The organism is Pseudomonas sp. Z2-11 (genome assembly GCF_054161305.1).
Map to the genome: position 1 here is coordinate 3129452 of NZ_CP096395.1, position 57671 is coordinate 3187122.

Annotated in this window: 48 protein-coding genes (2 of these 48 running past the window's edge); 25 read left to right on the top strand and 23 right to left on the bottom strand. The window is 58.7% G+C overall.

Going from position 1 to position 57671, the window contains the following annotated elements; all coding sequences use genetic code 11:
• Positions 1-476, bottom strand: the 5' portion of a protein-coding gene (locus M1E16_RS13855; RefSeq protein WP_458127555.1) for a hypothetical protein. It extends 475 nt beyond the left edge of the window; 476 of the gene's 951 nt are visible here — the first part of the coding sequence; its start codon is at positions 474-476; the stop codon falls past the left edge of the window.
• A 446-nt stretch (positions 477-922) separates the two neighbouring features.
• Between M1E16_RS13855 and M1E16_RS13860 the strand changes: the two genes are divergently transcribed.
• A complete protein-coding gene (locus tag M1E16_RS13860; protein WP_458127556.1) occupies positions 923-1621 on the top strand; it encodes a DUF4062 domain-containing protein in 699 nt (232 codons plus the stop codon).
• A 621-nt stretch (positions 1622-2242) separates the two neighbouring features.
• On the opposite strand, the gene M1E16_RS13865 is transcribed toward M1E16_RS13860, so the two are convergent.
• Positions 2243-3226 carry a tyrosine-type recombinase/integrase gene (locus M1E16_RS13865; protein ID WP_458127557.1) on the bottom strand — a complete coding sequence of 328 codons (984 nt, stop codon included), beginning with the start codon at positions 3224-3226 and terminating at the stop codon, positions 2243-2245.
• A gap of 196 nt (positions 3227-3422) precedes the next feature.
• Between M1E16_RS13865 and M1E16_RS13870 the strand changes: the two genes are divergently transcribed.
• On the top strand, positions 3423-4574 hold the full coding sequence (locus M1E16_RS13870) for a DNA-binding protein (RefSeq protein WP_458127558.1): 1152 nt from the start codon (positions 3423-3425) through the stop codon (positions 4572-4574).
• Here M1E16_RS13870 and M1E16_RS13875 read toward each other — a convergent pair.
• The 3 genes from M1E16_RS13875 to M1E16_RS13885 all read right to left on the bottom strand — a co-directional run bounded on the left by M1E16_RS13875 (position 4571) and on the right by M1E16_RS13885 (position 10413).
• Positions 4571-4993: a hypothetical protein gene (locus M1E16_RS13875; protein ID WP_458127559.1), complete on the bottom strand. Its 423-nt coding sequence runs from the start codon at positions 4991-4993 to the stop codon at positions 4571-4573. The genes M1E16_RS13870 and M1E16_RS13875 overlap by 4 nt on opposite strands.
• A gap of 139 nt (positions 4994-5132) precedes the next feature.
• Positions 5133-6101 carry a hypothetical protein gene (locus tag M1E16_RS13880; protein WP_458127560.1) on the bottom strand — a complete coding sequence of 323 codons (969 nt, stop codon included), beginning with the start codon at positions 6099-6101 and terminating at the stop codon, positions 5133-5135.
• Positions 6102-6270: 169 nt separating this feature from the next.
• Entirely contained in the window at positions 6271-10413 is a 4143-nt protein-coding gene (locus M1E16_RS13885) for an NACHT domain-containing protein (RefSeq protein ID WP_458127561.1), read from the bottom strand.
• Positions 10414-10999: 586 nt separating this feature from the next.
• Between M1E16_RS13885 and M1E16_RS13890 the strand changes: the two genes are divergently transcribed.
• Both M1E16_RS13890 and M1E16_RS13895 read left to right on the top strand, forming a co-directional pair.
• A complete protein-coding gene (locus tag M1E16_RS13890; protein WP_458127562.1) occupies positions 11000-11578 on the top strand; it encodes a UvrD-helicase domain-containing protein in 579 nt (192 codons plus the stop codon).
• A 34-nt stretch (positions 11579-11612) separates the two neighbouring features.
• Positions 11613-11936, top strand: a complete 324-nt coding sequence (locus M1E16_RS13895; protein WP_458127563.1) for a hypothetical protein — start codon at positions 11613-11615, stop codon at positions 11934-11936.
• Between the two features lie 172 nt (positions 11937-12108).
• Here M1E16_RS13895 and M1E16_RS13900 read toward each other — a convergent pair whose 3' ends face one another.
• Positions 12109-12234 (bottom strand): transposase, encoded by a 126-nt coding sequence (locus M1E16_RS13900; RefSeq protein ID WP_458127564.1) that lies wholly within the window; start codon positions 12232-12234, stop codon positions 12109-12111.
• A gap of 765 nt (positions 12235-12999) precedes the next feature.
• Between M1E16_RS13900 and M1E16_RS13905 the strand changes: the two genes are divergently transcribed.
• Together M1E16_RS13905 and M1E16_RS13910 are read left to right on the top strand one after the other, a co-directional pair.
• Positions 13000-14184, top strand: coding sequence for a reverse transcriptase domain-containing protein (locus tag M1E16_RS13905; RefSeq protein WP_458127565.1), 1185 nt, complete (start codon positions 13000-13002; stop codon positions 14182-14184).
• A gap of 265 nt (positions 14185-14449) precedes the next feature.
• On the top strand, positions 14450-14968 hold the full coding sequence (locus M1E16_RS13910; RefSeq protein ID WP_458127566.1) for a hypothetical protein: 519 nt from the start codon (positions 14450-14452) through the stop codon (positions 14966-14968).
• A 67-nt stretch (positions 14969-15035) separates the two neighbouring features.
• Here the strand turns inward: M1E16_RS13910 and M1E16_RS13915 are convergent, their stop codons facing one another.
• The 7 genes from M1E16_RS13915 to M1E16_RS13945 form a co-directional block, all read right to left on the bottom strand.
• Entirely contained in the window at positions 15036-15635 is a 600-nt protein-coding gene (locus M1E16_RS13915) for an XRE family transcriptional regulator (protein ID WP_458127567.1), read from the bottom strand.
• 274 nt (positions 15636-15909) lie between these two features.
• Positions 15910-17817, bottom strand: coding sequence for a hypothetical protein (locus tag M1E16_RS13920; RefSeq protein WP_458127568.1), 1908 nt, complete (start codon positions 17815-17817; stop codon positions 15910-15912).
• Positions 17818-17819: 2 nt separating this feature from the next.
• Positions 17820-18461, bottom strand: coding sequence for a hypothetical protein (locus tag M1E16_RS13925; protein ID WP_458127569.1), 642 nt, complete (start codon positions 18459-18461; stop codon positions 17820-17822).
• On the bottom strand, positions 18454-20265 hold the full coding sequence (locus tag M1E16_RS13930) for a VPA1262 family N-terminal domain-containing protein (RefSeq protein WP_458127570.1): 1812 nt from the start codon (positions 20263-20265) through the stop codon (positions 18454-18456). Before M1E16_RS13930 ends, M1E16_RS13925 begins: the two co-directional genes overlap by 8 nt.
• A 740-nt stretch (positions 20266-21005) precedes the next feature.
• Complete coding sequence (locus M1E16_RS13935) at positions 21006-21137, bottom strand: transposase (RefSeq protein ID WP_458127571.1); 132 nt, start codon at positions 21135-21137, stop codon at positions 21006-21008.
• Between the two features lie 553 nt (positions 21138-21690).
• Positions 21691-23085 (bottom strand): hypothetical protein, encoded by a 1395-nt coding sequence (locus M1E16_RS13940; protein ID WP_458127572.1) that lies wholly within the window; start codon positions 23083-23085, stop codon positions 21691-21693.
• A gap of 643 nt (positions 23086-23728) precedes the next feature.
• The gene (locus tag M1E16_RS13945; RefSeq protein WP_434697698.1) at positions 23729-24325 is read right to left on the bottom strand and encodes a TetR/AcrR family transcriptional regulator; all 597 of its coding nucleotides are present in this window, start codon (positions 24323-24325) and stop codon (positions 23729-23731) included.
• A 444-nt stretch (positions 24326-24769) separates the two neighbouring features.
• Between M1E16_RS13945 and M1E16_RS13950 the strand changes: the two genes are divergently transcribed.
• The 8 genes from M1E16_RS13950 to M1E16_RS13985 all read left to right on the top strand — a co-directional run bounded on the left by M1E16_RS13950 (position 24770) and on the right by M1E16_RS13985 (position 35474).
• Positions 24770-25786 (top strand): SDR family oxidoreductase, encoded by a 1017-nt coding sequence (locus M1E16_RS13950; RefSeq protein WP_458127573.1) that lies wholly within the window; start codon positions 24770-24772, stop codon positions 25784-25786.
• A 67-nt stretch (positions 25787-25853) separates the two neighbouring features.
• The gene (locus tag M1E16_RS13955; RefSeq protein WP_458127574.1) at positions 25854-27359 is read left to right on the top strand and encodes a class I adenylate-forming enzyme family protein; all 1506 of its coding nucleotides are present in this window, start codon (positions 25854-25856) and stop codon (positions 27357-27359) included.
• Positions 27349-27960 carry an HAD-IB family hydrolase gene (locus M1E16_RS13960; RefSeq protein ID WP_458127575.1) on the top strand — a complete coding sequence of 204 codons (612 nt, stop codon included), beginning with the start codon at positions 27349-27351 and terminating at the stop codon, positions 27958-27960. The genes M1E16_RS13955 and M1E16_RS13960 overlap by 11 nt, the downstream gene beginning before the upstream one ends.
• Positions 27961-27963: 3 nt before the next feature.
• The gene (locus M1E16_RS13965; protein WP_458127576.1) at positions 27964-29745 is read left to right on the top strand and encodes an FAD-dependent monooxygenase; all 1782 of its coding nucleotides are present in this window, start codon (positions 27964-27966) and stop codon (positions 29743-29745) included.
• 86 nt (positions 29746-29831) lie between these two features.
• Positions 29832-30665, top strand: coding sequence for an acyl carrier protein (locus M1E16_RS13970; RefSeq protein WP_458127577.1), 834 nt, complete (start codon positions 29832-29834; stop codon positions 30663-30665).
• Positions 30666-30752: 87 nt separating this feature from the next.
• Entirely contained in the window at positions 30753-34166 is a 3414-nt protein-coding gene (locus M1E16_RS13975; RefSeq protein ID WP_458127578.1) for a beta-ketoacyl synthase N-terminal-like domain-containing protein, read from the top strand.
• A gap of 59 nt (positions 34167-34225) precedes the next feature.
• Positions 34226-34702 (top strand): SRPBCC family protein, encoded by a 477-nt coding sequence (locus tag M1E16_RS13980; protein ID WP_458127579.1) that lies wholly within the window; start codon positions 34226-34228, stop codon positions 34700-34702.
• A gap of 73 nt (positions 34703-34775) precedes the next feature.
• Positions 34776-35474: an outer membrane protein gene (locus M1E16_RS13985; protein ID WP_434600807.1), complete on the top strand. Its 699-nt coding sequence runs from the start codon at positions 34776-34778 to the stop codon at positions 35472-35474.
• A gap of 52 nt (positions 35475-35526) precedes the next feature.
• On the opposite strand, the gene M1E16_RS13990 is transcribed toward M1E16_RS13985, so the two are convergent.
• From M1E16_RS13990 to M1E16_RS14015, 6 genes are all read right to left on the bottom strand, one after another.
• Entirely contained in the window at positions 35527-36684 is a 1158-nt protein-coding gene (locus M1E16_RS13990) for a TIGR03364 family FAD-dependent oxidoreductase (protein ID WP_458127580.1), read from the bottom strand.
• 64 nt (positions 36685-36748) lie between these two features.
• Positions 36749-37768, bottom strand: coding sequence for a putative 2-aminoethylphosphonate ABC transporter substrate-binding protein (locus M1E16_RS13995; RefSeq protein WP_434568383.1), 1020 nt, complete (start codon positions 37766-37768; stop codon positions 36749-36751).
• A 31-nt stretch (positions 37769-37799) separates the two neighbouring features.
• The gene (phnX, locus tag M1E16_RS14000; protein WP_458127581.1) at positions 37800-38627 is read right to left on the bottom strand and encodes a phosphonoacetaldehyde hydrolase; all 828 of its coding nucleotides are present in this window, start codon (positions 38625-38627) and stop codon (positions 37800-37802) included.
• 21 nt (positions 38628-38648) lie between these two features.
• A complete protein-coding gene (locus M1E16_RS14005) occupies positions 38649-40352 on the bottom strand; it encodes a putative 2-aminoethylphosphonate ABC transporter permease subunit (RefSeq protein ID WP_458130328.1) in 1704 nt (567 codons plus the stop codon).
• A gap of 13 nt (positions 40353-40365) precedes the next feature.
• A complete protein-coding gene (locus tag M1E16_RS14010) occupies positions 40366-41418 on the bottom strand; it encodes a putative 2-aminoethylphosphonate ABC transporter ATP-binding protein (RefSeq protein ID WP_458127582.1) in 1053 nt (350 codons plus the stop codon).
• Positions 41419-41537: 119 nt separating this feature from the next.
• Entirely contained in the window at positions 41538-42401 is an 864-nt protein-coding gene (locus M1E16_RS14015; RefSeq protein ID WP_434568379.1) for a LysR substrate-binding domain-containing protein, read from the bottom strand.
• Positions 42402-42804: 403 nt separating this feature from the next.
• Here M1E16_RS14015 and M1E16_RS14020 point away from each other — a divergent pair, with 403 nt between their 5' ends.
• Genes M1E16_RS14020 through phnE form a run of 4 tightly spaced genes read left to right on the top strand, consistent with a single transcriptional unit; the run spans position 42805 to position 46035 of the window.
• A complete protein-coding gene (locus M1E16_RS14020; protein WP_458127583.1) occupies positions 42805-43656 on the top strand; it encodes a putative selenate ABC transporter substrate-binding protein in 852 nt (283 codons plus the stop codon).
• Positions 43653-44450: a phosphonate ABC transporter ATP-binding protein gene (locus M1E16_RS14025; protein ID WP_458127584.1), complete on the top strand. Its 798-nt coding sequence runs from the start codon at positions 43653-43655 to the stop codon at positions 44448-44450. Before M1E16_RS14020 ends, M1E16_RS14025 begins: the two co-directional genes overlap by 4 nt.
• Positions 44444-45271 (top strand): PhnE/PtxC family ABC transporter permease, encoded by an 828-nt coding sequence (locus tag M1E16_RS14030; RefSeq protein ID WP_434697684.1) that lies wholly within the window; start codon positions 44444-44446, stop codon positions 45269-45271. Before M1E16_RS14025 ends, M1E16_RS14030 begins: the two co-directional genes overlap by 7 nt.
• Positions 45268-46035: a phosphonate ABC transporter, permease protein PhnE gene (gene phnE, locus M1E16_RS14035; protein WP_458127585.1), complete on the top strand. Its 768-nt coding sequence runs from the start codon at positions 45268-45270 to the stop codon at positions 46033-46035. The genes M1E16_RS14030 and phnE overlap by 4 nt, the downstream gene beginning before the upstream one ends.
• 18 nt (positions 46036-46053) lie before the next feature.
• On the opposite strand, the gene M1E16_RS14040 is transcribed toward phnE, so the two are convergent.
• Positions 46054-47295 (bottom strand): OprD family porin, encoded by a 1242-nt coding sequence (locus M1E16_RS14040; protein WP_458127586.1) that lies wholly within the window; start codon positions 47293-47295, stop codon positions 46054-46056.
• A gap of 480 nt (positions 47296-47775) precedes the next feature.
• Here M1E16_RS14040 and M1E16_RS14045 point away from each other — a divergent pair, with 480 nt between their 5' ends.
• From M1E16_RS14045 to M1E16_RS14075, 7 genes are all read left to right on the top strand, one after another.
• Positions 47776-48579: a putative hydro-lyase gene (locus tag M1E16_RS14045; RefSeq protein ID WP_458127587.1), complete on the top strand. Its 804-nt coding sequence runs from the start codon at positions 47776-47778 to the stop codon at positions 48577-48579.
• A gap of 24 nt (positions 48580-48603) precedes the next feature.
• Positions 48604-49152, top strand: a complete 549-nt coding sequence (locus tag M1E16_RS14050) for a hypothetical protein (protein ID WP_458127588.1) — start codon at positions 48604-48606, stop codon at positions 49150-49152.
• Between the two features lie 59 nt (positions 49153-49211).
• On the top strand, positions 49212-50153 hold the full coding sequence (locus M1E16_RS14055; protein ID WP_458127589.1) for a LysR family transcriptional regulator: 942 nt from the start codon (positions 49212-49214) through the stop codon (positions 50151-50153).
• Positions 50154-50240: 87 nt separating this feature from the next.
• Complete coding sequence (locus tag M1E16_RS14060) at positions 50241-51617, top strand: UDP-glucose dehydrogenase family protein (RefSeq protein WP_458127590.1); 1377 nt, start codon at positions 50241-50243, stop codon at positions 51615-51617.
• 173 nt (positions 51618-51790) lie between these two features.
• Positions 51791-52498, top strand: coding sequence for an HPP family protein (locus M1E16_RS14065; RefSeq protein WP_458127591.1), 708 nt, complete (start codon positions 51791-51793; stop codon positions 52496-52498).
• A gap of 134 nt (positions 52499-52632) precedes the next feature.
• The gene (locus M1E16_RS14070; RefSeq protein ID WP_458127592.1) at positions 52633-53739 is read left to right on the top strand and encodes an enoyl-CoA hydratase/isomerase family protein; all 1107 of its coding nucleotides are present in this window, start codon (positions 52633-52635) and stop codon (positions 53737-53739) included.
• 2 nt (positions 53740-53741) lie between these two features.
• Positions 53742-54893, top strand: a complete 1152-nt coding sequence (locus M1E16_RS14075; RefSeq protein ID WP_434698205.1) for an acyl-CoA dehydrogenase family protein — start codon at positions 53742-53744, stop codon at positions 54891-54893.
• A gap of 789 nt (positions 54894-55682) precedes the next feature.
• On the opposite strand, the gene M1E16_RS14080 is transcribed toward M1E16_RS14075, so the two are convergent.
• The 3 genes in view from M1E16_RS14080 to M1E16_RS14090 are tightly spaced (at most 13 nt apart) and all read right to left on the bottom strand, a layout consistent with a single transcriptional unit that may run on beyond the window.
• Positions 55683-56456 (bottom strand): enoyl-CoA hydratase, encoded by a 774-nt coding sequence (locus tag M1E16_RS14080; RefSeq protein WP_458127593.1) that lies wholly within the window; start codon positions 56454-56456, stop codon positions 55683-55685.
• A 13-nt stretch (positions 56457-56469) separates the two neighbouring features.
• Complete coding sequence (locus M1E16_RS14085; protein ID WP_434630989.1) at positions 56470-57597, bottom strand: acyl-CoA dehydrogenase; 1128 nt, start codon at positions 57595-57597, stop codon at positions 56470-56472.
• A 9-nt stretch (positions 57598-57606) separates the two neighbouring features.
• Positions 57607-57671, bottom strand: the end of a protein-coding gene (locus tag M1E16_RS14090) for an acetyl-CoA C-acyltransferase (RefSeq protein ID WP_458127594.1). It continues 1123 nt past the right edge of the window; only the last 65 of its 1188 coding nucleotides appear in the window; the start codon falls outside the window, past its right edge; the stop codon is at positions 57607-57609.

Below are 57671 nucleotides of genomic sequence, written 5' to 3' on the forward strand. Positions count from 1 at the left end.
ACAGATCGAACCGAGTAGATGGGCCCGACTATGCCTGATTCCCCGAGCTTAGGAGTGTAAGGTCGGGTGCTTCTCGCACGCTTCTTCGCTACATGAACGTCCGCGCCGGGCTCGACCGAATGCTCGTCATAGTAGGAGGCAGGTCGCTCGAGCTTGAAGACGTCGACAATGGATTGGTCAACTGTTCTGCGTTCCTGCCCATCCAGTTCAGCGGGCTCGAGCTCCAAATCGACGGGGGCCCCGTTGGCAATGCCGCACGCTTCACTATGAGCTCCGTAGACCTTGAAGTGCGGGACGACCCTCATATTCTGGATGTCTTTGTCCAGATTCGCGCAGGTAACTTGGGCGGAGCAGTCAGCAGCCGGACATACGAATGCGCGTTTGTTTGTAATCACCCCTGACCAGAATAGATCGTAGGCGCGATCAGGGTCGACAAAATCGTCAGCTTCAATGCTGTAGGCCACATCCAATGACATAGTTCACCAAGTCCTTTTGAGCTTTCTGAAAAGTGGTCGCTAGTATCGGCCATTGCCGCGTTAGTGGGCCAGAGTCTTGATGCGTGACCATGGTCTAATGAGCTCGGCGGTAATATGAGCGGGTAGTGGCGACGTGGCGGAGAACTGCTAGTCCGCCGGACAGCAGTACTGTCACCTCATCGCCGCTAGGCGCGTAAGCCCCGGAATGCATGCAAGACACCGACGCGCAGGCTGCCGAAAACTGCAGACGTGCCTAAGGTTGCTGAATCCCTAAGAACTGCGAGGCCAGCCAGCCGAGTACGGGCGAGTCAGTTACACAACAAGAATTTCGACGGGCAAAGTCATCCAACAAGCCTATCCTCGCCTTCCTCGAAGCAGTACCGGCGTCTGGCCCGCAAGAAGCTTTCCGAAAGGAGGTGTCAGATTACGTAGATGGTTTGTTCCGGATGTCCTATGCGAATGCAGGCGAGCTTCAGGACGGCATCGTCCAAGGTCTTAGCCGGTTGAAGCAGTCGATGTCGGCAATCACTGAAGCTGCATTTGAGCAACGGCTAGCTGCACGGCAAGCGAGCAATGCTAGTGGGTGGGGCAGTGCTTATATCCAGAACGCGCGCATTGAACTGGCGTTTCTCCCGCAGCCCAGCCTAACGGGCGCCATGCGAGTGTCTGACACTCAGCGCGATGATATCTTCGTCAGGATGTGCCAGGCAGGACTCTGCCAGATCAAGGACGGCTACAAGCCTTTCGACAAACCGGATGTGTTGGGAGTCGACACCAATGGCATCGGCTGGCGGGTACAGGACGACGGTATGCAGTGGGTCACCGTTGACATCAACGGGCAAAGCAATCGAACCGACCTGCTCACTTCCTACTATGTTTCACCCTCGAGGGCGCGGCTGGCCGCCCTTGCAGCGTTCGAACTGATAGCGCAGGGGCGTCACGGCTGGTTCCAAATCAAGCTGCACGGTATGGAAAATAAAGTATTCCAGGAGCCGCCCGCATCACCTATCTCCTCCATGTCGATCCCGCATCGTTCAGAGCAGGTGCTCCATGAGCGCCACCTGCTAATCCCTGCCAATCGTGGAGCCTTCGAGCATTGGTTGGACGATGCGTTTTATAGGTTGGGTCGTAAGCTCTCTCTGTAAGAGCATCCAGAAGCGCTGCAAGACAGGACAGCTTCAGAACGCCGCTGTCCGTGACGTAATTGACAACCATTCTAATGATTCTGATTTCGACATATTAGAAGTGGAAGGTGAACTTAGTCAGCTTTGGCTATCATCGGTCAGATGATAACTTAGTGATTACCCTTCTCGACTCTGATGCTGAAATGACAGTGAAGAATTGGTATTCCGATGTAAGCTCTCGCTTAGACGATATATCTGTGACCGCTTCGCAGTCCAGTTTTTTTGAAGCCAGCCAGGTCGATAGTTTAGTTGAAGCTATGGCCGTATTTGGTGTGCCGGCTAGTGGCGAAATTAAGCTTAGCATTAGTCAAAGGCTATGTGGATCAGTTGCTAGGGGTGGGCGGTACGACTCCTGGTGGTTCTGGAGGAGGTCAAGTTAGCTAATCAGCAATGCCCTATCGCGGGCGATCGTTCGCGATAGGGCAACTTTCACCTGTTTAGGTGCTAGTGACCTGAACAATCTGACAGCAATGGGGGTCGATCAGATTCGCGAACCTGCGGATATTTGTTCGAGCGCTCTATCCATCTGAATGCCTGCTTTCACGAATATCTAAAACAACGTGCAGAGTCTGCCTGATAGCGTCAATCAATGCCTGAGTGATCGCCGGGAACCTTCTTACCCTCAATGGAGGGCGCTTGCTGGGCCACACGCAAAGCAATTCCGCCGAACGACACGCTAGCATCAATGTAGCGCAACGCCGACTTCATATCCTTCCAGCCCACATAGCTCATAAGCCCTTTAATGTCCCACCCGTTAGCCGACGCCCATGTCGCAAAGCCTCGTCTCATCGAGTGGGTGCTGTATAGCTCTTCAGGCAACCCGGCCTCCTTGAAGATGCGGCGCAGCATCGGAATCAGGCTGTGAGGTTGGATGGCGGTGTCCGACAGATTCCCCCAACGATCCAGGCGGCGAAAGACAGGGCCCTTCACGAGGCCTGCGACGGTGATCCAGTTGATATAGGCCTCGACCGGACAGAGCATCGTCAACGCCGGCGTCTGGAAGGTTGTCCCTTCATACTGGCGATCACCTTTGGTGTGAGGCAGGAAGAACGTGATGCCCTCACCGCTATAGGCCTGCGTGTTCTCCACCGTAAGCCTGGCCAGTTCGTCCCCGCGAAACCCCCGCCAGAATCCGATCAGCACCATTGCAACCGAGCGACGGTGGCGCAGCAGCGTCTTGTAGTCACCGCGATCAAGCGCGGCAGCCGCTTCCGCTTCAAGCCATTTCACGGCTTGCTCGAGATGCCTAAGTAGAAGGGGAGCGGCTTGCTTGACTTGGGCGGGGTGCATGACACGGATGCCCTTGATCATCTGGCGCACGTTAGGCGTCTTGGTCGGGTCTGGGAATCCCTGGGTGATATGCCACTGCGCCAGCGCGGCCAACCGCTGCTTGAGCGTGCTGATTGCATACTTGTCGGCGTACTCGGCCAGGTAGCGAACGATGCCGTCGCCGGTTGTGGGCAGATAGCCGCCCCACGTCACTTCGAAGTGCTCGATCGCCGCCCGGTAGCTTTTGCGGGTGTTCTCTCTGGTGCCTGCCATGAGGTACCGGTCAGCCTTTTCCATCGCCTTTGCCTACAAAATCTGCCTGATTCCAGCATTCCACACTTTCAGCGGCAGCTAAATGCTTTTTGAGAGTGAAGAAGCCATAAGGCCCCATTATAGCTTCCTAGGATTTACCAGCGAAATTCGTTAGAATTCTTACGGCGTGTCACGTAATTACATGACATGTAACACAGTACGAAATCATAGGAGAGGATCCATGGCTCGGGGTGGAATCAACAAAGCGTTGGTGCAAAAGGCGAGACAGGCCTTGCTAGCCAAGGGCATGCACCCGAGCATCGACGGGGTGCGGGTAGAACTTGGAAATACCGGCTCAAAGTCGACAATTTCTCGATATCTGAAGGAGCTGGAGGCGGCTGAGCGTCCGGTCATCGAGCTACGCGACCGCATAGGCAATGCGCTGAAGGCGAGCGTCGAAAGCCTTCTTGATCAGGTGATGGAGGAGGGACGTGAGGCGTTGACTGTCGCCCAAGCTAAGTTTGATGAACAGTTTCGTGATCTTGATGAGCGCAACCAACGCTTGGAGGGCGAGCTCGCGACCTTGAAGCGGCAATTTGAGGCTCAGCAGTCGGCCTTGGAGGCTCAAACTGCCGCGCTTCAGGTGAGTGAAACTTCCCTGCGTGAAGAGCTTGGCCGTAATGCTCAATTGAACCAGGCGCGTAACGACTTGGAGCGTCGTATCCAGGAACGAGATGAGCAGATTCAATCCCTGGAGGAAAAGCATGTTCACGCCCGTAATGCCCTTGAGCATTACCGCGAAGCTACCAAAGAGCAACGGGAGCAAGACCAGCGCCGCCACGAAAGCGAGCTTCAGATAACCCAGGGGGAATTGCGTCAGGTTAGAGAGTCACTCGTGGTCAAACAGGATGAGCTGACACGTTTGAGTCGAGACAACGAACGCTTGATTGGCGAGGCACGCCAACAGGCAAAAGCCCTACACGCGCAAAGCGATAAGGTGGAGCTCCTCACCAACCAGGTTCAGGCCTTGACGCTATCCGATGCAAGGGCCGCTGCGATCATCGAACATCATAAGACCCAGGTACTGGAGCTCAGGGAGGAGGTCAAAACGCTCAATATTTCCGCTGCCCTGGCCACGAATCGTGAAGGTGATCTGACGCGGCGCCTTGTCGACCTAGAGGCTCAGCTCGAATGCCAGGAGGCCGAGCCAGCAGAGACTCCTGCAGGAGAGCTGCAGCAGGATTCACCCGTCCCCACACGGGGCGACTCCAAGCCACCCTCGAAGCCTTCCAGGCGAGGCAGCCAATACGATGAAGGGGGATCAAGTGAGATCTATTTAGCCAGGAAGCAGAGCGAAACACCTTGGTGTGAGTCCAGCCAAGCAGTGCCTTAAGGTGCCGGGGAGATCAGTCCGAGCTCTGCAAGCGATCTTATGCCTACGGCATCTTTAACTCGACCGATATCTGAGGGTGTAAAGGTCGAGATTGTATGTTTGAAGATTTCGCTCGACTTGAAAGGCATGCTTGATACCGCCTCCAACATACCCACACGCCAATTTTCAAAGCGGTCGATTTCGTCAAGCTGCAAAAAGAAGCAGCCGCTATAGCTAGAAAACACAAGCTTTGCGGTTGCGCGCAGGTGCAGGTGCTCACGGAGCAACGCAAGTGCTGCGCCAGGGCCATGCACCGCCTCGACAGCCATGATGAGTCGATTTGGACACACGGGTAGATCATGCTGAGCTACCTGATCGTTGAGTTCCCGCGACAGCGGAGGCTCACCGCGATCAACATCATTCGTACGGGTCGTTTCCATTGTTAGGCAGCCGTCGTTTGGGTGAGATTTAGCTCGTTCAGGGTATACGTGAGCCCGCGCTGTGACAACGAACCGCGCGGCTGGCGGAAGCGGGGGAGTCAGTGCTGGGGGCACGTCGCCCACCTGGTCGCCGCTTTAGTCAGTCAGCCTCAATGGCGTAGCGGCACATGCCACACAGCTGAGTCAGATCGTCATTTCTGTCGATCTCCGATTCCAGCGTCGCGCCACATTCGGCGCAAGCTGGGCCAGGACTGTCATCAAGGCATAGTAAGCATTCAAGCTCTTCTGTCAGGTAGCTGAAGTGGCCGCATGAAGAGCAATGGTCGAGAGGCGATTCACCTCCCTTAGTGAAGGCATAGTAAAGGTCAGAGTAATGGTGCATCGTTGCAATGGCTTCAGCTGCCTCCGCGTAGCTGGCGTTGTGCGCGCAACAGGTGCACACGAACGTGATCTCGCAGGCTGGCTCCAGCAGAGCTAGCGGCTTGATTAGAGGCGAATTGCAAGCCGGACATTGCAGCAAATCGACAGAGCCCTTCAGGAGAGTGTGCCCCCAAGTCACTTGTTTATTTGCCACCTGACAGACCTCAAGCTCACGCTTGTAGAAAGATTCCTGTGCCGTTAGGAATTTCCACAATTCCTCGCCCAGAAGCTCGATTGGGGTACGCCCGAGGTAGCCAGGTACGAATTGTTGGATTAGGTGGAACGAGGCGGCCATGGCTTCCGCTAACCCTGATGCGGGGAGCTTGGAATAGTAGTGCTCGACATCGTTACGCATCGTGGTTAGCTTTTTCAAAAGGCTCCAGTCGATGCCAGTCACCCCTAAGCTTTCAAGGCGCTCCTGGATGGTTCTCACATCAACCGTCTGTCCTCCCTTGCCCACCCAAACTGGATTACCACCCGCATCCAGCGCCGGAATTACATGCTGTTTCAGCAATGCCTCTTTGGAGTCAGGAGGGCTCAGCTCTTGGAGCTTCACCTTGAACATCAACAGCAGGCCGGCCGAGAGATTGCGAATCGCCGACAGTGCACGAGCTTCGTCAGTTGCAATGGCTTTGAAATCCTCAACGCCTAAGCGGATTGAGGACACAGCGTTGTCGAGCATTGTCATGGTTCACTACCTTGTGGGTGATCAGCAGCAAATGTGAGAGCGACTGAGCATGGGCTCATGCTCGGTTGACCCTAATGGTCGATATAACCTACTCCACGATATCAAGTGTGATGGGGCATGAGTCGAGCGCAATGCCCTCCAGCGGGGGAGCCAGGCGACACTTGTCATGTTAGGTCGGAGGCGTGAGGTTTGTTCTTCCCGCTTCCAGATCTATGACCACCACATCAATCTGAGATCGCAAAGCTTCCGGCAGGCACTCTATCAAGGCTTGCCGCATGGCCTCAGGGGTACCGGGGGGAGGGACGCCCGAGGGCGGAGCCTGCAGTCTTTTTCCGGTGTTGGACGGCAGTTTCCCAAACCAGAACACAAGGTAAATCCCGCAGCCATGCGAGCGCCAATCAATCAGATAGCGATCATGCAATTGGTGGATTGCACCCTGCCAAACCTCGTCATGCCATTGGCACTTGATCTCAATTGGAAGCTGAAAGTCACCGCAGGCGAACGCGAGATCCACTCGTTTGGATTTGGGCATGTCGGCCTCTGTGAGCTCCCGGATACCGAACTGCTGCAGCTCTCGGCTGATGAGCATGGCAAAACGGTCTCGGCAGGTGTTCTCCGTGTAGGGCACACCGTTGTCGCCCCAGAACATGCTTACCCGATCAAGGTCATCACCCAACAATTTTTGCTGAATAACGGAAAGCTCATCGAGCACCAGAGCTCTGAGATCGACCATGTTTGTCGGCGGCCCCTCACGGAGAAGCGCACTCAAAGCACATGGCTGAAGCGGGGCGAAGTCTTCCTCTGCACGCTTCTGTCGCTGCTCGGCCGCCATATGTAGAAGATCCAGGGTATAGCTATCTTCCGGCTCTGTAATCAGCTCTTGTAGGGCTTCAATTGCCTCGATCGAGGTGTCGTCTGCGAGCCGCTGGATCATTGATCGAACGAAACTGGAAGCCTCAAAAGGAGATTGACTTCCGTCACTCACCCACGGCCTGTTCTGGCACGGCCAGGAACCTCGAAAATTGGATACGATCCATTTGACTTGAGCGGTATCGAGTACACGCTTTTGCCCTCGGCGCTCTCCGGGTACAAGCCTAATGATGGGCCAAATGAAATCCGGGTGGTCTTTGCCAATTGCCGCAAGAGCCTCCCTGGATTCATTAAAGCTGACCAGAAAATCTACGGCCCGCCACATGAGCATCCGACTGACGGAGCTGAATTCAACGTCCGAGTAAAGCTTCGTGATCGCGCCCATTTCGTGCAGATGTTCTGGTGCGACCAAGAGATGGATCATCCTGTTCTCAATCGATTCTCCCATGACGAGTTGGTCGCTGAGCCAAGTCGCAGAAAGGTGAGCAGCGGTTGCATGCCACTGGGGTTGAGAGAAGATTACATTCATCGCTGAGATTTGTGGTTTGCCAGCCTTGATGCAAGGCTCAAGGCACAGCCAAGCGAAGTCATAACGACTCAGGGTGTCTCGCCTTGGCAAATCATGGTTGCCAAATAACTCGTTTTCGAGAGCTTCGCACAGGGACGAAAGGTTGTCGGGAACAAACGCTATCTGATTGTGCAAGCAAACAATCAAAGCGGATAGGAGAACGGGCGTTGGGATGTCTGAGAAGCCTCCACCCGCGCGCAGCCTAGTCAGTAATCCGGCAACCATAGGGAAACAGTAGTTCCAGACCTTCTCCTCAGCAGGGCTGTGAGCCACATCATGGGGAGACGGAAGGTCATCGCGGTGTAGCACGGCTTCAAAGCCTACAAGGGCATCCTCGGCGAACTCGGCACCAAGCCACGCCGTGAGGGCCTCGACTGAGTTAAGGTGCACGTCGTAAACGTCGTGGTGGCCCAGGTAGTATCTGGCCGCAGGGAGTATCTCCCGCAGATCGCCATTTCGCAGAGATGAACGGTGATGAAGATAGTGATCACTATCAGCTTCATACTGAACGCGGAGCGCTTCTATTCGCTCCGCCTGTCTCAATTCTCTTCGAATCGCAAGTTCGGATTTGACTGGATTTTCCAGCTTGTAGACGTAGGCCTCCAGCTCAGGGTCATCCCGCTGAAATTTTCGACTGACAGCTCGAACATCAGGGTCAAACGTGCGATTTCTACACGCTATCAGCATCAAATCACACCACTGCGCCCGGGCTTTCTCATCCTGAGTGCTAAAGGGAGCCAGTTGCTCCAGAAAAAAAATCAAGTCGGACTTGCGGCTTGCAAGCCCCAAAAGGCGATCCTCCAGATCACAATTCTGTGACCAGACAGAGCTGGCAGGCTCCAGATCATGCAGCGCATATTGCTGGACGGCATGCCTGAGATCGTCGGCATTGTCGAGGTGGGCGTTGAGTGTTTTCCTCTCTGGTACATCGTAAAGATCAAGCCGATGCATAGCGCCTAGCCAGTTCCAGAGAAGCGATGCATCCTCTGGGCAGGCGGTGAGTACGTTTTCAGCGATGACGCGACTTATAAGCAGCGCGATGAGACCGACCAGATAGCCTGGTGGCTCAGTCTCACTGATGTCGACTGGAATGCATTGCTCAGTGAGCAGGCTCAGCAGCTTTGGAATTCTAGTGAGAACCAGTTTTTGGCTGAACGGTAGCCAGTACAATCCGCCAGATGTCCGTGAGGATGCTCTAGGCAGCGAACAAACATATAGCCCTGAGCACGCCAGGATATTCATGGCAAGAAGCTCATCGCTTACGTCAAAGTCAATCGCCTCGATGACGAACAGCGCAAGCTCGAACGATACGTCAGTGTAGGACTCATGTAAGCGGTTAATAATGCTCTGCCGGCGTACCCGGTCACAGATTGGCAGTAGCGCCTGCACGGCATGCTTCCGCTCTGAAAAAGCATAACGATCGGAGAATACCACGCCGTTAAGCGCGTCTTCGAGCGACCTGGCTAGGGGAGTACCAGTGAGACCCTCGATCAGAAGGGCCCTTAAGTGAACATTGCTGTCCGGCGACGTAATGATTGTCTCGATTTTGCTTACCAAGCGATCATGCATCAGGCCACTGGCCTTATGACTGCCCCAATCATGGGATCTAAAAAAAGGATCTGTTTGCGACAGTGATGTAAGCGCGTCGAGCATGCTTTGAGCTTGCTCTGCCGTGAGGTTCGCCGTCTCGCCATACCGCAACACGCCATATGGATCGGCTGCAATCACCGCAGATGACATAGCTGGGCTGTGGTAAGACAACCACGCGTGCAGACCTCGCAAACTCGCAGGCACACTGCCGCCGGTGCGAAACTGAGCGAGTACTCTCTTCTGTGCTTGAGTGGTTCTTGCGACCTTCGACAGCCATCGTGCACCGAGAAACTCTGCAACCACGCGGTGTATGGGCTTTGCCCGTTCCGGGCCAACAGTCTGGAACAGTTTTGAGGAAAAAACCGCTTGTGCGGCTTCCGCCTCGGGCAGCTCGCTGAGCTCTGCAAGCCTGACATCCCCTACTACGAGATGATTAGGGCCGGAGCGACTGATCGCGTCCCCGCTCGCGAGCAGCAATCCCGCGCAGAGAGCTCCAGCGGCCGAAAGCGCTTGTTCTTCAGAAAGAAGGCCAAGCGCGCCGTCAATACGGTGAGGGTCATGCTCGGGCCAGAGTAGAGTGCACACCCGTTCGAAGAGGCCCGCACGTGTAGCAGGGAGAGTCCTGTCAGCAACAGCGACTTTGCCAATGAGGCTAAGAGTCAGAGGATTCTGGTAGAGCTCGGCGATCCCTTGATCCTCCAGGTGATCAAGGACGTGATCCACATCGAGTTCTGGATAGAGCTGGCGCATGAAAGCAAAGGCATCCAACCTCGTAAACGCTTCGATGGTTAGGATGCTGGGCTCTGAGCCATAAATTTGCGTTAGGTTCACAACATTGCGTGACTGCCATTCTCTCGACCTGCAGCAAAGGATGAAGTTGGGATGCCCGGCATCCTCAAGCTTCCCTAACACCATATCCACAGCATCGCTATCCCGCCGCGCCATGGCTTCGTCGAGCCCATCTATCAACAGAGGTTTACCAGGAAAATGAAAACGTCCCGGGTTGCCGCTGGCGATGAACCGTTGCGCGGTGATTGGCCGGACGTCTAAGCGCCGTCCTAATTCCTCAATCAGCTGGCTTTTACCCATGCCCGGCTCCCCCAATATGACCTTAGGGCCTGCAATGGCAAGAAGACCATCCTCATCAACGATGGCTGGATTGCCTGATGGGTCGTTGTTTTCACGACGCAGATGGCGAGAAAAATACCGCGCGATTGTCACGTCTGAACAGCTCCATGCTTGCCCGGCGGCGATCGACGTCGGCGGATGCGTGGAGAGCATCATAACTTCCGTTTTCCGGGAAATCAGCTTTGAACTTGAAGGGTAGGGTGGACTGCATTTAGACGCTATGCCGTTGCCACAACGCTGTCCGGGATAACCAAGGCGCGCAGCCCGGAAAGCCTGGAGGGCATTAAACGTTTCCGAACGAAGAGGGCATCCAGGAGTGCATAACCACAGGCGCATGACCACAAACCTAAAGATCAGTCCTTGGTCGCAGTATTCGACAGCGCGATACCAGTTGGGATGGCAATAGACCCGAGAGCTGACCCTATCAATGCGCGCGTCCGAAACCCCTGAAGGTTGGGATAGAATTGCGCCTATTTGGATGTAGGAATCGTGTATGTTTTTGGAATGGACGCCATCCAGGCTAGGGCGCTTACTGACTAGATCAGCCAGATGGCGTCTCCTTGTCGAGAGCGATCGTGTTATTGTGGCCGTCGGTGGGCAGTAATACCACATAGCGCCTGAAACGCTCCCAAGCTTTGAAATCAAACGCTGCATGCTCTGGTCGGAACTCGTGTGGCCTGCAAGCACGGGCGTCCGCGTTGGTGGGCTCTCGAACCTACGCGCTCCGACTCTGCACCGTGCGGTGAACGATCTCTTCAAACGATCCCGCTGCCAACGCTTCGATTTCTACTACGCCAAGCTGTCCCAGTGGCTCGCAGAAGTTGACTATGCCTTAGCAACCGCTGATCAAAAGCACCGCTGGCTTACCCATGAAAATCAGCAAGCGTTACTGGGTTGCAAACCAACCCTGGAGTTGAGCGTAGCGGCCCTAAAAGAGCTGCTTGAAACCCCAGAGGTGAGGGCCCATCTAAATGATGGGTATGCCCAGGCGGGGCTAGATATCCAGAGATGGACGTCGGATTGGACGGGCATATGGGAGCAGCGCAACAAGCTACACACCCAACGAGAGCTCCGTGACTGCCGAGAGCTTTTTAACAAGGTAGAAAGTAAGCCTCTAACTGACGAGCAGGCAGAGGCGGTGGTGTGCTTTGACAACCGGGTGCAGGTTGTCGTATCGGCGGGCTCTGGCAAGACCTCCACAATCGTCGCCAAGGCCATCTACGCCATGCATCGGGGGATTGTCAGCCCCATCTATTGTCATGCTAGCTTACAACAAGGACGCGGCTGCAGAGCTTCAGGCACGAGCCAATGCCTCTCTTGAGCGCCTTGGCAAGCCTAGCGTCGAGATCGCAGCCATGACATTTCATTCGTTAGGGCTGAAGATCATAGGTTCGGCTACCGGCAGCACACCACATGTACCCACTTGGGCGCGCAAAGAGCATCTCGCCTTGGCCAAGCTGGCCGAGATCGTTGATGACCTCAAAGACAAGTCTCCGGCGTTCCGTACTCGCTGGGACATTTTCCGTTTAGTGTTTGGCCGGCACCTGCCTCTATCGCGCAAAGACAAGCTGTTTGATACGACAAGCTCGGACGGTGAGGGGAAACTGGTCATGTTGAAAGGGGAGGAGGTGGCCAGCCAGATCGCATCGATGCGGATCATTGAACGACTGCACGAATAAATTGCGCGCAGCCCTCAGGATCTGAGGTTGGCCATTTCACCGTGATTGCTTGCCCGGCCAAGGTCAGTTCAATGACCACTGAGGCTTCGGCTGGCCGTTTAGGTGCAGCCTTCCGCGGGACAAAGGCTGGTAGCGATGTTGGTGCGGGCTGGTCTCGATAGAGCGGCATCCATTATCGGATAACATTGGCGTTGATGCCGTGGCTGATGGCGACACTGGACACGGTTGCGCCAGGTTGCAGGCATTCCTGAACGACCTGGGCCTTGAACGGTTTCGGGTAAGAGCTTCGTTGGCGCATGGAAATCCTGGCGATAAGGGTGATCGCGTCCGCTTAAAAATACGCGGACACCATCGTCCTTAATACTGGAGTTCGGAAGGTGAGTTCGCCGGACGCTTAGTGCGCCAGTTAAAGCTGGCTGAGGATAGTCGATGAAAGTTCGATACTGGTAAGAAATGGCGAATCAACCAGACCCCGAGTCATGCATGTTGCACCGTGAGGTGCAGGGTGAAGCGTTGACAGGGGAAACCGATGGGCCAGCCATTGAGCCGCGTAATCAGGAATTCGGGATGCCGATGCTGTTAAGCGAAGCAGAAGGCAATACGGAGCATGGCGTTATACGCCAGTCATGCTCTGATCCCGCGCGGTCGGAGACCCTGTGCACGTCGGAAGTCCTTCGCACGGAAACTGGGAGATCTCAGCGGCGCCCGATGCCCAAGCACCGGGCGGAGCAGGAAAGGCTAAAAGCCGTAACCCTGCCGCCTACGTCGCTGAGAAGTCGGATACGTCCGTAGTACCTGAGAAGCCATCGAACAAGGGGCTAAGCCCTGCGGAGATGGTGGAGGAAAGGGACGTAGCCAAGGGAAACACCGACACGCCCCCCGCGTCCCGGACACAGAGCCGGATCAGTTGCGCGTCGATGGGACTTGAAGGTGTACGTGAAGCAGCCCGAAGGAACAAGGGCATGCAGTTCACGGCATTGTTGCACCACATCACACCGCAGTTATTGGCGCAGAGTTTCTATGCCCTGCGCCGCGATGCAGCGGTAGGCGTGGACGGCATGTCGTGGCGGGAATACGAGGAAGGTCTTCTCCAGCGGGTAACCGACTTGCACGCAAGGCTCCACGGTGGAGCCTATCGAGCAACGCCATCGCGGCGGGTCTATACCTCAAAGCCGACGGCAGGCAGCGCCCGCTGGGCATTGCCTCTCTTGAGGACAAGATCGTACAGCAGGCGGTCGTTACCGTTTTGAATGCGATCTATGAGGAGGACTTTCTGGGATTCTCGTACGGGTTTCGGCCGGGACGCAGCCAGCACGATGCGCTGGATGCATTAACGGTCGCGCTCAAGGGCCAGAAGGTGAACCGGATATTGGATGTGGATATCACGTCGTTCTTTGATGAGATCGACCATGAATGGATGCTGATGTTTCTGGGACACCGGATCGCAGACCGGCGCTTGCTCGGGCTTATCTGCAAATGGCTTCAGGCGGGTATTATGCAGGATGGCCGTAGGGTGGCTGCGACCAAGGGGACTCCCCAAGGTGCAGTGATATCGCCGTTGCTGGCGAATATCTATCTTCACTACGTGCTGGATCTGTGGGCAAGGCGGTGGCGTGAGCGCCACGCCCGTGGTGATGTGATTGTTGTGCGTTACGCGGACGACAGTGTGGTGGGTTTCAGGTTGAAGTCGCAGGCCCAGAAATTCTTGGAGCAATTACGAGAACGACTGGCCCGGTTCGGTCTATCGCTCAATGCTTCTAAGACCCGGCTGATTGAGTTTGGTCGTTTTGCTGCGAGAAATCGTAGAGATCGAGGCTTGGGTAGGCCGGAGACGTTTGATTTCCTGGGCTTCACACACTGTTGTAGTTCCAACAGAAACGGTGGGTTTCAAATACTGCGTCTGACGGTCAAGAAGCGAATGCGTGCAACGCTGCTGGCTATTCGGGATGAGCTGAAGCGCCGACGTCATGAACCCATCCGGGCTCAAGGGCAATGGCTCACTCGGGTGGTGAGTGGTTACTTCAATTACCACGCGGTGCCAGGAAACCTGATACGTCTGGGTGGTTTTCGTTCGGCGGTATGTCGTCTATGGCGGCAAGCCCTCAAACGTCGCAGTCAGCGTAACCGGCTTCAGTGGTCACGCTACGGACGTCTTGCCGACCTCTACATACCTAGACCCAGAAATGCACATCCGTACCCTGAGGATCGCTTCGCGTCACATACCCGAGGCAGGAGCCGTATGCGGTAGTTCCGCACGTACGGATCTGTGCGGGGGGTGGCAGGTAACTGCCATCCCTACCGCGACCGATTGTTTGGGGTCGCTGAAGCGTATTGGGCGGCGAGTCGCGTCTCGTGTGGCGACGGCGACGGCGACGGAAAGGAGCGGGAGTGAGCGCCTTGATACGTAGGGGACAAAAGTCACCGACAATTCGAGGGCTTGTTTTGAGTTGCGAGATATAAGGAGGGAGTTAGCCTAGATGGTGAATCGCTTTCATCCCTATCCAGGAGTTTTTATGCACTTGAAAAAAGGTCACATCCTCATTCCCGCCCTTATCGGCTTCGTCATCAGTATGACGTTCATAGTCGTGCAAAGCCGGATGTTTAATCTGATTGGGTGGAATTACAACTTCTGCCATGCGCTGTACGGCTTCACCTTTCCTTTCGTGATGAGCTATCTCTCATTCGAATTCCGCGAAGTACAGAGGACGCCGCTGCGCCCAGCGATGAAGCAGATCCTGAGCATACCTTTGTACACCTGGCCGTTAGCATTCTTGCGCGTGATGTGGCGATCGATTGTGCGCGACTTTAACCGAGGGGTCTGCTGGATTCCCCTCGCCGGTGTTGCCTATGTGCTCGCAGGCTCGATTGGCAACGAAGTTTTTATCGATCCAGCCACTAATGGAATCCCATTTACCCTGGCTTACGAGAACTTCGTGTTTGACGTCTTCGGCACGACGCTATTTCTATTGGTCACTTTTCCATTTGTGAGGCGCCAGAAACGAGCACGAGCATTGCTATCCAGCAACGCGTGATTCGTTTCTCAGTGAAAGCCGTGCCGGAAGATAGTAGTCATACCTCGTGTCATTCTGACGCTGCCACTCACGGTGGATAGCGAAAAAAGGAAAAATGTGGTCGGCCCAACAGGCTTTTTGCTTGTGATCGTACCGGCCGCGGCTTCTCTCGGTGCGATCTCCTACTCCTCTGCGTGCTCCAGATCCGGCCAACCGTGGATATCGCCATGCCCAGAATTTCCGAAGCCTGTTTTTGAGTCAGTCCGAGCGCTCGACAGCGGAGCACCGCGTCGACCTTCTCAGGCGGAGTGCGCTGCCCCGGTAGTCGTGGTTTCAGGGCGCCGTCTGCGAATTGCGTCGGCAATCCTTCCAAAACCCCCAGATACTTGAGTTTCTTGATCTCCTTGTTGAGGTACTTAACAAAGTCTTCGGGAGAGTGCTGCTTGTCATAACTGGCCGCAACGGCGAGGAGAGCCAGCGGCTCTACATCTAGGCGCTCAGCGAGAATTTCCAGTGTGTCGAGGGGCACGCTGACCTTGGCATGCTCCAAGTTATAAACATGCTTGGGATCCAATTGACCATGGAAATCCTCTTTCGCCAGGCCACGGGCCGACCGAACGAGGCGGATGACTGCTGCAACGGATCTCTCAACGGCATTACAAATCCCCAAAGCTGAGGATAAAGCCATATTGATCAATTTTTTTGTGTGCGACAGGCAGCTGGCGAGGAGGGGATAGTCTCCGTCGCGAACCGGAGGTAATTATAAGAGACGGTGAGCCGCTAAATGCTTCATGTCACGAATCCAGTTCCTCAGAAATCGACGCCAGTCATGGGCATAGCTTCCTTCTGAGAAACGTTCGGAGAGCGAAATTTTATGCACCCTTATCTCTGACGGATTGCATGGTAGAGAGCTAAGGCCCGCGAAGACTCAAACGGGCCCCAGCCCCGAATCGATTGCTGACCTAAGCCAGTTCTTCAATCAGGCTGACGTGATGGGGGCGGATTTTGAATTTCCTCTCAGGCCCGCTCCGGTATCTAGCTGCGCTCGAAGCGAGAGAGGTTAAGTCAATTTCGGCTTGATTAATCAGTTCCTTCAAGGCTTGTTGGGGAATTTCGTTTTGCACGAGCAAGGGCAACAAACTTATGAAGGAGCATGGGTTGCTGTAAACCAGGGCCAATGTTTCCGGCGACGTTGGGTATGCGGCCTGATCCAGCCATGTGCTGTAATGTTCGTCATTGGCATTCTTTGCTTCGACTGTCCATCTTAGCCGTCGAATAACTAGGTTTTTCTGCATGGTCGGCCAGAAGTCGTCGCCGTAGGGGTCAATGCTCAACATCTCAGTGGTAGCTGCCCATAGTGCCTGAAATAGCGCGGCTGATTGCTTAAGTATTTCGGGATTGAGCGTTTCCTGAGGGGTCGCAGTACAGTCCAGAATACCCAAGCCTACGTCAACCAATGTGCGCATCAGCCCTGAAACATCCGATGGTTCCCATTCTTTGGAAATTTTATAAATGGGACGGAATTCGAGAATTTCCCTCAGCGCAACGCTAAAGTTCCACATGCTGAGCCAGTGACTGGTGAAGTTATTGCTCAATGCGACGGAATACCCTAGCACCCGACAAGCATAATTATTGGGTTGCGTAGCGTGATATTCACGCACATGGCACCGAAGCGACTTACCTTTCGAAGAGTTCCATTCGATAGGTGTCAAGTTCCATCCTTCGATGAAGGCACTGACGTTCGGTGCCGGAAACTTGCCGGGGTCGTTCGAGTGTAGAAGGGCTAGCATAGATTGGTAAACCCATGGCTCCCACGAAAAATCTAATTGGTCAGAACTGGCTGCGGAACAGGGGAGTGGGAGTTTATCGGCTAATGCCCATAAAATATCTTGGCTACTCAGAGGTCGTTTTCGAACCGAGTTGGTATCAGGGAAGTGAAGGTGCTGGCGAGTGAGCCATGTACCCCAACGCTTGAACAGCCCCTCAAAATCGGGTCTTTTAGCGACAGTATTTACGAAACGGGCGAGCAGTGATCTGACGTGCGGCTCTAGCTCAGAGGGAGGATAATCATGGCCATCTGCAATGTGAATAATTTTTGCACTTCCGTGCCTAAGCAAGCTGGGAAGCAGTAGGGCACCATTCCACGAACCATCGCTTTCGAAACTGGAGGGAGATGCGAGTGTGAACTGCTCCCACAAATCGTAGTTACGGTAAAACTCCGGGCTTTCGAGTACTCGATTGATCAAGAGTAGACTTTGTGTGGAGCTCATCCACTTAAACAGTTTGTCGGGATCGAGCTTTGCTAGTAATTCAACCCATGGCCAACTGGATTCATCGGCTCGACTTTCTCTACTGTGTCCATACCAAATTTCGTCGAGAGAAATTGGCTGGGATGGATCAATCCCGTGTTCCTCAAGCAGCTTTGTTTCAGCATCGACGAAATGTTGTTCAGCTAAATTTAAGAGTGCTTCTTTGAAATCATTATTTTTCTGGGCTACAACCCGCGCCACTTCAGTCCACAAACTCTCAACCCACCATGAATCTCGAACAAGAGCCCTGAGAGCTGTGTACCGGTTTTCGGTTTCTGATGAGGCCCAGGCCGTTACAATTCCGATTGTCAAGGCCGCCAGAATTCTCGGATCGTCCGAAGCATCGAAGTCCTCGTTGGAACCGCCCAGTTCAGTGGTGAACCTCTTAAGAGCATTCTTGGCATTATCCGGGTCGCAGAAGTATTCTATAACTGATGTGACGAATACGCTGGAAGGTGCGAAGTGACCTTCTGCGAAATCTTCAATAAGCGACTTGGCGATTGTGTACGATCTGTGCGTGTCCGATTCATAGGCGGGCGGCAATTGCCATTCGTTGTTCATGACTATTTTCTCCCATTGGCATTGGCCATTTTCCAAGCTGTATCAAAAAACTGCACTGCATCAAGAGTCTCAGCATTCCAGCCTCTACTCACGGCATTTACGTCCCGATGAAAACCGCCTACAGTTGCGCCAAAATGCCATAACTCGTTATCGATGATAGCAAAGCGATCGTGAATGCAATCGGCCTCTCTGAGGGCAAATGAGAGCGCTATCGTTAGGGGGGGGGCGAGTTTGGCGCGGCCTTCTGTTACGAGTTGCTTTAAGTCCTCGAAAGTTCTCTCGATTTCTTTCTGTGAATCATGATGACCAGTTAATATTTTTACCGTTTGAATATTTTCTGTGCAAAACCAATTCACGACTTTATTAATTCTTCGGCTATGGTCGGGAATTTGGCCATGGGCAGAAAATAAATGTTTATCAATTATCCAAACCTGTTGCGCTGTACTTATCGCTTTTTCGAACTCTTCGACTAAGCGTACATCCGGAGCTGCACGACGAGCCCAGATGGCATCAATACATGGGAAATGATGGCGGGATTCATCCCGGTAGGGCGCCTCGCAAGGTATGAGTAGCTGCGGGGTAAAATTTGTCTCTACCGCTGGCACTGTCATACTGACATCAATTTTGGACGAAAACTTAGCCATTATTAACGTCCTGCGAATCAGGTGCGTCCTGCGTCCGTTGTCCGTCCGGCACGCACGGCTCCTTAACCCCATCCTCCGCTTTCTCGCCTACCACGTCACGCCCACAGTGCACGCATGGCTTCTTGGATACTTCCTGCGGGACTTTGAAATCCCCCAGAGGAATGGCGTTGTTGTAAAGACCCATAAGGTGGGCAAGGATTTTTTCACCATGAGGTATGCGCATGATAAGCGTCGGTCGTATGCCGATAGAGTTCAGTGAGCTGCCGAGCATCCATACGCGACCATCGACAGCGAGGAATCGATCATGGAACAGACTGCTTTCTGTATTGGCCACTTTGATTTCAATGCTGTTTTTGTGATTAGCTTGGAATATATTCAGGTTTCGGAGCAATGTCTGATATCCGTGCAGTGATCCCTTGCTGGCCTCGGCCTCAGTACCCGCTTCCGATGGCTTGATCTTTTTGAAGGCGGTACTTGAGGTTAGGATTTGTACCTTGATCTCGTCTCGCTCAATGGCAAATAGGTATTGGGGAATTTGGTTTGCACTGAAGTAGGGATCTGCGATGAATATTGTGGAGCGAGCGTGTTTAAGCTTTTCCCTGATGTGATCGAGCGCTGCCTTGCGCTGGTCGGTCGTAAACCAAGTCTGATCGTATAGCTGAGCGCTGTGATTAAGAAGCCGTTCGCTTTTCGCGTTCAGCAGGCGTTGAAAGGCGTTTGTTGTGTTCGGTGCCTCACCCAATGTTTGAGAGGATGCCAACGTTTTCTTTTCGGCAAAGTACTCATTGATTGCACTCTTCTTTTTATCTGTTTCAGGGGCTTGAACCTTGACACGTCGCTCGACCACCTCTGTCGTCATATTCATTTGCCGCATGAACTGTCGCATGGGCGTTTGCAGCAACACCCCGCGCTTCTTGTGTGTCAGGACTAGCCCAGAGACGTGGATGGAGGATGGCCTTTTTATTATAACCAAGCCATCCTCCGGCACCGGAACTGTATCAAAAGAGGTGAGTATCCCTTCCTGCCCTTCCATGGAGGTCAAGCTTAGACCCTGAAGCTTCCGGCCTGGGTGGGGCTTCAAATGGAAGTACAACGATTCAGAGCTGTCCTCTTCAGGGTTAACGAACTGTTGGACTGAATGGACATCGCAGTCAGGAACAGCGAGTGCGATCCCACCTAGATATTCAGGGTACTCCCTAAAATCAACATGCATGTGGTGCTCTAGGAATTGGAAGGCTTCCTGGCAACGCTTGCTTTGTCCCTCTTGGTCAAGGAAGCTCGGCCATTCTTCACTGTCTGAAATTCGACGTGAGTATCTGATGATGCCAAGGTTACGGAAGGGTATGGAAGGGCGTTCAGATTTAAGCGTGATGTCATCACTTTCCATAGGCACGCCCAATACAGGCCATCTTGGAAAGTCGCTTAGCCTGCCAGCGGAGAGAAGCTCGCCATCAGAGCCCTTCCGTACATCATGAACGGGAATCGGGGTGCGAAGCTCTTCAGATGCGCTTCGGTACCATCGGATGGCTTCTTCTGCGGTCATGACGATACGGTCGACCGCGATAGAGCCTTCTTCATTGAATTTTTTGAGGTAGGGCTTAGGAGGTCTCGAAGGGACTTGCCTTCCTGCCGCCAGCAACCAGACCGATGCGAATAGCAAACGTAGAGGAGGTCGTTCAAGTGTAGACGGGGCATCAGATGCAGAGGGCTTTGAAGGCGGTGGTACAACCACAGCGACATGCACAACGGCATGTTCGAAGCCCTCAGTCAATTTACTGTAGGGGTTACGGCTTTCACTTTCCATGTAAGGCTCGCTATCGGTCGATGGCCTGAGTTAAGAGTTCGGCTGAGTGCCTCCGAAGGCCACTCTGGCGGGTGCATGAATGTGCGTATGTAGTGGCACCGAGGAATGCGGAGGCATAGCCGGAAGGGAAGATCTGCACTCGGCGGTCTCCTGCAGTGACTAACCCTATGAATCGGTAGCGCAGGGCGCTGCATTCCGACATCGACACACGCCTTCCTGGCTGAGGTAGGTGGTTCTGAGAAGGCATCTACCTAGCAGGCTGCGCCTTCGTCCTTGCAGGCTAGCAATGTGCCATTCTCGCGTCCATAGTCGATTCATTCTTTCTCGCAGTCCTCACTGACACGGCAAGAGATTGAAGCGGCGCAAAATCTCGACTATCGAGTTTTCCAAAGTTTTTGACCTGAACCCTTCAAGGGCTTGTTGCTGCTCAGGCTCTGGTGGGATTTTGGCGCTGGCAGCGTTCGGAGCAGTGTCAAAGCCATTTATCCAGACAGGCCAGGTTGACTGCGACCGGGGAGCAGTGGGGTGCAATTTCGCACGAAAAGATTGGAGACGCATCTTTTTACCCTCCACCCAGAGAAACGAGAGCGGGATACACCAACCTAACGCTATCGACCTACTGCGATCAGCCACGGCATCAATGCCAACGTTATCCGTAAATGGATGCCGCTCTATCGAGATCAGCCCGCAGCAGATTTACTACCGGCATTCGTCCCGCTAAAAGCCGCACCTACCCGAATTCATTTATGGACAAGGTTCGCGTTAAGGCTGTGGTGCTGCGCGACGCTAGCAATCGAAGCACCGGGCTGGGCGCACTCTTGGACAACCTGGGCCTTGAAGGATTTTGAATAGGAACGGCGTTGTGGCTGCATGGAAAGACCCGCTTAAAAGGCTAGAAATGGTGTCCACTAAATTAGGTGGACACCATCGCCTTTGGCGTTGAGGTCAGGAAGGTGAGTTGGCCGGACGGTTACTCTCATGTTTCTCGATGGCATGATCAGTGACTTCAAAGTCGCCGTTCGAGGATTTTACTGTGCGGAAAGTGAACGTTGCCGGGCACATGGCGGCCAATCCTTATTATTGTTGTCTAGTTGTAAAGTGCCTATGGAGCAAAAGCGGGTGCAAGATAAATGCAGTGTGAGCGCTGGTCGTACCGCCCCTCCAGGGGGTTGGTTTAGAGCCCAGCCTTCGTAGTGCGATCCGTGCTATGACCACTTCCTAGCAAACTCTGGCAAGCGGAGCGCGCAGGCGTGAGGATGGAAGCCCGCAGGGTCGAGACTACCGCTTCGCGGGAGGCTCGATTTACGACAGCCGAGCTCGTAGAGCCACGCCCTTGACCAATTATCTAGTGATTCTGGTTGTCCGGTGGCAGCAGCGTCCTAAGGGTAAAAACAGGCGAAAGGAGGAGGGCGGATTAAGCTTTTATCAGTCAGCGAAATTGAACACAATTCGGCGGGACAAGGCTTGACGGATACCAATATCTGGCCAAACACTCGGATCCTCATCTGCAACACCTGAGGCGGTTGATTCGGGAATCATGCCCGCGCGCTTGGCTGATGCTCGCAGTTCATTGAATGTCAACGACGCCTCAGGATCGAGCTTGTCCGAGCCTTTCCAGTTGGCGAGTGTTGCTTTGGGCCTAGACCTGAGCGTTGACAAAATGCTTGCACAAAACTCGCTGAAAATCTCGATGAGGCTACCGTAGCCATAAGCATCCAGGCCATTCTCTTGCGGAAAGAGGAAGCTCAGAGAGCTCACGGCGGGTTCCTTTATATGCCTAAAGTGAGCATAGCGTTCAAAATAGCCCTCAAATCGGGGAGCCAACGCGAAACTCTGGCGTAAATAAAGCGGACTCTCGAACAGACCCGGGCCTTTGGGGAACACGTGCTGGGACTTGGAGTAATTCTTGGCAAAATCGGTTCTAGGACGGGCCTGAATCGCGTCGGGAGAATCAGGAGCCTGCGGTTTGAAATATGAAAAGGTGGGCTTGATGGTCTGCGTTGCCGCGACAGCCCTCATGGGAATGTCCGAATAGACTGCCAGGGCTGTGAGGAATAAGAGCGGCTCCCATTTCTCGTTGTAGCTTGCAAGCGATTCAGCAATATCCAGAAAATCACTGAGCTGGGTCGGTGAGAACACAGCCTGAGGTTTCTCGACGCGGAATTCGTAGTCTTTGGGCGCCATGTCCTGGAATGGATTTTTGGATTTATCCTGTTGCTGGGACGTGGCGGCGGTAGTTGTATCAGCGGTATATGCTGCGGTGGTTGGGGCTGGAGCTGCGGAATTCCCGGGACGCGCTAGGAAGTCGAAGTACTCGCGCCCATGCGTCATGTACCAGTTGCGGTGATGCTTTGAGCTCAGCCCAGGGTCATCGCCTGTGAGCGTCGGGCGGATTATTGGACGCCATGTGGGGTCGATTGACTTGTTCGCAAAGTTTTGCTTGGTTTTCTTGGAATACCGACTGCACCCGGGGGTGGTTACCCAAGTAATCGGGGGTCGCATGATGAACGTCATGAACGACTTGGCATCGGCGCTGTTCCAGTCATGCAGCGGCTTGTCGCGGACTGTCCAACTCCAATGCATCATGGACTCGAGTATCGGGCACAGTTTCTTGTAGTGACGCTCTTCGAATCCAGGCTTCGCCGACTCTCGCACGAGGAAATCTACCCCGGTTCGCCATGTTGCCAAGGCATGCAGGTGCTCGGGTGTTGCATCCAAGCGTTGCAGCACCTCCAAATTGATTGGAAGCGCAGATCGTGCCTGGTCGTTGAGCAGGCTTAAAGGTGGGAACAGAGGATATGGCGGTTGCGGCTCAGCCATGTAAAACCCGTCCTGATCGGATTAAAGGGCGTGTGATGTCGTTCGGCGGCGCTCGGTCTGGACTCAAATTGTCATCGTCAGTATTGACGTCAACGCTGGTGTTTAGGACGGTGACGGCGGCGTGTGCGAATTATCTTGGCAGGTTGAGGCGCCAAGCGGTCAGCCGTCTCATGACGAGAAGCGTAGACTGGATATGCGCGTGTGGCGAACGTTCGGCGGTCTACTAGAATGGTTGTTGCCGGTGCGATCGCAGTGAAAGAACCGGCGGGTTGGAGAGATTAGGATTCTGGTTTTCAGTTCTGCAGGATTTGGAGGCTGGAACCCCTGAAAGCTCGAAAGGTGCGAAGGAAGGGTATGCATGGCCTTGATTTGATTTGATTCTGGTAATTCAAGGCAAATCCCGGTTTTCAGGTACAGGCGACAGGATTCTAAACGTCGGACGTAAACATCTCGTTTAACATAATATACATTATGCGTAACAGCATGTTTCGCCATGGCGGCCATGCCGGGCTCCTTTCAGTACTCACGGCAGCTCTGGCTTTCCCCGGAACCTGAACCCGGACCGTCTGGCTCAAGACGCTCCGCAAAAGACGGCCTGCCAACGCTTCACGCTGATCGCCGACTGCCTGACCAGCTTGCATTCCTACAATGGCTCCGCCGTTTCAATGAGCGAATTGAGCACCAGTTTGATTTCCGCCGCTGGATCTTTATGTCCTTGCAATATCAAACCCTCCGACAGCGCCGTGAAAGTCTTCGCGAGTGCTGCGTACGCCAACGGAGGTTTCTTGCCGGCATGGTTGAAAATGATAGTAATCAGCTTGCCCAGCGCCTCGCTGTTTTCTTCATGCAGATCGTAGTAATGCTTTGCGAACTCTTCATCGCGTAACGCGATCAGTTGCATTTCGGCATCAAGGATGGCGCAGTTCGTATTGTTTTTAAGTGTATCGATGTAGGCGTTCAATCCGTGCGCGAGTTGCTCTGCGGTATAACCCGCAGCCAACGTATCGCCCAAGCGGTCTATTTCAACCCGTTTGAAACGCTGGGTCAGTTGCAGGAGCAGTTCCGACTTGCTTGAGAAGTTGGAAAAGAACGCACCTTTCGAATAACCTGCCTCTTCAGAGATAATATTGACACTGGCGGCGTGAAAGCCTTTTTTGATCATGAGGTCAGTGGCGGTATCAAATAACTTGTCTCGTGTTATTTGTTGGCTTTCCTCGCGACCTAATCTTTTTTTAATCACGCCCTCGGCTCCTTTGGCCCAATATGTTTGTTTGTAACTAGATGAAACAGTTCAGTGAATCAGATGTTTGCACCTTACCATCCGTACCCGTCCTTTGCATTTAAAGTTTTAAATCTGGCATGTAATCGCCGCCTATTTCTGGCTGGATCGGACGACAGCAAGGTGACGGTTTTCATCGAAATGCAACGGATTCAGAGCGACCACTGCCCTGCCCCCTTTGGGGAAAAAACCGCTCACATGCCAGAAAAATGGCGTCATCAGCCTGGCGAATTCGTTGAGACATCACGTCTCAGGCCCGTCCCAGACACCTCGGCTTTCACTCGATAATGAAATACCGCTTGATTTCCAGATACCGAATGGTTTTTACTGGCGCCGTTGGGTCATCCAACGCCTGTTCAGCGACGAAGCTGCACGAGCAGGCTATCTCACAGGAGCTGGATTTTAATGGAATATGCCTTTGTTACAGGTGCTACAGGCCTGCTTGGGAACAATGTCGTCCATGCACTTTTAAAACGAGACATCAAAGTAAGGGCGCTGGTACGTTCCATTGAAAAAGCCAAGAAGCAATTCGACGGTTTGCCCGTCGAACTTGTCCAGGGCGATATGCTTGATGTTGATGCATTCAGCCATGCCCTTGAAGGCTGTGATGCCTTGTTTCATACAGCGGCCTATTTTCGCGACAGCTATAAAGGCGGAAAACATTGGCAAAAGCTTTACGACACCAATGTAGCCGGCACCGAGCGGTTGTTGCAGGCCGCCTATGCCGCGGGCATTCGCCGTGCGGTCCACACTTCCTCCATCGCGGTACTGAAGGGAAACCGCGATCAGGTAATCGACGAGACCATGTCGCGCGACGAGTCCGAGGCAGACGATTACTACTTGAGCAAGATCCTGTCTGAACAGAAGGTTCAGGACTTCTTGTCGCTGCATCCGGACATGTTCGTGGCGATGGTTTTGCCCGGTTGGATGTTTGGCCCAGGCGACATCGGTCCTACCTCGTCAGGTCAGTTCCTGCTGGATTTCGTAGGAGAAAAGTTGCCGGGGGTTCTTCCCGGGAGTTTTTCAGTCGTGGACGCCCGTGACGTGGCGGAACATCAGATCGCGGCGATAATACATGGCCGATCGGGAGAGCGTTATCTGGCTGCCGGCAATCATATGGACATGAAGACTATCTTTCGGGCACTGGCCAACGTCAGCGGGATAAAGGCACCGGAACGGCCTGTTCCGTTGTTCATGCTGCGTCTTATTGCTTTTGCCTATGAAATTTATTACCGGGTTACTAAAAAGCCGGTGCTTATCAGTACTTCCACGGTCAAGCTCATTGAGCAGGAACAAGGGAGGACTCATTTCAGCCACAGCAAAAGTTCAAGTGAACTGAAATGCGCGTTCCGCCCGGTTACTGAAACCCTGACCGATACGCTGGACTGGTATCGGAACAATAACTACATAAAGCTCAACTGAAAAATTAGCCTGCCTCTGCAGTACTTATTTATCTGGCCATGACTTCAAGGATTGAGAGGTTGGTGGAATGAAAAGCCTTACCTGTAAAGAAGGTTTCCTGCATCGCTTTGTCGGTTTTTCGGATTTGCACCCCGACGCCATAGCTATCAGGAATCTCGATGCGGAAGAAACGTTCACGTACCGCGAATTGCTGAACAAGGCCGAAGCGTGCAACGGTTTGCTCCATGCCCTTGGGGTGTCGTCCGCAGAGAAAGTTGCGCTTGTCTTGCCCAATGGGGTGGATTTCATCGCGTATTATCTGGCGATCATTGGCCATGGTGCTATCCCCGTCATCCTCAACCACAAGCTGACGACGTACGAACTGAGCAACGTCCTGGGCCTCGCCGGGCCCGCATTGACCGTCACGACCGATTCGTTGTTCGAGCAACACCGCGAAGTCTTTCAGTCGGTCCGTTGCCTCGTCGTCCGCACCGCCGATGAGCAGCCGTTGTCGTTGCCCGAACACGCAACGGCAGCCTCTGATCTTCCGCATCAGCTCTGGCCCTTATTGCTGCCTGAAGGCAACCCGGTCGTTTCGGTACAGTTCACGTATCGGGGCGTTGGCATGCCGCTGGCCGTTTCTCATCGTTATCTGGACCTGACGCAGTCAAGCGATGGCTTACACGAGCAGTTTCACCCTCAAGGCCTTGGCTCGGTCCACTTGGTGACCCTGCCGCTGTACGCGATCTTCGGCCTGTCCGTGATGATGGTTTTCCCGCTCAGCATCGGCGCTACGCTGCTGATGACCAACAGCCTGCTCAACAGGGACCTGGCGCAAGTCTTGTCCGAGCACCAGGTGTCCTTTGCCTGCCTGGTGCCGGATGTCATCCGCTACTTCAATACCCGACTGGCCAAACGCAAGGGCCCACGGCTGCCGCTGCATCCGCAACTGATGATTTATTCCGGCGGCAGCCATCTGCCGGCGGATGAAGCGCAAAAGCTTGGCGATTTGCTGGGGTGCGGCCCTGTATTGCAAGGCTACGGACTGACGGAAAGCATGCCGGTGATTGTCCAGAGTTCGGTCGGCGAGGTGCATCGCGGTGCGATGGGCCAACCGATCAGTGGTGTCGAGTTGCGAATTGTCGATGGTCAGGGCCGCGACGTGGCCGTGGGGCGTATCGGCGAGCTGCTGGTACGCGGCCCGATGGTTATCCCAGGCTATGACGATGCGCCGCAGATAAATGCCCGGTTTTTCCGTGACGGCTGGTTCCACACCGGCGACCTGGTCTGGCAGGACGACGATGGGCACGTATTTTTCTGCTGCCAGCGCCTGCGCATCTCGAAAATCAAAGCGCAGATGATCGACCTGGAAGAAATCGAGTCCATTGCCCTCAAGCATCCCGGTGCAGTGCGGGCAAAGGCCTACATCGTCCCGGACCATAAAGCCATCAACGTACTGCACTTGTCTGTGGAAGGTAGCGCAGACCTTAGCCAGAACAGCGTATCCACCCTGCTCGCCCGTTACCTTTCCGCCTTCAAACTACCCAGGAACATCGAGATTGTCCCGCTCAAGGAAGAGATTCATGCACGCTGATCACACGCGACCGGTGCTGGCCGTTTTCGATTTCGACGGCACATTGACCGACAGGCATACCTTCTGGCGCTACATGCGTTTTATCGTCGGAACCCGGCCCTTCTGGCTCAGGATCATCCCCCTGCTGCCAAAAATGCTCAGCGTGATCCTGGGAATCACACCGCTGATGCAGGCGCGACTGGCGTTTATCGCCTGCTATCTGGGAGGCCTGAGCGCCGAGCAGGAGCGCGAACATGCCAGGTACTTCGTCAGAGAACAGCTGCCGCTCTGGCTCAGGCCCGAAGCGCTGCGTCGGCTGAAATGGCATCAATCCATGGGACACGTCACCGCGCTGGTCAGCAATTCGCCGGAGAACTACCTGATCCCGTGGGGGCAGGCAGTCGGTTTCGACTACGTGTGTGGCACGCGCCTGGCGACGGCCCGGAACAAGCTGACCGGGGGCATATCGGGAGCCAACTGTGTCGATGGGGAGAAAGTCAGGCGCCTCAAAGGCTGCGTCGGCAACCTTGAAGATTTCTTCATCTACGCCTATGGCGACTCGTCAGGCGACGAGGCCCTGCTCAGCGTTGCCAACTCTCCCTTCTATAGAAACTGGTACTGACAGATGAATACTCTGAGCACTTTCGTCCCCGCGCATTACAAACAGCCGGGCAAGGCGCCGGCGGTAATGATCGTAGGCGCCGGCCCTATCGGCTTGTCGCTGGCGATCATGTTGCAGAAATGGGGCGTCGCTTTTCGCATCATCGAGAAAAACGCTGGTCCCTCCACCGCGACCAAGGCGATGGCGATCCATTCCAGGACCCTGGAAATTTTCCGCGACCTCGGCGTCGCCGACCAGGCCATCAACAATGGTTTTACCATCAATCAGTTTTCGGTGCAGTCCAACGCCCGGCGGGTGCTGAATTACAACTTTTCCTGCCTGGATGCTACCTATCCCATGCTCCTCAGCCTGCCGCAGCCGCAAACGGAAAAGATCCTGCTGGAACGATTGACTGAGCTGGGCGTGGAAGTCGAATGGAACACCGAGCTGGTGGACATCGAGAACCAGCCCGAGTCCGTACGGGTCACGCTGCGTCATGGCGACGGTCGCGAGGAATCCTGCGCCAGCCGCTGGGCAGTGGCCTGTGACGGTGCTCGCAGCAACATCCGAAAACGCCTGGAGATGACTTTCGAGGGATCGTCCTACGATCGTTTTTTCATGCTCGCCGACGCTGACATCGAGTGGTCCGGCAGCAAGGACGAAGGCGCTTTTTTTCTTGGCGCGCAGGATGGGTACGTGGCGGTTGCGCCGATCAGCGCACAATCCCGTTATCGGCTGTTCATCGAGATGCCCTACGACTTGCCACCGGAAGGCGAGCGCCCCTCCTTGAGCCTGGAGAACTTCCAGCGGCTGTGCGAGGGACGTGGGCAGAACATGACCCTGTCGAACATCTCCTCCACCACCATTGCCTCTTTCCAGCATCGCCGGGTGCAGTCATTGCAGCAGGGCTCGGTGTTCCTGGTCGGCGATTCTGCGCATATCGGCAGCCCGATCGGCGGCCAATGGATGAACCTGGGAATTTCCGAGGCCTACAACCTGGCGTGGAAGATCGCCTATGTCGATCAAGGCCTGGCGGATCCGTCACTGCTCGACAGCTACAACGAGGAACGTTATCCGGTGGCCCTGGAAGTCGAGAAGACCGCGCATCGGTTGACCGGGCTGATCACCGTAAGGCAACGGGCCCTGGTGTGGCTGCGAGACAACGTCCTGCCACTGCTGAGCAGCAGGCCCAAGGTCCAGCGCAAACTGCCCTCGATGATCTCCGGCCATCAGTACCACTACGCCAAAAGTGACTGCATCCAGGAGGCGCTGACGAAAAAGCAGCGCCGCAACTGGGCCAGGAAAGGAGCCCGGACGGCGTTCCAGCCGCCGGTGCCTCGCGCGGGGCAACTGGCACCCGATGTCGAGCTTTGGCAACAGCAAGGGGCGCTGCCGGCGCGCTTGATCGACCTGTTCCACGGGACGTACACGTTGTTGATCTTCACCGCGGCGGATCAATTTTCTCCCATCTTGCCAGGCCACTATGCACTGGCCGAGTCAGTAGAAAAAGATTATCCGGGCATCAAGGCCTACTGCGTGGTCGACGCCCTCAACAGCGCGGAACTGCCGGCATGGCACTCGACATTGCTCGACCCCGACTGGAGGCTGCACAAGCGTTATCACGCCAGCGAAGGCACGCTGATGCTGATTCGTCCTGACGGGTACATCGCGTTCCATGGCGCCGACGCGATGACACTCGTGACGTACCTGAGCGTGAGGTCCGGATTGCTCAAGGCCTCGAGGGAAACCGCCTCCCCGACAAGCGAGGCAGTGCAAATCCAGCGGCCAGTCGCAACCGCTCACTGACTGATTGCTTGACGGCGCCCTGCCCGGGCCCACGACTTTCGATGCTCGTCTAAAACACCTACCGATTTACGGTTAAGGAGAACCTCATGCGCTTGCAACTCAATGACGTTGTGCAGGAATTCATCGTGTCCAACGGGAAAATAGCCCATAGCTATTTCTCCCTCTCGGAAAAAATCATCGATTCACTCTGCGAATCCAACATGGCGAAGGAATCGATCCTGATGCGCCTGCTGGAACAGGCTGAATCGGTCACCGCCCATTATTTCAATGCCCACCAGCAGGTGCTGGAAGGCGTCTATGCCCATGGCATCGAGGCGGCTGCGGGTAGAAGCGTCGCAACGCTGGAGCCCGTGCCTGCACACTCGACCGTGTTGGCCGCGGCACCGTCGTCGGAGCAACCTGTCGCCCTCAGCTATGAGCAATGGTTGCGCGCCGAGATCAGTTCGGTCACCGGTTTCAAGAACGAGCAAATCGACTTCGAACGAAGTTTCGAAAGCCTGGGCATCGACTCGCTAGGGCTGGTTGATATTTTCGAGTCGTTGGCCCAGCACTTCCCGGACAAGAAAGAACAGACCTCGGAACTCTTCGATGCCCTGACCCCTACGGCCCTGCTGGCCAGGCTTGAAACCGATCCGAAGCCGGCTGCCGCACCTTCCGAGGCGCCGCTGCCTGGCTCCGCCGATGCGCAGACGCAGCTCGGCGCGGTGCTGTTCAACGCCCTCTCACCGCTGGTTTCGGACGCACCGCAGTCACTGGACGTCAACACGCCTTTTACCGATTTGGGACTCAACGGTTTCGACCGGCAAGCCCTTTGCCAATCAATGGCGCAAGAGTGCCCCGTCAGTGAGTTTGCTGGTGAGGCATTGATGTCGCGTCGTACCCCGGAAGACGCACTGGCGCTTCTGGCAAGAATGGGCTGAGCCCCGACGGCACACGCTGCCCGTACATGGAATGGACATCGGGTGATCGCCAGGTCACCCCGCTTTTTGGCAATCAGGAGACAGGGTATGAGTGGCGCGGTAACGACAGCGGGCGAGTTGTGCTTCAGCGCAATGGCCGGCGATTTTCCAGGGGCGTCGTCCACCGACGCACTTTGGCACTTGCTCTCGCAGGGCGGCATAGCGCCCATCCAGGCAATGCCGGCGCGCTGGGAGTTGCAGAAGGCGTCGATATTTTCGAGCAAGGCCGGCGAAAAGGATCGTGTCTACCTGGACAGCGCATTCTGCCTTTCAGATGCCCCATCGACGCCTTCCCGTCATGAAGGTCGGCAGGTCGCGATCGGCAAGAACGTGCTCCAGACGCTTTTTGCCGAACTCGCGGCGCAAGGCACGGTATTGAATACCGAGCGAACCGCATTGGTGGTCGCGACGTCCTGGAGCGATGAAAGTTATTTCGCCACGGCAGTGCCCGGCGGTACCGACACGCCATCCGGTTTCACGCCCGGTGAACAGGTGGCCGGGCTGGCGCGCGCTTTTGCCTTGGGAGGCCCGGCCTTATCGGTGGACACCGCTTGCAGTTCGTTCCCCTATGCCATCGACATGGCCAAGGCTCTGCTCAACAGTGGCCAGGCGGACAAGGCGATCATCATGGCGCTCAACACCGTTCTGCCCCCGGCATTGTTCCTCGGTTTCTCCCAACTGACGGCTTTTTCCGCCCGGGCCAGCATGCAGGCGTTCGGCGAGGATGCCGACGGTATTGTGCCGGGCGAATGCGCCACGGCTTTTCTGGTCGAGCCCGTGGCCGATGCCGTGAACGCCCGACGCCGGCCGCTGGGCGTGCTGAGAGGGTTGGGGCTTTCCGCCGATGGTGCCGAAGGGTCGGTGTTTGCACCGGGCAGGCAGGCCCAGTATCGCGCCTATCAACGGGCTTACATGGACCTTGATCCAGGCCGCGTGGATTACATCGAAACCCACGGCACCGGCACCCCGTTAGGGGATGCGACCGAACTGGCCTCGCTGAACAGCTTCTTCGCTGCCCATCGCAGCGCCGACGAAAAAATCGCCATCGGTTCGATCAAGTCCGTTATCGGCCATCCCCTGGCTGCGGCGGGAGGCGCTTCGCTGGCCAAGGCGTTGATGATCCTGCGCCACAAGGGCATCCCACCCCAGCCGGACTACCGTCCCAGTCTGAAAGTCGACGACACCTGCCTGCGCCTGGCGACACAGCGAGTCCAGCCACTGGAGGATCGTCAGTCGCCGATCCGCATAGGCATTTCCAGCTTCGGCTTCGGTGGCGCCAACGCCCATCTGGTGGTGGATGAATATGTGCCCGATGGTCCCCCTGCCCCCGCGCCGGTGGCTTCAGGCGTGCAGATCCTGGACCTGGCGATAGTCGAGGCGGAAGCCGCACTGGGCGGTTGCGATTCACTGCACTCGTTCAAACGGCGGCTTGAGCAACCGGCTACTCGACCGGTCACTTTCCCTTACGGGCGTTTCGTCGATGGCAAGGGGCCCTCGGCCGGGCCGTTGTCGGGGAGATTCCTGGCCCAGGACCGCGTCATCGATATCGACGGTTTTGGCATGGGGCCAAAGCCCCTGGCCCACGTCGATCCCTTCAAACTGTTGATCACCGACCGCGTCAATCACCTGTTGCGGCGCCTGCCGGGCGTTGCCGGATCGGCCGGTACGGCAATGGTCATGTGCTGCAACATGGGCGGGGAGCGGTTCAGCAACGCCTACAGCAGTGCCGAGCAATTCTATTCACGGGCCCAAGGCAGCCCGCCGGGCGTGGAAGTGACCGACGTGGCAACCATGTTGCCGAACATGTTGTCCGGCTACCCGGCGCAGATTTTCGATTTCAAGGGTTTTCATCAGACCCTGGCCGGCTCACCAGGGCTGTTCTGGCAAACCCTGCTGGCATCCCGGCAATGGTTCGAGGACGGCATCACGACGCTGCTGCTCGGAGCCGGCCGCTTCATCAGCGGCGAAATCGAGGTCGATCGTGCTCGCCGCAGCGCTACGCCGCAAGGTGAAGGGCTCGGGCTGCTTGCGCTGCGTCCTTATCGAGCGGGTTCAACGGACACGCCCCTGCTGGTGATTCGCGCAGCGGTCCTCGCCCATGCCGCGGCTTCGCTGGACGAAGCGTGCCGATTGGCCGGCAAGGAGCGCGCCCAGTACGCGGTGGTAGAGGTTTGTGAGCTGCAGCCCGATAACGTCCCTGTGGACGGGTCGTTGCAGGAGATGACCGGTTTTCTGGCTGAAGCCTGCGGCATCGAAACGCTCTTGTCGGTGACGATGAGCTCGGCGGTTCACACGGTGATCGAGGTGCGTGAGGCCGGCAAGGTTGTGATGTGGCTGTTCACTGAAAAACTGCGCGAATGGAACCCCGCGACGGCGAGCCCCGCCCCTGCGATCAGACACCCGTTCACGTTGCGCTTTGCCCACGAGCCCCATGAGCTGCAGCAGGTCATCACGCCGGTACATGCCGGCGAAATCGTCCGCGAGCCACAACATGACGGTGTCGATGTGTTGCAACTCAGCGACATGCTGACCAGCACGGTTCTGGCCGGGTTGCGGGTGCGAGTCCGGGCCATGGAGGGGCTGTTCGCCCTGCACCGGGGGGCTCGTACCCAGCGCCCGGCGCCCTGGCAGCGTCGAGCGGAACACGTGGTGATTTCCCACATCCAGCGCGAGCCGCGTTCGCTGCGGGCACGGCTGGTGGTAGACGAAGGTCACCCGTATTTCTTCGACCATCCGCTGGATCACATCCCCGGCATCCTGTTGCTCGAAGGGGTGATGCAACTGATCGAACTGGCCATGCCCCCGCTGAATGGTCGCGTCGCCTACGTGAAGACGCTCAGCATCAAGTTCCAGCAATACGTCCAGAAGGAGGACATGATCGACCTGCGCCTGGAGCAAGGCCACGATGGCCAGGCATTTCAGGCAACCGTCACGCAGGCTGGAAAAGTCATGTGCACCTGCGTTCTGGGCATGGCCTACAGCTCGGCCTTCGAGACCTCGCCGGCGGTTGAGTTCACGGCCGCGCGCTGCGTCGACAAGGCCCTGCTGCACAAGGCCCGGAAGGAAAATGTCATCGTCAGCGCCATGAGCAGCCTCGCCCAGGGGCTGAGCGTGGATACGGTCAGCCTGCCGGATGGGCATTTTTTCCACGAGGGCGATCCCGAGCATTTCTCGATGGTGTATTTCCTCGAGGTTGCCCGCCAGTGCTACATGCAGATTGCCCACGGTCATCTGCGTATTCCGCTCAATACCCCGATGAACCTGCTGGCCCTGAGTTTCACCCTGGACCGGCCAATTCCGAGGAACAGCCCGTTGTCACTCGCTCCGCAAGCGAGCCTCGGGACGCAGCTTCAATCATTCAAGACCAACCGTATCCATATCGACCTGTTCAACCGGGGCGAAAAGATCGGCCAAGCCAATATCACCGCTCAAGTATTGAGCCAGGCCGCGCCTGCTGCCTGAGGCCGGGCGTTGATCAAACTCAGGGGCGCAAGTGTGCCCGCAACAGACAGGGTGTCGCCGTGAACGATGTCAAGGTTCAACTCATAGTCAAATCACCACCGTCGGAAATCTGGAAGATCTGGAGCAATTTCCAGGAAGCCCCGCTCTGGGATACCGACGTCAGCCATTGCCAACTCGAGGGCCCGTTCCAGGCGGGAACCGCGGGTCAGTGTGTGCTCAGGAATGGCTTGAAAATGCCATTGAGGCTGCTGGCCGTGGAACCGCAGGAAAGCTATCGCAACAGCGCGAGACTGCTTTGGATAAGGCTCGAATTCGACCACCGGATGCGCAGGCTGTCTCCGGACCAAACCCAGGTCATCCATAGCGCCAGGATCTCCGGCCCGTTGAGCTTCGTGTACCGCGGGCTGCTGCGCAAAATGCTGACGACGGCAATGACCACGGCGCTGGGCAACCTCGGAGCCCTTGCCGAACAACGCGCCAACGCTGTCGACGCCCCGGAGCGCGACAAAGCGCAAGCACATCTGCACCTCGTATGACCTGTTCGCGACGTCAGCGCCACGCGCGCCGGCTCTCGCAATCTTTTGAATAACGGCACACTTCGGACCGAGCATGAACTTACTGAAAAACACTCAATACCTGGTGATGGGCATCATCGGCATGGGCGCTGTTGCCCCGGCGTCCACCTTCGCCGACACGCTGGGCCCTTACGCCAGCCTCATGGGCGGCCTGAACTGGGTATCGGCGCAGGACCTCAACCAGAACAACCTGGATTTCGTCGAGATGGAATTCAACCAGCCGCTCCATTCCGGCTACGCCACCGGCCTGGCGTTAGGCTGGCGTTTCCCGGTCGGGCTGCGCCCGGAGGTGGAACTCGGTTATCGCGAAAATACCCTGACCCAGTTCAACAACCGGGTCTATGAGGGCGGCGGGAGCATCGATGGCGAAGGCGAAGAGAAAGCGGCCAGCCTGATGGTCAACCTCTGGTACGACGTCTTGAACCTGCCCGCGCCTTTCAACCGATTTACCCCTTACCTGGGCGGCGGCCTGGGTTACGCCACCCTCACGGTCAGCGGTCTGGAAGCCGGTGGCGTGGAGTTCGGCGGTACTCACCGCGACACCGTCTCGGCCTACCAACTGGGTGCCGGGGTGGGTTATGAGCTGAACGAAAACTGGTCGATGTCCCTGGATTACCGCTGCCTGAGAACGCGCGAGGCGCACTTCGGCGACATCGAACGGCTGCCTCAAGGCGATGTCAGCACCGAATATGAAGCCCAATCGGTGATGCTGGGCCTGCGTTACTGGCTCTGAATCGGCAGCCAGACCGGCGCCTTGCCTCGACGAGGCGCCCTCCTCGGCGACGTCAAGCCGCCGAGCTTTGCCACGGTCCCTCCCCCAGCGCTGCGGCGATCGTCCGTTCGCCCAGCGCCAGTCCCACGCTCATGCCCAAGCCGGTATGCATCAGCACTGCCGTGACGCCCTGCGCAGCCGAAATCACGCTGAACGGTCCCGGCCCCCGCGCGCCATATACACCCTGCCAGCGTTCCAGTACATCGATCTCGCCGCCCAGGGTGTGCTGCGCCAGGTCAATCAGGATGCGGTCCACCTGCTCGGCGTTGAACGGTGAAATGTCGCTGCCGTAGACATGGGAATCGCCGATGATCAGGTCACCGTAGGGGGTTGGACTGATGAGCAGATGGATGCCATGGGCTTCGAGCTCTGGCTGGTGCGTGCGGATCTGCGTGCGGATGGCCTGCGCTTCAGGCAGGTCGGCAAACGCGCCGTAGTGCACGCAGCTCAGGCCCGTGAGCAACGCGTGGCGTAACGCCAGGGGCTGTCGCGGCCGTACGCGGAGCATTTGCAAGCCGCACACTTGCGGGTTGAGCCCGGCGATGTGCTCGGCCAGCAGCGTCTGATAGTCATGGCCCGAGCACACCACAATGTGCCGCGCGGTAAAGCGTCCGGCGCTGGTGAGCGCACGGTGGGGTTCGACATCGCGGACCAGCGTCGAAAAATGGAATTCGACGTCCAACGCCCGGGCCAGGTAATCGACGATCTGCGGCAGTGCCTCGCGGGAATACAATTGTTGATCGTCGAGGCCGAGCAATGCCGCGCGGTGATGGGCAAAACGGCCATCGTAAAGCGCCGCCAACGCGTCGCCACGCAACAGCTCGGTGCGATAACCCAATGCTGCGCCCCGCCCGCTCACGAACGCTTCGAGCAGCGCTTCTTCGGCTTCCGTACGGGCGAACAGCAGCGAGCCTTGCTGATGCATGTGCAGCCCGGCAGCCTGGCCCAGCGTTTTCCACAAACCGTTCGCCTGGCGCGCCAGGTCCAGCATGACACCCGGCGCCTGGCCGCCGACCAGGGCCTGGCCGAAGTTGCGTACCGAGGCGCCCAGGGGCGTATGGCTACGCTCGAACACCTTGACCTTAAGGCCGCGCCTGGCGCCAGCCCAGGCGTGGGCCAGGCCGAGAATGCCGGCGCCGACGATCAGCAGGTCACAGTCGTGCTCAGACATGAAAACTCCTTGAAAACAATCATCAGGTAAGGCCCGCTCGAAACAGCCGGGCCTGTGAAGAAGGTTATTTGGCGACCGGCTCGGACTTGCCGTCGTAACGCTTGCGCCACTCGGCCAGCACCTTGTCGCGGTTCTCCGACGCCCAGGCGAAATCATTGCGGATCAGGCGTTGTTCGTAGTCCGTCGGCAGCTCGGGCAGGCGTTCGGCGATGCCCGGTTGCGCCAGGACCGCGAAGTTCGCTTTGTATAACTGCATCGCCTCGGAGCTGGCGGAGAAGTCAGCGAGTTTTCTGGCAGCCGCCAGCTTCGGCGTGCCTTTGATGATGGCGGTGGCTTCGATTTCCCAGCCCAGGCCTTCGGCAGGCAGGACGATGTCCAGCGGCGCGCCTTTGCGCTTGAGCTGGATGGCCGGGTATTCGAACGAAATGCCGATGGGGAACTCGCCGGCGGCGGCCAGCTTACAGGGCTTGGAGCCGGAATGCGTGTACTGGCCGATGTTCGCGTGCAGCTTGTCCATGTAGGCCCAGCCCTTGGTCTCGCCGAAGGTTTGCAGCCAGGCACTGACGTCCAGGTAACCGGTGCCGGACGACGCCGGATTGGGCATGACGATCTTGCCTTGGTACACGGGGTTGGCAAGGTCTTCCCAGCGGGTGGGCTTGGGCAGGCCGAGCTTTTGCGCCTCCACCGTATTGAAGCAGATGGCGGCGGCCCAGACGTCCATGCCGACCCAGGTGGGCGGCGTGTCGGCGTCGCGGTATTGGGCGGAAATCTGGCCGAGGTTCGCCGGGCTGTAGGCGTCCAGCAGGCCCTGCTGCTTGAGAATCGCCAGGCTCGAGCCTGCCAGACCCCAGACCGCATCGGCTTGGGGGCGATCCTTTTCCGCCAGCAGCTTGGCGGTGACGATGCCGGTGGAATCGCGCACCCACTTGATCTCGATGTCCGGGTTTTGCTGCTCGAAGGCCTGTTTGTAGGCCTTGAGCTGCTCGACTTCGAGGGCCGTGTAGACGGTCAGTTCGGTATTGGCATGGGCTTGCAGAACACAGGCGGCAAGCAGGCCGGCGGCCCAGGCAGTGCGTTTGGACATGGTACGGCTCCGTGTCAGTCAGTGAAGTTTTTCAGGAATGGGACGGCAATACGCCGCGGGCCAGTTGCGTGTTGATGTGGTCGATCACGGCGGGCAGTTCGGCAATCGTGTCGATCAGGTAATGCGGACGGCTTGCGGCAAACAAGCCGTCGATGCGCTCGCGCTCGGCCGCCAACTGCGGCGCCGACAGAGCCTGGAACTGCTCCCAGTCGAGGCCGAGAAAGTTGCCGGAAAACCTCAATGCCACGGTCCACATCCCTGCCCTGCGGCCTTCGAGGATGCCGGGCTCGGTGTCATCGACTTTCACGCAGGCGGCGACATCGTCCAGGCCCAGGGCGATCACGTTGGCCAATGCCTGCGCCGGGCTTGGCCGGCCTTTGGGCACGTCGTCGGTGGCGACCACATGGTCGGGGCTGAAACCCTTGGCGGCGGCCAGTTCGACGACCTTGTCCATCACCTGCCGGGGGTAGCCTGAGCAACTGCCGATCCTGAGGCCGCGCTGGCGCAGGACGGCGATGCTCTCCAGTGCGCCGGGAATCAGGTCCGAGTGGTCGGCGACCCTGGCGATCTGCAGCGGCATGAAGCGCTCATAGATAGCAGTCACGTCGTCATCGCTCGGTGCGCGCCCGAACCGGCGCGCAAACCGCTCCGCCACGCCCGGTTGGTTGCACAAGGTGCGGATGTGGTCCCATTTGCCCATGCCCATCGGGCCACGGGCTTCCTCCAGGCTGATCTCGATGTCGAAGCTGGCGAAGGCTTCAACGAAGATCCGTGTCGGCGCGAACGAACCGAAATCCACGACGGTCCCGGCCCAATCGAGAATCGCTGCCTGCAGGCGAGTTGGCGTTTGGTAGTGCATCAGAATCTCCAAAAAAAGTTTTCAAAGACCCGGCGCCGGCTGGCGCCAGGCCTGGGAGCGGCGCAGCAGGCGGCGCGACAGCATTGCAAGCAGCAGCGATACGCTGGCCGAGGTCAGCAAGATCAGCGTCGCCATCGCGGCGGCCCCGCCGACGTTGCCGGCGTCGTCCATGTTCAGCACGGCCACCGCAGCCAGAACGCTGTCAGGGCTGTAGAGAAAAATCGCCGCTGAGACCGTGGTCATCGCCGACACGAACAGATAACGAACGATGTCGAGCAACGCCGGCAGGCAAATGGGCAGCGTCACCCGCAGGAAGTGGCGAACCAGCGGGACTTTCAGCGCCAGGGCGGCAGCCTCGAACTCATCGTCGAGCTGGCGCAAGGCGGTACTGGCCGTCATATGCGCGGTGGTCAGGAAGTGCGCGACCGTACAGACCACCAGCAAGGCCAGGCTGCCGTAGAGGCTGCCGAGCGGATTGCCCGGCAGATTGAAAAAGAACACGTAGCCCAGGCCCAGCACCAGCCCGGGCACGGCCATCGGGACGAAGCTGAGCAGCCGCAGGGTGCGCGTCAATGCGCTCTGCCGGGTCTTCTCGATCAGGTAGGCACCGGTGAAGATCGCCAGGCTGCCGAACGCCGCGCTGCACACCGCCAGCAGCAGGCTGTTGCGATAGGCCAGCCAACCGCCGGGCAGTTCGGAGAAGGCGTAGTTGTCCAGGGACAAGGACAGGTCGTACGGCCAGAACTGCACGAGCGATGCGTACACTGCCATGCCGAACACGCCGAGCAGAACGCCGCCGATCAGTGCCGTTATGCTCAGGAAGGCTGCATCCCGCCCCCGCGACGGTTGCGGGTGATACACCTGGGCGAGGCCGCCCATGGCTTCGCGTTGAGTACGGCGCAGCCACATGTCCACGGCGAAACTGAGCAATGCGGGCAGCAGCAGAATCATGCCGATCAGCGCGCCGCGACCAAACTGCTGCTGGCCAACGACAGACTTGTAGGCTTCCAGCGCCAGCACCTGATAGTCGCCGCCGACCGTGACCGGCACGCCGAAGTCGGTGATGCACAAGGTGAACACCAGGCAGAAAGCCGCGAACACCCCTTGCCGGCTGCCGGGCCAGGTGATGGTGCGAAATGCCCGCCATGGCGAGGCGCCCATGCTTGAGGCCGCGTCGAACAGCCGTGCGTCCGCCAGCGCCAGCGCCGACATCAGCACCATCATGGCATGGGGAAAGGTGTAGATCGCCTGCCCCAGGACAATGCCCCAGAAACCATAGATGTTGCCGGCGCTGAAATCGCGCAGCAGCCCCTGGTTGCCGAACAGATAGATCAGCGCAATGCCGGGCAGCATCGAGGGAGCCAGCAGCGGCAGCAGCGAAAGGCCCCGCCACAGCGGCTTTGCCACGATGCAGGTGCGCTGCAATGCGTAGGCGAACGCATAGGCCAGCGGCACGACGATAAGCGCGACGGTCATTGAAACCGTCAGGCTGTTGCCCAGCAGCCAGCGGAAATTCGCACTGGCCAGCAGCGTCAGCGCCGCCTGCAGGCCTCCGCCCTGGCCGGCATCACCGCTGAAGGCGCGCCACAGCATGGCGAGCAATGGCAGCAATACCGCCAGCACCAGCAACACTAGCAGCAGCCACTGACCGCCGCGTATGAACAATCGGTCTGCCAGGTCACCGGGCACCTGAGGTACCTGCACTGCGGTCGGCTTGAGAATCATCGTGTTTTGCATATCAATTGAACACCTGCAGGCTGTGGGCCGGCAGCGCGATTTTCAGCCGCGCCTGGGGCAGCCCAGGCATGGCCTGCGGCTCCAGCTCGGCGAGCAGGGTGTGGCCGGGCAATGCGTCCAGCTCGAAGCTCAGGCGACAACGGTTGCCGAGGTAGGTCAGTTCGCGCAACTGCGCATCGAACAGGTTGGCTTCGGGCGTCGACGGATTGATCCGTATGGCTTCCGGACGGCAGAAGAGTCGACCGCTGCGCCCCACGTCAGCGCCCTCCACGCTGAGACTGAACCCGCCGACGCGAACCTGTCCGTCGTGCCCGCGCTCGAAAGGCAGCCAGTTGCCCTGGCCGACGAAATCAGCCACAAAGGCGCTCGCCGGCGCGCGGTAGATCTGTTGCGCACTGGCGAACTGTTCGACGCGGCCCTGATTGATCACCGCGATGCGATCGGCCATCAGCATCGCCTCGTCCTGGTTGTGGGTGACCATCAACGTGGTAATGCCCAGGCGTTTCTGCAGCTGACGCAACTCGCCGCACAGGTGCTCGCGCACCCGGGCATCGAGGGCCGACATCGGTTCATCGAGCAGCAACAGCGAGGGCGCCGGAGCCAGGGCGCGGGCCAACGCCACCCGCTGCTGCTGGCCGCCGGAGAGCTGGCCGGGATATTTTTTCTCGCTGCCACACAGCCCGACCAGTTCCAGCATCTCACCGACCCGGCTGCGGATCGTCTCGCGGTGGTTGCCCGTCAATCCATAGCCGATGTTCTGCTCCACGGTCAGGTTGGGAAACAGCGCATAGGACTGGAACAGAATGCCGTAGTCGCGAGCCTGCGGTGCCAGGGCGGAGACATCCCGCGCACCGATCATGATCGTGCCGCGGTCTTGCCGTTCCAGGCCCGCTATGCAGCGCAACAAAGTGGTCTTGCCGCAGCCGGAAGGCCCAAGCAGGCACACCAGCTCACCGGCGGCGATTTCCAGCGATACCCCGTCCAACGCCTTGAAGGCGCCGAAGCCTTTATGGATGTCGCGTATCTGCAGGTCTACGGAAGGTGTTCTTGTCATGACATAACCTCGATGAGCTGTCAGCTCGACGAGGGTCATGGTAGGCAGGCAGTACGAAGGCTTGATTGCAGTTGGCTAAAAGCTGCCGATAGTGGCATCGGCGGATTTGTGTAGCGAATTCAGGATGCGCTGGTCTCTCGTGCCAGGCCGAGGAATGCCGACGGCAGCCGGGCCTGGCGGCGCTCCTTGAGGCAGTACAGATACTCGGCGATCAGCGGCGCGCCTTCCAGCTCGACCACCTTGAGCTGTGGATTCTCCGGCACCTCGTGACGGGCGATGATGCTGATGCCGATGTTGCGCAGGACCGCTTCGCGAATCGACTCGCGACTGCCGATCTCCAGCAGCGGCCCGGTCGCCACCCCGGCCTCGCGCAGCAGCGTTGTGGTGAGCGCGCGGGTGGTGGATCCGGTTTCGCGCATCAGCAGGCAATGCCCGGCCAGGGCGCTCGGGGCGACACGGTCGTGGCTGGCCAATGGGTGCTCGCGATGTACCGCCAGCACCAGTGGATCGTGCCCCAGCACCAGCCGGGTCAGGCGCGCATCCTCGACCAGTTGCGAGGACGCGGCCAGGTCCACGCGATACTCCTCCAGCGCCTCGATGACCTGCAGTGAGTTGCCGATTTCCAGGGTCACTTCGCACAGCGCAAACTGCTCGCGAAAGGCCTTGATGATATCCAGCACGTAATACGGGGCGGTGGCGCCGATACGCAACGTGCCTTGCACCTGGCCGCTGTTGCGCAGGAAAAACTCGATGTCGGCCTCCTGCTGCAGCAGTTTCTGCACCATCGGCAACAGCTGCGCGCCCTGGTCACTGAGTGTCAGGCGGCGCCCGCCGCGATAGAACAGTTCAACGCCGTACTGGGCTTCCAGGCTGCGGATCTGCGTGGTCACTGTCGGCTGGCTGAGGCCGAGCTTCTTGGCCGCCTGAGTGACGCTGGCCAGGCGAGCGACCATGTGGAAAGACTTCAGCTCGGCGCTGAGCATGTTGTGACGCTCCAGAAAGTTGACGGGACAATCTACTCGAGAAAAATGATCTATTTGTGGCGAGGGAGCTTGCTCCCGCTCGGCTGCGAAGCAGTCGTAAAGCGCCGGGTGCGGTGTGTCTGATACTCCGATCTGGCAGGTTTTGGGGCCGCTTCGCGGCCCAACGGGAGCAAGCTCCCTCGCCACGGGTTTGTCGATTGCCTTGGTTGAACAGCATTACGCTTGCATCGCGGCGTTGACCTTGTAGCATCCCGGCATCGAAACGGGCCAGGATTTACCTGGTCGTCAGAAACGATCAAGATTGCACCGGTTCGTCTACCCTCACAATGCGCCAGGCCAACGCGGCTCCTCAACGCGTGCCTGGCGCTTGAACACTCACGCCCTACATGCACCGGAGATTTACATGCTCAAGCGTACCCTGGCACTGGCCGTCGGTTTGACCCTGTCCCTGAACTCCCTTCTGACGCAGGCGGCCGACACCTTGAAGGTCAGCGCGATCCCCGATGAAGCGCCGACCGAACTGCTGCGCAAGTTCAAGCCGCTGGGGGCGTACCTGGAGCAGAAAATCGGCATGAAAGTCGAGTTCGTACCGGTGAGCGATTACCCCGCCGTGGTCGAGGCGCTGGCCACCGACCGGATCGACCTGGCCTGGCTGGGCGGTTTCACCTTCGTGCAGGCCCGCCTGAAGACGGGTAACGCCATTCCGCTGGTGCAGCGCGAACAGGATGCCCAGTTCACCAGTAAATTCATCAGCGCCGACCCTGCGGTCAAATCCCTGGCCGACCTCAAGGGCAAAAGCTTTGCCTTCGGTTCGATCTCTTCCACCTCCGGCAGCCTGATGCCGCGTTATTTCATGCTCAAGGACGGCATCAAGCCGGAAACCTATTTCAGCCGCGTCGGCTACTCGGGCGCCCATGATGCGACGGCCGCCTGGGTCCAGGCGGGCAAGGTCGATGCCGGCGTGCTCAACGCCAGCGTCTGGGACAAACTGGTGGCGGCGGGCAAGGTCGACACCAGCAAGGTCAAGGTGTTCGCTACTACCCCGGCCTACTTCGATTACAACTGGACCGTGCGCGGCACGCTCGACCCGGCGCTGGCGGCGAAGATCAAGGCGGCGTTCCTGGACCTCGATCCGGCGAACCCGAAGGACAAGGAAATCCTTGATCTGCAGGCCGCCAGCCGCTTCATCGAGACCAAGCCCGAGAACTACAAAGGCATCGAAGAAGCCGCACGCGCCGCCGAACTGCTGAAATGACATTACGTCTGACCCGAGCCAGCGTCATCCACGCCAACGGTGCGCAGGCGCTGCGTGGCGTGGATCTGCACATTGGCGCGGGGGAACAGGTCGCCATCATCGGCCCGTCCGGCGCGGGCAAGTCGAGCCTGCTCAATGTGCTCGCAACCGCCCTGCGGCCGGGCGCTGGCGAGGTGCAGGTACTGGGCGAGCCAGTCTGGCAATTGTCCGCGCGCCGGCGGCAGCGTCTGCGCGCACGCATCGGCCTGGTCCACCAGGCGCCTCCCCTGCCGCCGCGCCAACGGGTGGTCACCGCAGTGCTGGCCGGCAAGCTCGGCCAGTGGGGCCTGGGCAAGAGCCTGCTGAACCTGCTGCACCCGCTGGACATTCCCGGGGCTCGGGCGGCGTTGGCCCGGCTGGACCTGGGCGACAAGCTGTTCGCGCAATGCCAGCAGTTGTCCGGTGGCCAGCTGCAACGTGTCGGCATTGCCCGCGTGTTGTACCAGGCGCCCGAGGTATTACTTGCGGACGAGCCGGTATCGGCGATGGACCCGGTGTTGGCCGAGCACACACTTGCGGTGCTCTGCCAGCATGCCCGGGAGCACCGCGTGACCCTGGTCACCAGCCTCCACGCGGTGGAGCTGGCGCTGGCGCATTTTTCCCGGATCATCGGTCTGCGTGACGGGCAGATTCTATTCGACTTGCCGACCGAAGCGGTCGACCGCCAACTGCTCGACACGCTTTATGCCAACGAGCAGTTGGAATCCATGTCGAGTCCTCCACCACCTACGAGCGTGCAGATTCCGCGATGCTGAAGCGTGACGCCCGGGACCCCGCCACCCGCCCTCGCCTGCTCCTGACCCTGTTGGCCCTGGCCCTGCTGTGGCCGGGTATTCGGTTCAGCGAGGTCGACCTCGGCGTGCTGCTGGCCAGCGACAGCCAGAGTGAGATGGGCCGGTTCGTCGCGGCGTTCTGGCCACCGGCCCATGACGAGACGTTTGTCGACCTGCTACTGCAAGCCACCCTGCAGACACTGGCGATTGCCACCGCCGGCATGGCCCTGGCGCTGCTGGTGGCCGTTCCCGCCAGCCTGCTGGCCAGTCGCGCATTGTCATTGTCGGCCGCCTACCGCTCCGGCAAACCTGGCAACCTCGGCCAATGGTTGCGTTGGCCAGTACGCGGCCTGTTGATCTTCCTGCGCAGCGTGCCGGAAATCGTCTGGGCCTTGCTCTTCGTGCGCGCTGTCGGCCTGGGTCCGACGGCCGGGGTGCTGGCGATCGCCATCACGTACAGCGGCATGCTGGGCAAGGTCTATGCGGAAATCTTCGAATCGGTCGACCAGCGCCCGGCACACGCTTTGATGCAGGCCGGCAGCGGCCGGCTCGCGGCGTTCTGCTACGGGATCCTGCCCAACGTCGCCGCCGAGCTGCTGTCGTACACCGTGTACCGCTGGGAATGCGCCATCCGCGCGTCAGTGGTGATGGGTTTTGTCGGCGCGGGTGGCCTGGGCCAGCAGATGGACCTGTCGTTGCGCATGTTCGCCGGCGGTGAAGTGGCCAGCCTGCTGCTGACCTTCCTGGTGCTGGTGATGTTCGCCGATCAGCTCAGCCGCCTGCTGCGCTGGAGACTGGCATGAATCGGCTGTTCAACGTGCTATTGCTGCTGGGCATTTGTGCGGCGGTCGTCGCTTCGTTCGGCTATCTGGGCATCGACCTGGGCGCGTTGGGTGACAGCGCGAGCCTCAAGCAGATGACCGCTTATGCGCAACGCTTCCTCAGTCCGGACCTGAGCCCGGCGTACCTCAAGGCGATCGGCCACGGCGCACTGGAAACCATCGCCATGTCCGCCATCGGCACATTGCTCGCGGCGGTGTTGGGGCTGGCACTGGCACTGCCGGCCGCCGGGCGCCTTGGCTGGCCGTTGCAAAGCGCCTCGCGCCTGGTGTTGAACGCGTTGCGCGCGGTTCCGGAACTGGTGTGGGCGGCGCTGATGGTGTTTGCCGCCGGGCTCGGCCCCAATGCCGGTACGCTGGCGCTGACCCTGCATACCGTCGGCGTGCTCGGCCGGCTGTTTGCCGAGGCGCTGGAAAATACCCCGTCGCAACCCGCCGATGCGATCCGTTTGCAAGGTGGCAGCGCGCTCGCGGCTTTCTGCTACGGCACCCTGCCCAACCTGATGCCGCAGCTGCTCGCCTACACCCTCTACCGCTGGGAAAACAACATCCGTATGGCCAGTGTGCTGGGCTTCGTCGGCGCCGGCGGCCTGGGCCAGATGCTCTATGTCAGCCTCAGCCTGTTCCAGGAAGCCCAAGGCAGCACGGTGATCCTGGCCATGCTGTTGCTGGTCTTCATAGTCGATACCCTGAGCGGTTGGAGCCGCCAGCGCTGGGTCAAGGCCTGACGGCTGCCCGGCGCGCCGTCACCACAGCGCCATCGTGTAACTGACGATCAGGCGATTTTCGTCCAGGTCATTGCCAAAGTTCGAGCGCACCGAGGCATTGCGCCATTTGAGCCCCAGCCCCTTCAACGTGCCGTCCTGGATCGCGTAGGCGATATCGCTGTTGCGCTCCCATTCCTTGCCTTCACCCGGCGCGCTGCGTTGCACGTTGTCGCCACTGATGTAGCGGGTCATGAACGTCAGCCCCGGCACGCCGAGGCCGGCAAAGTTGTAGTCGTAACGGGCCTGCCAGGAGCGCTCCTCGACATTGGCGAAATCACCGATCTGGACGAAGTTGACCAGGTACGGATCGCTGCGCGAGATGTAGGGAAATGGGTCGTCGCCGCTCATGCGTTGGTAACCCAGGCCCAGCGCGTGCCCATCGAGGCTATAGGTGAACATCGCGCCGAACGCCTGGTTGTCGATAGCGCGGAAGCTGCCGTCCTCGGTGCTGCGGGAGTAACGCACGTCGCTTTTCAATGATTGCCCCGCGCCCAGGTCCAGGCTATGGACCAAGCCCAGGTAGTTCTGTTGGTAGATGTCCTCCAGTTTGCCGTAGCGGTATTGCGCCGTGAGATTCGGCAGGAACTGGTAGTCCGCTCCGGCGAACTGGAAGCGGTCGCTGATGCCTCCAATGCGGTTGGCCGTCATGTCCTGATAGTGGGTGGAGTCGACGAAGTTGATCTGTGTAAGCTGTCCGGCGGTCAGCTTCAAACGGTCAATTTCCTGCACGCTCAACAACCCGCCCTTGAAGGTTCCCGGCAGCAGGCGCGTATCGTTGGAATTGACCACCGGGTCCTTGATTTGCAGGGTGCCCACTTTCAGGGTGCTGTTGGACAAGCGTGCCTTCGCGGTCAGGCCAAGTTCGCCGTAGCGGTCCTGGGAACCCCCGGACGAGTCTGCCGGCAACAGATTGGTGCCTGCCGTGCCGCCGCCCGAATCCAGTTTGAAACCGGCCATGGCCAACGCATCCAGCCCGAAACCCAAGGTCCCGGCGGTGTAGCCCGACTCCATGCGCAACAGAAAGCCTTGCGCCCACTCCTCGGCCTTGTCCCGCGCGCCCTCCTGCCGAAAATCGCGGTTGAAATAGAAGTTGCGGGCTTCCAGGCTGGCTTTGCTGTCGCTGATGAAATCGGCGTGAGCACTCGACGCGCTCATCAGACCGAGGCCGAGCAAAGTGCCCACGGGTTTACGGTTGAAGTGATTAGCGATGAAACGGTACATGGCGTGCTCCTTTTTTATGGGCGCGAGTGTTCCCGTCGGGGACGGCTGGCGCGCCTCGCTTATTGTTTGGGGCAGTGTCTTGAACGTCGCCCATGGAGGCGGCGTGACGTTCTCGCAAGAGAGACGATGAACCCGTGGCGAGGGAGCTTGCTCCCGCTGGGCTGCGCAGCAGACCCATTTTATGAACGCTTCGCGCTCAAGCGGGAGCAAGCTCCCTCGCCACGGGATATCAATCGCTCAAGCGAACCACATTGACGTCGAGGCAGATTCTTCCCACCGGCGCCGGACAGCGTCAAACGGGAAAAAAGCCGGCTCGGGCATAAGAAAATCTGATGCATGCTGGGTCGCAGCTGGTCTGACTTCGCTGCCTCGATCGTCGGATAACTTTTTGTTGTCAGGGGGTAAAAGTTTTCCTTGTTGGACGCCGTCGTCCGGGGCTTCTACAAAGGAGCTCTAACAAAAAACCAATGGAGATCTCAGATGCCGCCGTCCGCCCTGACATTCGAACAACTGCAGCAGTGTTCGCCCCAGTCCCTGCGCCAGAACATCGCGGCCGGTCGCTACCACGGCCACACCAGCGGCCTGGGCCAGGGCCGGGTGCAAGCCAACATCGTGATCCTGCCGGATGACTGGGCCGACGAATTCCTGCGCTACTGCACGCTCAACCGTCAGGCGTGTCCGGTGCTGGACGTGAGCGAACCGGGGGATCCGTTCCTGCGCAACCTCGGCGCGCCCATCGATATCCGCCACGAAGTGCCGCGCTATCGGGTCTTTCGTCACGGCGAGTTGAGCGAAGAGCCGATGGACATCGAACACCTGTGGCAGGACGACATGGTGACCTTCGCCCTCGGCTGCTCGTTCTCGTTCGAGCAACCCTTGCTGGAGGCCGGTATACGCCTGAGGCACATTGACCTGGGGCGCAACGTTGCCATGTTCCGCACCAACATCGACACGCGCCCCACCGCGCGCCTGTCTGGCAAAATGGTCGTGAGCATGCGCCCGATGAAGGCCGCCGCGGCGATCCAGGCGATCCAGATCACCGGACGCATGCCCAACGTCCATGGCGCCCCGGTCCACATCGGTGATCCGTCGCTGATCGGCATTGATTCCCTGGACACGCCGGACTATGGCGACGCGGTGCCGGTGGAAGCCGACGAGGTCCCGGTGTTCTGGGCCTGTGGCGTGACGCCGCAATCGGTGGTGCAGGCTTCGCGACCGCCGCTGTGCATCACCCACGCACCGGGTTGTATGCTGGTGACCGACGTTTTGAACAGCGCGTTGTGATACCCGACCTGAAATGGAGATCTGATGAACAGCCCGCAGCGATCAATCGAACATTACATCCGCGCCAAGGACGGCAACCGCCCTCACCTGCTGGACCAGGCCTTCATCCAGGACGCAGTCCTGGACATGGTGGTCCGCACCGGCTCCATCGCCTTCCCGGAGCATGTCGCAGGTCGTGGCGCGATCGGTGAAGTGCTGGTGAGTCGGTTCAACCAGGCGTTCGAGAACGTCTACACGTTCTGCCTGGGCAACCCTCCTCATGCCAACGTCCGCACCTACGAGTGCAAATGGTTGGTCGCGATGTCGGACAAACACAGCGGTGAGGTCAGGGTCGGTTGTGGCCGCTACGACTGGCGATTCAGCGCCGAGTCCGGGCTGTCCGAGGGGCTCACGATAACCATCGAACACATGAAGACCCTGCCGGCAGCCGAGCTTACGGAAGTCATGGCCTGGGTGTCGGGTCTGGAATATCCGTGGTGCGACGCCGCTGCGATCCTCGGCGAGGTGCCGGATTCAAGGGCGCTTGAAGACGTGGTCCAGTACCTCTCGTCCAGGGATTGCAGGACCGGTTGATCACCGGCGCTCCCGGACAATCCAATACCTTGCCCCGCCCGTTTCAGGAGCCGCCGCCCATGAATATCAAGTTTCTGGAAACCTTCGTCTGGGTCGCCCGCCTGAAGAGCTTTCGCCTCACGGCGGAAAAGCTGTTCACCACCCAGGCGTCGATTTCCAGCCGAATTGCAGCCCTGGAAGACGAGTTGGGCGTGCGTCTGTTCGTGCGTGATTCCAAGGGCGTGTCATTGACTTCCGAAGGCCAGCGGGTGCTGGAGTACGCCGAGCGCATCATGGACACCATGCACAGCATGAAAGCCGTGATCAAGGACCCACGCCAGGTACGCGGGCGGATTCGCATCGGCGCGATGGACACGGTGATCCATACCTGGCTCAGCCCGTTGGTCACGCGCCTGATGGAATGCTACCCGGCGCTGGAAATCGAATTGTCGGCCGACACCGCGAGCAACCTGTGCACGCAACTGGAGAAAGGCTACCAGGACATCATTTTCCAGACCGACATCCTGCGCCTCGACAGCGTGCGCAATGCGCTCCTGACGCGTTATCCGATGCACTGGGTGGTGCGCAGCGGCTCATCCTTTGACCGCCACTACGCATCGCTGGACGAACTGTCCCAGGAGCGCATCGTGACCTTCTCGCGCAACTCCCGGCCCCACCAGGACCTCCTGAACATGCTGCACTCGGCCAATATCGTCTCGCCGCGGATCAATTGCGTGAATTCCGCCTCGGCGATCACCCGCCTGGTTCGTGACGGCTTTGGTATCGGCGCCATGCCGGCGGCGCTGGTGGTAGGCGAATTGAACCAGGGCAGCTTGACGCTGGTGGACGGCGTGCCGCTGCCGTCGGTGATGGACATCGTCGCCAGTTGGCGGACCGGCGCGGGCATGGAGCGGGTTGAAGACATCGTCAGCCTGACGCGGGAAGTGGTGGACGACTACGTGGGGCAACTGCCGGCGCCGTACCGGTTGGTGGTAAGCGAGGCCCCGGCGAACTGTCAGTGAACTGCAACATCCCGGACTTATTCTCGGCTGAGCACGCCGCGGCGAACCGCTGCCGGCGCCCGCTCGGGATGGTCCAGGGAGTCCGCCATGAAAATCAGTGTGTTCGGCAGTGGTTACGTTGGATTGGTGCAAGCCGTCGTGTTGGCCGAGGTCGGTCATGACGTGATGTGCATGGACATCGATGAGCAGAAGATCGAGCTCCTGCGTCAGGGCCAGGTGAGCATTTTCGAACCGGGCCTGGCGACGCTGGTGCGCGAGGGGCTGGAAGCCGGACGCTTGCGCTTTACCTGTGATGAACAGGTTGCGGTGCAGCATGGGCAGGTCCTGTTTATTGCCGTGGGAACCCCCTCCAGGGAGGACGGCTCGGCGGATTTGCGCCAGGTCCTCGCCGTTGGTGAGGCGGTCGCCCGCCATCGCGAACAGCCAATTGTTGTCGTGGAGAAGTCCACCGTGCCGGTGGGCACCGGCGACATCCTGCGAGCGCACATCGATCGATGCCTGCTCAAGGCCGGTCGCCTGCTGCAGTTCGATATCGTCTCCAACCCCGAATTTCTCAAGGAAGGCTCGGCGGTCGCCGATTGCCGCCGCCCGGATCGCATCGTGATCGGCTGCGAGCGTGAGGAGGTGCGCGAAACCATGCGCGACCTGTATGCGCCGTTCAACCGCAACCACGACCGGATCCTGTTCATGGACGTGCGCAGCGCGGAGCTGACCAAATATGCCGCCAACGGCATGCTGGCGACCAAGATCAGCTTCATCAACCAGATCGCCGAACTGGCCGAACACCTCGGCGCCGACATCGAGTCGGTGCGCCAGGGTATCGGCGCCGACTCGCGCATCGGCTATCACTTCATCTACCCAGGCTGCGGCTACGGCGGTTCATGTTTCCCCAAGGACATGCGCGCCTTGATCCACACGGCCGAGCAGGCGCGTTGCTCCAGCGATCTGCTGCAAGCGGTGGAAACCATCAACCAGCGGCAGAAACACAAGTTGTTCGAACGCATCCAGGCCTTCTACCAGGGTGACCTGCGGGGCAAGACCTTTGCGCTGTGGGGCCTGGCCTTCAAGCCCAACACCGACGACATGCGCGACGCGCCCAGTCGCACCCTGTTGGAAGCGCTGTGGTCCGCCGGGGCCAGCGTCCGGGCGTTTGATCCGGAGGCCATGCAACAGACCCAGCTGCTCTATCCCAATGAAGCGAAACTGATGCTCATGGGCACACCGGAATCGGTGCTGGCCGGGTCCGACGCGTTGATCATCTGCACCGAATGGCAGTCGTTCAAGGCGCCGGACTTCCAGTTGATCCAGCAACGCCTCAAGGCGCCGGTGATTTTTGACGGGCGCAACCTCTACGACCCGGATCGCATGGCCGACAAAGGCTTCAGCTATTTCCCGATGGGCCGGGGGCAATCCCGCGAATTACCCATCGCGCAGCCGTCGTGGCCGCGAGCCAGAAGTGCCTGACGTTCATTGCTTCAAAATAAATGCACTCAACCAGCATTAATATGAATTTGTAAGCAAGGTTGGCTGGCGGCACACTGTACATCGTTCCTCCCCCAATTGTTGGAACACTTAAAGGGCTTTCAGGGATTCTCCCGTAAGCCCCTTTTTTTGTTCGTTTTTTGGATGTTCGCTTGATGTTTGCTCGCTGGTTCCCCGCTGCTATCAATACCCGCCCCACCGAATGGAGTCGCGCCGCCATCGGCATGGCCCTTGGAACAATGTTCAGTGTCTGGCTCTGTGGCCAGGTATTCGGTCTTGAAGTGGCGCAACACCTGATCGGCCCGCTCGGCGCCTCGGCCGTGCTGTTGTTTGCGGTGTCATCAGGTGCCCTGGCCCAACCCTGGTCGATCTTCGGTGGTTATCTGTGCGCATCGGTCGTGGCGTTGCTGGTCGCCCATGTGCTCGGCCGCACGCTGGGTAGCGCATGCCTGGCGGCCGGCATGGCACTGGTGCTGATGTGCTGGCTGCGTTGCCTGCATCCACCGGCCGGCGCCTTGGCGGCGACGCTGGTGCTGGCAGACGCATCCATCGTCGCCCTCGACTGGCAGGCGCTTGGCGCCGCCATGCTGGCCGGCTCCGGCCTGCTCGTCTTCGCGCTGGCCTACAACAACTTCACGCGGGTGCGCTATCCCAAGCGTGCCAGCGAGCCGGCAGCGGTGATTCCCGCCGACCATCCCCCCGTCGATCGCCAGGCGATCACCGCCGAAGACTTGAAACTTGCGCTTGAGGAAATGGAAGCATTCTTCGACGTAACCCCCGAAGATCTCGAACAATTGATCCACGCCAGCGAGCGGCATGCCAAGCGTCGCAGCATCACGGAGGTGCTGTCGGGTCGCGGCTGAGCCTGTGGCTGCTATAAATATGCAGACAGGACCTGCACGTATCCCGGTTGTGCAATGCAAATTTGCGCTGTTACGATCCCGACCGGGTACGCGCTTAAAAATTTATAAAGAACAATAAAAGCAGGGAGTTAGCGATGACAGTTCAGGTTTCATCCCAAGCTGCGGGCAGCATCGAAACCGCGCCATACGAGGTGTTGGTCGACGTTCGCAACCACATCGGCCACCTGACCCTGAACCGCCCCGCCGGCCTGAACGCCCTTACCCTGGGCATGGTGCGCAGCTTGCAGCAGCAACTCGATAGCTGGGCCACCGATTCGCAGATCCGCGCCGTTGTCTTGCGCGGAGCCAGCGACAAGGCGTTTTGTGCGGGCGGCGATATCCGCTCGCTGTACGACAGCCACAAGCAGGGCGACACCCTGCACGAAGACTTCTTCGTCGAGGAATACGCCCTTGACCTGACTATCCACCATTACCGCAAACCGATCCTCGCCTTGATGGACGGTTTCGTGCTGGGCGGCGGCATGGGTCTGGTGCAAGGCGCCGATCTGCGGGTGGTGACCGAGCGTAGCCGACTGGGCATGCCCGAGGTCGGCATTGGCTATTTCCCGGATGTCGGCGGCAGCTATTTCCTGCCGCGCATTCCCGGTGAACTGGGTATCTACCTGGGCGTCAGCGGGGTGCAGATCCGCGCTGCCGACGCGCTGTACTGCGGCCTGGCCGACTGGTATCTCGACAGCCAGAAAATCACCCAGCTCGATGAACGTCTCGACCGCCTGGACTGGCGCGATTCACCGCTCAAGGACCTGCAAAGCCTGCTAGCGAAAATGGCGGTCCAACAGTTGCCTGCCCCGCCCCTGGCCGACTTGCGGCCGGCCATCGATCATTTCTTCGCCCTGCCGGATGTACCGAGCATGGTCGAGCAGTTGCGCCAGGTCACGGTCGCCAACAGCCACGGGTGGGCGCTGAAGACCGCCGAGCTGCTGGAAACCCGCTCACCCCTGGCGATGGCGGTGACCCTCGAAATGCTGCGACGCGGCCGGCACCTGAGCCTGGAAGACTGTTTTGCCCTGGAGCTGCACCTGGACCGGCAATGGTTCGCGCGCGGCGACCTGATCGAAGGCGTACGTGCCCTGCTGATCGATAAAGACAAGAACCCGCGCTGGAACCCACCGACCCTGGAGGCGCTGGACGCCGACCATGTGGCGAGTTTCTTCGACGGCTTCGACTACCACGGGAATTGAACATGCACGACCTTGAGCTGACCGAAGAACAAGTGATGATCCGCGACATGGCCCGTGATTTCGCCCGGGGTGAAATCGCGCCCCACGCCCAGGCCTGGGAAAAAGCCGGCTGGATCGACGATGGGCTGGTGGCAAAAATGGGCGAGCTGGGCCTGCTGGGCATGGTGGTGCCCGAGGAATGGGGCGGTACCTATGTCGACTACGTGGCCTACGCCCTGGCGGTGGAGGAAATCTCGGCAGGTGACGGTGCTACTGGAGCACTGATGAGCATCCACAACTCCGTAGGTTGCGGGCCGGTGCTGAATTTCGGCAGCGATGAGCAGAAACAGACCTGGCTGGCGGATCTCGCCAGCGGCCAGGCCATCGGCTGCTTCTGCCTGACCGAACCACAGGCCGGCTCCGAGGCGCACAACCTGCGTACGCGGGCGGAACTGAAAGATGGTCAATGGGTAATCAACGGCGCGAAGCAGTTCGTCAGCAATGGCAAGCGCGCCAAGCTGGCTATCGTATTTGCCGTGACGGATGCGGATCTTGGCAAAAAAGGCATTTCGGCGTTCCTGGTGCCCACCGACACGCCCGGTTTCATCGTTGACCGCACCGAACACAAGATGGGCATTCGTGCGTCGGACACCTGTGCCGTCACGCTGAGCAACTGCACCATTCCCGAAGCCAACCTGCTGGGCGCACGGGGCAAGGGCCTGGCCATCGCCCTGTCCAACCTCGAAGGTGGGCGCATCGGCATCGCCGCCCAGGCCCTGGGCATCGCCCGTGCGGCATTCGAAGCGGCCCTGGCCTATTCCCGGGATCGGGTGCAGTTCGACAAACCGATCATCGAACACCAGAGCATCGCCAATCTGCTGGCCGACATGCACACCCGCCTGAACGCCGCTCGCCTGCTGATCCTGCATGCCGCGCGGCTTCGCAGCGCCGGCAAGCCGTGCCTGTCGGAGGCGTCGCAAGCCAAGCTGTTCGCCTCGGAAATGGCCGAGAAAGTCTGCTCCTCGGCGATTCAGATCCATGGCGGCTATGGCTATCTTGAGGATTACCCGGTGGAGCGCTATTACCGCGACGCGCGGATTACCCAGATCTACGAAGGGTCGAGCGAGATTCAGCGGATGGTGATTGCTCGGGAGCTCAGGCACTACCTGGTGTAACGCCAAAAGCTTCGCGAGCAGGCTCGCTCCCACAGGGCTCAGAGGAAGCGTCAGCCTGGAGACTATCCCTCGTGGCGAGGGAGCTTGCTCCCGCTGGCCTGCGAAGCGGGCCCCTGCATTTCTCCAGGTGAATCGCATTGACCGGTTTTGCGACTGCTGCGCAGCCGAGCGGGAGCAAGCTCCCTCGCCACGGAGGATCGGTTCAGTATCGCAATGCTGTGAGGGCGGGCTTGTGTGGGAGCGGGCTTGCTCGCGAACTCGGTATGTCTGTCCCGGCGATGCTGAATGTACTGGCCCCATCGCGAGCAGGCTCGCTCCCACAGGGCTCAGGGGCAGCGTCAGCCTGGAGACCATCCCCTGTGGCGAGGGAGCTTGCTCCCGCTGGCCTGCGAAGCGGGCCCCTGCATTTCTACAGGTGAATCGCATTGACCGGTTTTGCGACTGCTGCGCAGCCGAGCGGGAGCAAGCTCCCTCGCCACGGAAGATCAGTTCAGTATCGCAATGCTGTGAGGGCGGGCTTGTGTGGGAGCGGGCTTGCTCGCGAACTCGGTATGTCTGTCCCGGCGATGCTGAATATACTGGCCCCATCGCGAGCAGGCTCGCTCCCACAGGGCTCAGGGGCAGCGTCAGCCTGGAGACCATCCCCTGTGGCGAGGGAGCTTGCTCCCGCTGGCCTGCGAAGCGGGCCCCTGCATTTCTCCAGGTGAATCGCATTGACCGGTTTTGCGACTGCTGCGCAGCCGAGCGGGAGCAAGCTCCCTCGCCAGGGAGGATCGGTTCAACGCCGCATTACTTGTCCTGAAACTCCGCCGCGCGTTTGGCCACGAACGCCGCCATGCCTTCTTTCTGATCCAGCGTGGCGAACGCCGCGTGGAATACCCGGCGTTCAAAACGCACGCCCTCGGACAGGCTGACTTCGAAGGCGCGGTTGACGCTCTCCTTGACCATCATGCTGATGGGCACCGATTTGGAGGCGATCAAGGCCGCGGTTTTCAGGGCTTCGTCCAGCAACTCGTCAGCCGGAACGATACGCGCCACGATGCCGCAACGCTCGGCTTCCACCGCATCGATGAAGCGTCCGGTCAGGCACATCTCCATAGCCTTGGCCTTGCCCACCGCACGGGTCAGGCGTTGGGTGCCGCCCATGCCCGGCAGCACGCCGAGATTGATTTCCGGCTGACCGAACCTGGCGTTGTCACCGGCCAGGATGAAGTCGCACATCAGGGCCAGTTCGCAGCCGCCGCCCAAGGCAAAACCGTTCACCGCCGCGATGATCGGCTTGCGGCGATTGGCAACCCGGTCGCTGTCGCTGAACAGGTCGTCCAGGTAGATCTGCGGATAGGTCAGTTCGGCCATCTCCTTGATATCGGCGCCAGCGGCAAAGGCTTTTTTCGAGCCGGTCAGGACGATGCAGCCGATCTTCGGATCCGCCTCCAGGCCGTCCAGCGCCTGGTTCAGCTCGCTGACGATCTGCGCATTCAGGGCGTTCAGCGCCTGGGGACGGTTGAGAGTGATCAGGCCAACACGGTCCTTGATCTCCAATAAAATCGTTTCGTAGCTCATGCGGGACTCCTGTTCAAAGGTTGCGCGAAATGACCATGCGCTGAATGTCGCTGGTGCCTTCGTAGATCTGACAGACCCGCACGTCGCGGTAGATGCGCTCCAGCGGGAAATCGTTGAGGTAACCGTAGCCACCGAGGGTTTGCAGGGCCATGGAGCAGACCTTCTCGGCCATTTCCGAGGCGAACAGCTTGGCCATGGACGCTTCTACCAGCGCCGGCTGGCCGGCATCGCGCAGCGCGGCGGCGTAGTGCACCATCTGCCGCGCCACTGCGATCTGGGTCGCCATGTCGGCCAGGCGGAACGCCACGGCCTGATGCTCGATGATCGGCTTGCCAAAGCTCTGGCGTTCACGGGCATAGTCGCGAGCGGCTTCGAACGCCGCGCGGGCCATGCCCACCGACTGCGCCGCGATGCCGACTCGCCCGCCTTCGAGGTTCGCCAGGGCGATCCTGTAGCCGTCACCCTCCTCCCCGAGACGATTGGCCACCGGCACCTTCACATCCTCGAAAAGGATCTGGCAGGTATCGGAAGCATGCTGGCCGAGTTTGTCCTCGACCCGCGCGACGCTGTAGCCCGGCGAATCGGTCGGCACAATGAACGCACTGATGCCACGCTTGCCGGCGCTCGGGTCGGTGACAGCAAACACGATCACCACGCCAGCGTTCTGTCCGGACGTGATGAACTGTTTGCAACCGTTGAGCACGTAATGATCGCCCTCCAGCCGCGCCCGCGTCTTCAGGCTGCTGGCGTCGGAGCCAGCCTGGGGCTCGGTCAGGGCGAAAGCGCCGAGCATCGCGCCACTGGCCAGCGGCGTGAGGAACCGGGCCTTTTGCTCGTCGGTGCCGAACTTGAGGATCGGCACGCAGCCCACCGAGTTGTGCACGCTCATGATCGTCGAGCAGGCACCGTCGCCGGCGGCGATTTCCTCCAGGGTCATCGCATAGGCCAGGTAACCGGTGTCACAGCCGCCCCACTGCTCCGGCACCAGCATGCCGAAAAAGCCCAGTTCGGCCATTTCAGCGATGGCCTCCTTGGGGAAGCGGTGCTCACGGTCCCATTCGGCGGCGAACGGCTTCAGGCGCTCCTGGGCGAATTGCCGGGCCATGTCGCGGATCTGGGTCTGTTCTTCAGTCGCAAGCATTGTGATTCCTCAGTACAGGCATTCAACGGCCATGGCGGTGGCTTCGCCGCCGCCGATGCAGATCGCCGCGACGC

Excerpts from the sequence above, each read along its gene's own strand:
- M1E16_RS13935 (WP_458127571.1), bottom strand. The coding sequence starts at position 21,137 with ATGCAGCCACAACGCCGTTCCTATTCAAAATCCTTCAAGGCCCAGGTT.
- M1E16_RS13915 (WP_458127567.1), bottom strand. The coding sequence starts at position 15,635 with ATGGCTTTATCCTCAGCTTTGGGGATTTGTAATGCCGTTGAGAGATCC.
- M1E16_RS13970 (WP_458127577.1), top strand. The coding sequence starts at position 29,832 with ATGCGCTTGCAACTCAATGACGTTGTGCAGGAATTCATCGTGTCCAAC.
- M1E16_RS13985 (WP_434600807.1), top strand. The coding sequence starts at position 34,776 with ATGAACTTACTGAAAAACACTCAATACCTGGTGATGGGCATCATCGGC.
- M1E16_RS14030 (WP_434697684.1), top strand. The coding sequence starts at position 44,444 with ATGCTGAAGCGTGACGCCCGGGACCCCGCCACCCGCCCTCGCCTGCTC.
- M1E16_RS13965 (WP_458127576.1), top strand. The coding sequence starts at position 27,964 with ATGAATACTCTGAGCACTTTCGTCCCCGCGCATTACAAACAGCCGGGC.
- M1E16_RS14005 (WP_458130328.1), bottom strand. The coding sequence starts at position 40,352 with ATGATTCTCAAGCCGACCGCAGTGCAGGTACCTCAGGTGCCCGGTGAC.
- M1E16_RS14020 (WP_458127583.1), top strand. The coding sequence starts at position 42,805 with ATGCTCAAGCGTACCCTGGCACTGGCCGTCGGTTTGACCCTGTCCCTG.
- phnX (WP_458127581.1), bottom strand. The coding sequence starts at position 38,627 with ATGCACTACCAAACGCCAACTCGCCTGCAGGCAGCGATTCTCGATTGG.
- M1E16_RS13860 (WP_458127556.1), top strand. The coding sequence starts at position 923 with ATGTCCTATGCGAATGCAGGCGAGCTTCAGGACGGCATCGTCCAAGGT.
- M1E16_RS14060 (WP_458127590.1), top strand. The coding sequence starts at position 50,241 with ATGAAAATCAGTGTGTTCGGCAGTGGTTACGTTGGATTGGTGCAAGCC.
- M1E16_RS13895 (WP_458127563.1), top strand. The coding sequence starts at position 11,613 with ATGACATTTCATTCGTTAGGGCTGAAGATCATAGGTTCGGCTACCGGC.
- M1E16_RS13880 (WP_458127560.1), bottom strand. The coding sequence starts at position 6,101 with ATGACAATGCTCGACAACGCTGTGTCCTCAATCCGCTTAGGCGTTGAG.
- M1E16_RS13960 (WP_458127575.1), top strand. The coding sequence starts at position 27,349 with ATGCACGCTGATCACACGCGACCGGTGCTGGCCGTTTTCGATTTCGAC.
- M1E16_RS13940 (WP_458127572.1), bottom strand. The coding sequence starts at position 23,085 with ATGGCTGAGCCGCAACCGCCATATCCTCTGTTCCCACCTTTAAGCCTG.
- M1E16_RS13930 (WP_458127570.1), bottom strand. The coding sequence starts at position 20,265 with ATGGAAAGTGAAAGCCGTAACCCCTACAGTAAATTGACTGAGGGCTTC.
- M1E16_RS13925 (WP_458127569.1), bottom strand. The coding sequence starts at position 18,461 with ATGGCTAAGTTTTCGTCCAAAATTGATGTCAGTATGACAGTGCCAGCG.
- M1E16_RS14040 (WP_458127586.1), bottom strand. The coding sequence starts at position 47,295 with ATGTACCGTTTCATCGCTAATCACTTCAACCGTAAACCCGTGGGCACT.
- M1E16_RS13955 (WP_458127574.1), top strand. The coding sequence starts at position 25,854 with ATGAAAAGCCTTACCTGTAAAGAAGGTTTCCTGCATCGCTTTGTCGGT.
- M1E16_RS14065 (WP_458127591.1), top strand. The coding sequence starts at position 51,791 with ATGTTTGCTCGCTGGTTCCCCGCTGCTATCAATACCCGCCCCACCGAA.
- M1E16_RS13910 (WP_458127566.1), top strand. The coding sequence starts at position 14,450 with ATGCACTTGAAAAAAGGTCACATCCTCATTCCCGCCCTTATCGGCTTC.
- M1E16_RS13885 (WP_458127561.1), bottom strand. The coding sequence starts at position 10,413 with ATGATGCTCTCCACGCATCCGCCGACGTCGATCGCCGCCGGGCAAGCA.
- M1E16_RS13870 (WP_458127558.1), top strand. The coding sequence starts at position 3,423 with ATGGCTCGGGGTGGAATCAACAAAGCGTTGGTGCAAAAGGCGAGACAG.
- M1E16_RS14070 (WP_458127592.1), top strand. The coding sequence starts at position 52,633 with ATGACAGTTCAGGTTTCATCCCAAGCTGCGGGCAGCATCGAAACCGCG.
- M1E16_RS13990 (WP_458127580.1), bottom strand. The coding sequence starts at position 36,684 with ATGTCTGAGCACGACTGTGACCTGCTGATCGTCGGCGCCGGCATTCTC.
- M1E16_RS14010 (WP_458127582.1), bottom strand. The coding sequence starts at position 41,418 with ATGACAAGAACACCTTCCGTAGACCTGCAGATACGCGACATCCATAAA.
- M1E16_RS13975 (WP_458127578.1), top strand. The coding sequence starts at position 30,753 with ATGAGTGGCGCGGTAACGACAGCGGGCGAGTTGTGCTTCAGCGCAATG.
- M1E16_RS14055 (WP_458127589.1), top strand. The coding sequence starts at position 49,212 with ATGAATATCAAGTTTCTGGAAACCTTCGTCTGGGTCGCCCGCCTGAAG.
- M1E16_RS14080 (WP_458127593.1), bottom strand. The coding sequence starts at position 56,456 with ATGAGCTACGAAACGATTTTATTGGAGATCAAGGACCGTGTTGGCCTG.
- M1E16_RS14025 (WP_458127584.1), top strand. The coding sequence starts at position 43,653 with ATGACATTACGTCTGACCCGAGCCAGCGTCATCCACGCCAACGGTGCG.
- M1E16_RS13920 (WP_458127568.1), bottom strand. The coding sequence starts at position 17,817 with ATGAACAACGAATGGCAATTGCCGCCCGCCTATGAATCGGACACGCAC.
- M1E16_RS14085 (WP_434630989.1), bottom strand. The coding sequence starts at position 57,597 with ATGCTTGCGACTGAAGAACAGACCCAGATCCGCGACATGGCCCGGCAA.
- M1E16_RS13950 (WP_458127573.1), top strand. The coding sequence starts at position 24,770 with ATGGAATATGCCTTTGTTACAGGTGCTACAGGCCTGCTTGGGAACAAT.
- M1E16_RS13900 (WP_458127564.1), bottom strand. The coding sequence starts at position 12,234 with ATGCGCCAACGAAGCTCTTACCCGAAACCGTTCAAGGCCCAGGTCGTT.
- M1E16_RS14015 (WP_434568379.1), bottom strand. The coding sequence starts at position 42,401 with ATGCTCAGCGCCGAGCTGAAGTCTTTCCACATGGTCGCTCGCCTGGCC.
- phnE (WP_458127585.1), top strand. The coding sequence starts at position 45,268 with ATGAATCGGCTGTTCAACGTGCTATTGCTGCTGGGCATTTGTGCGGCG.
- M1E16_RS13875 (WP_458127559.1), bottom strand. The coding sequence starts at position 4,993 with ATGGAAACGACCCGTACGAATGATGTTGATCGCGGTGAGCCTCCGCTG.
- M1E16_RS14050 (WP_458127588.1), top strand. The coding sequence starts at position 48,604 with ATGAACAGCCCGCAGCGATCAATCGAACATTACATCCGCGCCAAGGAC.
- M1E16_RS14045 (WP_458127587.1), top strand. The coding sequence starts at position 47,776 with ATGCCGCCGTCCGCCCTGACATTCGAACAACTGCAGCAGTGTTCGCCC.
- M1E16_RS14075 (WP_434698205.1), top strand. The coding sequence starts at position 53,742 with ATGCACGACCTTGAGCTGACCGAAGAACAAGTGATGATCCGCGACATG.
- M1E16_RS13865 (WP_458127557.1), bottom strand. The coding sequence starts at position 3,226 with ATGGAAAAGGCTGACCGGTACCTCATGGCAGGCACCAGAGAGAACACC.
- M1E16_RS13995 (WP_434568383.1), bottom strand. The coding sequence starts at position 37,768 with ATGTCCAAACGCACTGCCTGGGCCGCCGGCCTGCTTGCCGCCTGTGTT.